A 56883-nucleotide genomic window follows, 5' to 3' on the forward strand; every position below is an offset into this window, starting at 1 on the left:
TCCCTGATTTGTCGTTCTAAACGAACGACAAACCTTTCCCTCTCCCGCAAGCGGGCGAGGGGAATTGTGCAACTGCCACATAATACCGGTGTTTTCATCTTTATTCCTTTTATTATTTTTCGCCCAAACTCACCACATCAGGTAATTTGACTAATTGGTTAAGTAATAGCTCAATAGCTCGTTCGCTTTGTACTTTAACTTTTAGCTCAATAATGTTGTTTTCTGTTTGGGTTTGGAGTGTGATCACTTCAAAGCCACGATGGCGAATCACACGTAATAAACGTTCTAAAATTTCTGGGCGTTTGTTGGCTTGAATAGTTAAATCATAAGTTTTCATTATTAGACCCCAATATCTTCTTCAATCATATCGCTATTACACGCATTCGGTGGCACAAGTGGCCATACATTTTCTTCATCAGGAATACAAACGTGTAGTAAATATGCGTTTTTCGCATTCAGTAAGCGGTTAATTGCATCGGATACTTGGCAAGCTTTTTCAATGCGTTCGCCAGCGATACCAAAAGCAGAAGCAAGTGTTACAAAATCAGGGTTATCATCTAAAATTGTTTGGCTATGACGCCCGTGGAAGAACAGTGATTGCCATTGTCGAACCATTCCTAAACGTTGGTTATCCAATAGTAAAATTTTGATCGGTAAATTCGCTCGTTTAATTGAACCAAACTCTTGAATGTTCATCATCAATGAGCCATCGCCTGTAATTAAGATAACAGGATCTTGTGGACGAGCTTTCGCAACCCCTACCGCAGCAGGCAAACCAAAGCCCATTGTGCCAAGCCCTGCCGAAGTTAAGTAATTTTCAGGGGCATAATGTTGCATATGCTGTGCCGACCACATTTGGTGCTGTCCAACATCAGTAGTAATCACTGCATTGTGTGGTTTACGCTGAGAAAGTGTATGCACCAATGCCCAAGGATCAATTTCTTTATCGCCACTATTTTCAATATAACGGAAATCAAAATCTGCTTTTAAACGGCGAATATCTTCACGCCAAGACTCAATATCTAGCGGTTGGCTTAGTGCATTTACCGCTTCAATCAGATCACCTTGTAGAGCAACAGTCGCTCGGCGTAATTTGTTAATCTCCGCTACATCAATATCAGCGTGGATCACTTTGGCATTGGGTGCAAAAGTATCAAGTTTGCCTGTTACTCGGTCATCAAATCTCGCACCGAATGCAATAAGCAAATCGCTCTCTTGTACGGCATAGTTAGCGGCTTTTGTGCCGTGCATTCCCAACATTCCCATATAAAGTGGGTGTTGTGGTGGAATAGTGCCTAATCCTTTTAGAGTAGAAACAGACGGAATATTGGTAATTTCTAGGAAGTTTCTCACCGCTTCTACTGCTCCAGCCATTCCTACACCACCACCAACATATAATATTGGGCGTTTAGCTTCGGCTAAGAGGACTTTAGCTTGTGCTAAAGCGGTAGGATCTTGCGAATTATTTGCAAGTTTTGGATAAACAATCGGTTTAGCAGAGGTTGGGGCAAACTGTACGTCTTTTGGAATATCGACTAGCACTGGGCCTGGGCGACCACTTTGAGCAATTTGGAATGCTTTAGCTAATACTTCAGGTAATTCATCAATATTTTGTACAATAAAACTATGTTTAGTACAGGCTAAAGATAGCCCTAATACATCAATTTCTTGGAACGCATCAGTGCCAATAAAAGAAGTTGCAACTTGTCCTGTGATTGCCACAATAGGAATTGAATCCAATAATGCATCAGCCAACCCTGTAATTAAATTAGTTGCCCCAGGGCCTGATGTGGCAATACAAACACCCGTTTTCCCTGTTGAGCGAGCATAACCAATTGCGGCAATTGCAGCTCCTTGTTCATTACGACAGAGTAAGTGATCTAAACCTGAATCATAAATTGCATCATAAACAGGCATTATTGCCCCACCTGGATAACCAAAAATGGTAGTTACACCGTGAGCTTTTAAGCTTTCTACGACTAAATTTGAGCCATTCATTAAATGTTGTGTCCTAAATTTTTTTATGCGAATGAAAGTGTTATTGATAACATAGATTAGCTTAATTTTGAACAGCTTAGCGAAAATTTGCTGAAAAAAGTTGAAAAAAATAAAATCAACACAATCTATTCGCTCAATTGAGTAAGGAGAAGACTATGCCTATTTTGTTATTTTTTGTCGGACTATTTTTATATATCTATTGTGAAATCTCATTATTGGTTGCGGTAGGTTCATCAATTGGCGTATTGCCCTTGATTTTATTGATGATTGCCATTTCTGCACTAGGACTGTGGGTGATTAAATTACGCGGTATGATGACAGTATTAAGTATCCGCCAACAAATTGCTCAAGGGCAAATCCCCACTCAAGCGGTGATTTCTTCACTCTTTTTTGCAATTGCAGGCGTATTGCTTTTAATTCCTGGCTTTCTAAGTGATATTTTAGCATTATTGCTACTCTTACCGATAACAAGAACACTCTTACAGGGGCTTGTGTTTAAACTTGTTACCAACAAAGTTCCTTTTCATTTTTCGGGTTCGTTCCATTCACGCCAACAAAGCACACATAACGACAGCAATACTTTCGATGCCGAATTTGAACGCAAAGCAGATGAAGATAAGTGGATTAAGTAGGCATAACGCCTATAAATGATGTAAAACGACTCTCTTCCCTTGATGTTCGATCAACTCGGCATCAAGGGAAAATATTTCTCGCAAATTGGTCGTTGTTAGAATTTCATCAGGTGTACCAACCAGTTTTATTTGCCCCTCTTTCATTGCCACAATCGTATCCGCATAGGCTGCCGCCATATTGATATCGTGAACCACCATTATCGTTGTTAAATTCAGCTCATCGGTTAATTTACGCAACAAACGCATTAGCTCTCGAGCGTGAAACATATCTAAATTATTTAATGGTTCATCTAATAAAATATGCTGAGTTTGTTGGCAAAATGTCATTGCAATCAAAGCCCTTTGACGTTGCCCACCTGATAATTCACTTAAAAACCGTTGCGAAAAATCTTGTAATTCAAAGCGTTTAAGAGCTTGCTCAATAATAACGTTATCTTGCTCTGTTGGTCGCCCTTGATGGTGCGGATAACGCCCAAACATCAATAAATCTCGTACGCTAATTCGGCTGTGAATGGCATTATCTTGGGTTAAAATCGCAAGATGTTTGGCAATTTCTCTTGATGATGTTTTATGAATCTCTTTTTCATCAAGCCAGATTTGCCCTTGCTGTAATGGCATTAAACGAGCAATCAATGATAATAATGTTGATTTTCCAGCCCCATTAGGCCCAACTAATGCCGTAATACCGCCATTTTGAATAGTTAAATCTACATTGCGTAAAATAGCTGAATTACCAATGTGATGATTAACTTGGCTAATTTTAATCATACTCTATCCTTGTTTTCGTTGGCGATACATTAGCCCAATAAAAACTAACCCACCAATAAATTCAATTACTGCACTTAATACACCTTGCAAACCAAGTACTTGCTCAAAAACGACTTGTCCTAGAATGAGCGTAATCGCAGAAATAAGAAAGACCGCAGGAATACGCACAGAGTGGTACATTGTGCGTGTAATTGCATTCACAATCGCACAAACTAATAACCCCAAAAAGAGAATAGGACCAACTAATGCCGTAGAAACAGATACTAATATGGCACTACAAATCAGTAATTGGCGAGAAAAGCGGTGATATTCTATACCTAAACTGATGGCTGTGGATTTACCGAGCAGTAATACATCAAGTCGATGACGCTGTTTCCAGATCCAAATCGCACTCACGATCGCAAGCACAATACCAATCCATAATACATCAGAATTTACCGTATTAAATTGAGCAAAATAAGAGCCTTGTGCAACAGCAAATTCTGTTGGATCAATCATTCGTTGGAGCAAATTAGTTAGACTTCTAAATAGCATTCCAAAAATCACGCCGACTAAAATCATTTTGGTTAAATCAACATTCTCTTTGGTCAATGTTCTAAACAATAGTAATGCTCCGCTAACCATCAGCAATGTTTCAAACAAAAATTTGCCACTCTGGTCAAGTTGCGTAAAGCCAATTCCCCCAAAGAAAAAGATCAATAAGCTCTGTACTAAAATATACAGAGCATCAAATCCTAATATACTCGGAGTAAGAATCGGATTGTGGGTTAGTGTTTGAAACAGCAAAGTGGAAACGCCTATGGTATAACCAATGGTGATCAGTAACAGTAATTTCTCACTACGAAAAGCTAAGACAAAATCCCATTGTCCACGAGCATTATAGGTCATAAATAAACAAGCAGATGCTACAAATAGTAACGATAATAGTGGCAGTAAACGTTTAGCTTGCATTACGCTTCCCCTTAAACAATAGGTAAAGGAAAAGTACCGTACCTATAATGCCGAAAATCGTTGAAATAGGAACTTCATAAGGTGCGTTAATCGTACGTCCAATAATGTCGCAAATCAGCACCAAATTTGCCCCCATTAGGGCGACAGAAGGTAAATTATGGCGTAATCGATCCCCTGCTAAACGAGAAACAATATTTGGTACAACCAATCCAATAAAAGGAATTTGTCCAACTGTAACTACTACGACTGCAGTAATCATTGCCACAACAACTAGAGCTAACCACGTCATTTGACGGTAATTTACCCCCAAGCTAGTACTAATATGCTGCCCCAGCCCTGCAATACTCAGCTGATCTGCCATAATATAGATTACGATTGCTAAAATTGCCGTTAGCCACAATAATTCATAGCGACCAGATAAAATGCCTGAAAAATCCCCTGTAAACCAAACAGAAATAAGTTGTAAACTGTCCGTTTGATAAGCAACAAAGGTTGTGCCTGCTTCAATTACGTTACCAAATACAATACCAACAAGAGGAATCATTAACTGTTGATGGGGCGGTAAACTGCGTAATAGCCCCATAAAAATAGCCATTCCGATTAAGGCTGTTAGCGTGGCTACTGACATTTTGACCATTAACGATGTAGCAGGGAATAGCAAGCTGACAATCAAAATCCCAACTGCAGCACTTTGAGTTGCTCCAATCATACTCGGTTCAAGAAAACGGTTTTTCAACACAATCTGTAATACCATTCCAGCAATGCCAAGTGTTGCACCAACCAGTAAGACTGCAAGTGTTCTAGGTAAGCGACTGATAAGCAGTAATTGCATTTGTGCAGGATCAGAAAAGAGTTGCGACCAATTAAAATCCGCAACCCCAGCCATCATACTGATGACACAAAGCACTAATAGCAATAGAAAATTAAGACGATTAAGTGAAAACATAATCAAATAATAGAAACAAGCGGTAAGATCTTCACATTTTTTTGCAAAAAATTGCCACAATCTTACCGCTTGTATTGAGGATTATCTCTTCTCAAATGCGTTTTTGATAGTGGTTAAGTCCATTTTAATTTGTTCAAAACCACCTGGAGCAAGATAAGATGCACTACTTAAATAAACGATTTGATTGTTTTTCCACGCTTTTGTTTGGTGAACAAGCTCGTTATCTAATACTTCTTTTGCTGACTTACCTTCTTGACCAATGGCTGAAATACGATCTAATACAAACAACCAATCTGGATTTAATTTTTGAATCAATTCAAAGGAAATAGGCTGCCCGTGTCCCGCACCTTTGATTGTTTCATCTGCTAAAGGAACACCTAAATCATTATGAATCCAACTTAAACGATAACCCGTTCCGAATGCAGAAATTTTACCGCCATTTACTAAAATGATTAAACCATTGCCTTTTCCCTTCACGGCTTGTTGTGTTTCGGCAAATAAAGTATTGATTTCATTTGTTAATTTTTCAGCTTCTGATTGTTTTCCAAATAACTTACCAAAACTCTCAATACGTTTTAACGCACTCTCAATGAGTTTATCGCCATTATCAGTCATATCAATAGTAGGAGCTAATTTACGCACATCATCGTATTTTTTCGCCGTACGAGTACCCACGATAATTAAATCTGGTTTTAGCTCATTTAATGCTTCTAAGTTGGGTTCAAACAACGTACCAACAGGTTTTGCTTGCTCAAAAGTTGGTTTAAGATAGGTTAAAGCTTTTACTGCATCTGGTGCACCATCAATCTTAACACCTAATGCTTGAAGTGTATCTAAACTTCCTGTATCAAATACAGCAATTTTCGTAGGATTAGCTTTTAAAGTTACTTCGCCACGAGCGGTTGGAATAGTCACTTCATTCGCCCACGCACTCGTCATCAACGTTGCACATCCTAATGTGAACAATAATTTTTTTAACATATAAGCTCCTTCATAAAATTGAGAATTGTTATCACATATTCTACATAAATTTCACTATTTGTGTAGCGAATTATTTGTTGAAAAACATTTTGGATTATTCAATAAAGCAACCAAACCATCAGTAATAATATTCTTCCACGCTAAATAACCGTGTGCTGTTGAGTATTCTCGGTAAGTGATCGGATAGCCTTTTGCAAGCAATACGTCTTTTAAATGTCGTGATGTTTGTAAAATTTCCGATCTGCCACTTTCAAAATAGCCCGCACTCATAAAAAAGCAGATGGGTAGTTTATTCTGCTTAATATACTCGCTGGCAATAAAATGGCTATCTTCACCCTTTGTATCTTTAGGGTGCCACCAAAAAGAGCCTGACATAATTAACGCATTAGAAAATATATTAGAATGTTGTAACGCTACATAAGCAGCCGCTAACCCTCCATAACTAGCTCCTGCAATAATCCTGTTGCTAGCCTGAATATGAGCAGATTTCTCAATAAAAGGAACTAGCTCTTGAACTAATACGTTCGCAAAAATAGAGTTAGGAGGTAGTTCACTTGCTCTCGCTTGGCTTGATGGATTTTCAATAAAAACCACTGTAATAGGTGGAATCACCTTCTCTGCGATCATATTATCCAATATTGTAGGTAATGGCACTTGTGTGTGAAACTCCACGCCATCAAAGAGATACAATACTGGGTAAGATTGATTTTGTTGGAAACCTACTGGGGTATAAACAAATAAGCGGCGTTTATTACCTAAAGTGCTACTTTCAAATTCAAAGGTAGCCAATTTACCTTGGGGATAGCGTTCCATTTTTTCATATTGAGATTTAGGTGCTTTCGGTAAAATTAGTTGTGAAACATAATTGTACTTATCCGTATTATTGATGTTGCCATCTTTCTCATTGAAATAAGGAAAATGATTGAAAGGATCCGCCTGTGCGGTAGATAAAATGGCTCTGCGTTGTTCCATACTTGGTAACGATAAGATCGGAACATCAGGGGCTAATCGGTAGCTAACGTGGGTATCATTTGGAACTTCATAGCTTCTATACCAAATATCTGTATTAGGTATATGTTGCATTAAGTCGTGATCAGTAGTCGGCCCGCCAAAAATACGTACATTATGTTTCGCCCCTCGCCATAAAAAAGTTACTCGGCTCATTTTCTGATCTAACGGCTCGATCAATGGTGTTCCTTGCTCTTTCACCGTTTCCCAAAATTGCTCCAATAAATGTCCCTGTTGTTCGGGAGATTGTTTTAACGCTAAAACAAGCTCTTGGAGTAATACATTATCGTATTTATCTTTTAAATGATTTTGTTGCTCACGAGGAATATGCTGTAAAATTTTTAAGCTAACATCAGTATCCGTTAAGGGTTTAATATGACCTTTTACGATAAATTTGCCCACACCAGATGTTTCAGCTTTAAACATAAACTCTTGTTTATCAAAAATATTTTTTAATAGCTGTCTTTGGCTATGATCAGCAAATTCAATGAATAAATCAGCACTGTTTTGTTGATTATTTAATAGAGTTAATTCACCTTTAACAAAATCACCTTCAACTAACTGAATTTCAGTATGCGTTGTGGCAACAAGTGAAGATGATATGATCATTGTGAATAAACAAGCGGTAAGATTCTTCATATTTTTACAATTATACTTGGGCGATAAAATCGCCCAAATTCAAGTTAGCTTATCCTTAAAAACGATAGTTTGTCGTTAAACTTACTAAACGTTCTTTACCATAAAAGCAGGCAGTTAAATTAGCACAACTGCTGACATATTCTTTATTGGTTAAGTTTTGAACGTTAAGTTGCATATCCATATTCACATTAAATTTTGGTAAGAAGTCATACTGAAGAGCAACATCGTACAACGTAAAGTGTGGAACTCGGAAATTATTCGTATTACTGCCCCAAGTCGTACCAAAATAACGCACACCGCCTGCAATACCAACGCCATTCAACATACCATTTTTAATGCTATATTTTGCCCATAATGATGCTTGATGACGAGGAATTCCCCAAGGGGTTTTACCAATAGTTTGGCTATCTGGTGCTTGTTTGATTGTTTTATTGATATACGCATAAGTTGCCAATAATGCGATTTCATCGGTTAATTGTGCAGAAAGATTTGCTTCTACCCCTTTAGTTTTCACTTTACCAACTTGCTTTGCAATACGTGTTGTATCAAATTCAACTAAATCACGTTGGTTAATTTCAAAGCCAGCTAATGTTAAGAACAATTTCTCATTAGGTTGATATTTAACCCCAGCTTCCCATTGAGCCGCTTTTGTCGGTTTTAAAACCTTATCTTTTTCATCCACTTCTGTTGTCGGTAAAAATGATGTACTGTAACTCACATAAGGTGCAAATCCATTATCAAAATTATAAATTGCTCCTGTACGCCAAGTAAATTGATGGTTCTGATTGTCTTTTTGCTGATCTTTAACTAAATCAACGACTTTTGTTTTAGCTTTATCAAAACGTCCACCTAACATAATATCAAGGTTACCGATTTCAACTTGATCTTGTGCGTATAACCCCAATTGCCCCGTACTTTGAACTAAATGACGTTGTACATTTAGGTTCCCAACATTCACACCATATTTAGGATTTTGCCAATCAATTGATGGAGCATTTCTATTAAACTTAACAACAGAATCATCGTGAGCATAACGATAATCAACACCTGTTAATAGTGTATGTTTAGTTTTACCTAGGCTAAATTTGCTTTCTAGCTGGTTATCAATACCAAATTCATTTTTTTGCTCTTCCCAAGCTCTTGCCATTCGTGTTAATTCCGATAGCTTATTTGGTCTTGCTGATAACACAACTAAATTCTTAAACTCTTCTTTAGAACGGCTGTAACGAATATTCTGGCGGAAAGATAAATTTTCATTAAATTGATGACTTAATTGAGAACCTAAATGCACCTGCTCCGTTGATAAGTGATGGAAATTTGGATCACTTGGGAAAAAATCATAAGGTATTTTCTTTCCGTCCACGCTGGTAATTAACCCTTGGCTTACCAAGAAATTACGATCTCCTGCTTTAGGTTGTTTCGCAAAATATCCATATAATTCCCATTTAGTGCTATCGGTTGGTTGCCAAGCTAATGATGGAGCAATCGCACCACCTTGCTCTTTTACATATCTTTCTTTCCAATTCGTTTTCTCAAACTGCCCAATCACACGCCCTGATAATGTTTCTGACAATTTATAATCTAAATCCAGACCAACTTGATAACGATGGTTTGAACCTAATACAAACTGCAATTCTCCAAGGTTTTTGCCCGTTGCTTTTTTCGTTACTAGATCCATTACACCACCAGGATTAGCTTGACCATACAATACGGAGTTAGGCCCTTTGACAATATCAATACGCTCTAAGAAGAATGGTTTAATAGCATAATCCGCTTTATAACTTATACCATTAAGATATGTTGGCACAGTACCACCACTACTGTTATTTTTACTACCAATTCCGCGAATTGTAATTTCCATTTGCTGATTAGAACCACGATAATTACTAATAATGCCACTATGGTAGTTAAGAGCATCAATTACGTGATCAACACCTTGATCTTTCATCAATTTATTAGATACCACTTCAACACTCATCGGTGTTCTCATTAACGCAGTAACACTCTTAGTTCCACTCAATGATTGAGTTGGCGAGTAACCCGTTGCTAAAGTTTCCGTATCTGCATTTACATCAATTACTTTTAGATGTTGGGTATCTGCAACCCCAATTGATGAAAATAATGCCAAGCTAATCAATGAAAGACGAAAATCAGGTTTTAACATATAATTCTCCATAATAAATAAGAATAATTATCAACTATAAATTATTATGGCATTATTTACTTTACAAAACCTTTGAGAAAAAATATTTAATCCTATGAAAAAGCAAATTTAATTCGTTATATCGCAACTTTTTACAAAAAAATCATACAATCAAACCGCTTAATAAAATGACAGGATATCAGGTGAAACAGCATAAAATTCAGTTAGAAAACCAATACCCATCCATTTCAGGGAATATCACGATTAACTATTTTCGCTCTGGGCTGCGAGCAAAATACTCTGATATCGAAATATTATCTCCAACATCAGAAATTTCTGGAGGGATTTTTACTGCCGACTTACGTTTAGTGATTACTTTAACGGGTGTTTCAAAAATCCAGTTTGAAAATGGTGTTTTTAGGCAGGATGCTACTAGCCACCCTAAAGCAGCATTTTTATCTATCGCACAAGATGAACAAGGCTGGAAACATTTCTCAGAATGTACAAAACAGTCCGAGTTTGTTGTTTTTATTAGTAGAAAATGGTTAATGGACAATGGTTTTCTCGATAATGAAGACTATATCTCGTTGCAGCGTCTTAGCCAGCAACATCTAACCACTTTCCCTATTCTTGCTAATCAACGTATTTTAACATTGGTTAAGCAATTAAAATCAGAAAGTGTTATTGATATTCCAACCATTCTGGAAAAAGAAAGCTTGCTTTTAGCCTTACTATCAGAAAGCTTTGCACAACTTTTTATGACAGTAAAACAGAATGAACTTCAATATATTCAAACCTTTACAAAACAATTAGAAAGTGGAGAATTTGATACTTACTCTTTAGCCCAAATTGCAAAAACGCTACATACAAATGTAACGACATTACAACGTGATTTTAAGCAAATTCATCATATTAGTATCGGAGCTTACCTTCGCCGACATAAGTTAGAGCTTGCCTATAATGCTCTATTACAAGGAGCATCTGTTACTATGGCGGCTGAAATTGCTGGTTATACCAACCCTGATAACTTCAGTACTGCTTTCCGCAGACAGTTCTCAGTCTCCCCCCGTTATGTAAAACAAGAGCGACTACAAGCTTTAGCAATTTTATAGCTATATTTTATTTATTACACCTAAGATTCAACTAAAACTCTTACGAAAATAGTAATGAAATTTAGGGTTAGTCCAATGTAGGGAGTTACATCATTAATTCTTATATGTCAGCTATACCTGCAAAATTTGCAGAGAGTAGCAAAGCAAGATCTTGCGGAGCAAGCTCTACATCTAAGCCTCGTTTGCCACCTGACACAAAAATAGTTGGATAATTATTCGCCGATTCGTCAATCACCGTTGCTAAACGTTTTTTCTGCCCTAATGGGCTAATGCCGCCCAGTAAATATCCTGTTGTTTTCTGGGCAATATCTTTATCTGCCATTTCCACTTTTTTCACACCAAGTGCCTGAGCTGCACGCTTGAGATTGAGCATTTTTGATACTGGCACAACCATTACGACGAGTTTTTTCTGATCCCCATTTTCTGCCACCAACAAAGTTTTAAAGACTTGATCGGGGTTAAGCCCTAATTTTTCCACGACTTCTTGTCCAAAATTCGTGTTATTTGGGTCGTGTTCGTAAGGGTGAAGCGTAAAAGGGATTTTTTGCTTTTTGAGTAAATTTATCGCTGGAGTCATTCTGTTTTCCTAAGTTGCACTGTTTTCCTAATATTCACTGTTTTTCATTCGCAAAAAAGTGAAATCAAGGTAGAATTAGCCTTTATTTTGAAGGGAGATAGCCAGAATGGCAAATATTCAATTAGCAATTGCGGCAGATTTTTTATTAGCGGAAAAATTATTAGAGATTTTAGAACAGAGTGAGCTTGCTATTGAGCGTATTAGTGCAGTTGAACTAGAAAGTTTCGGCGAAGAACATTCACTACGTTTAGGCAGTAAAGCGGTTGAGCAGATCCCATTAGAAGAAGTTGATTGGTCACAGTTCAGCCACGTTTTATTTGCAGGTAAAATGGCACAAGCAGAACAACTGGCTCAAGCTGTACAAGCAGGTTGTACGGTACTGGATTTATATGGTATTACCGCGTTAATTGGTAATGTGCCTGTTATTGTGCCAAGCATAAATGATGAGATGATAGCGAATGTGCGTGAACGAAATATTGTTGCTTTGGCAAATCCGCAAATCACACAGTTAGCACTTGCAATCAAGCCGTTGTTACAGCAACCTATCCAACATATTTTTGTGAGTTCATTACTACCGTCTGCCTACTTTGGCGATGAGAAAGTACGAGAATTAGCAGGACAAACCGCACAATTGCTTAATGGCATTCCCCTTGATGATGAAAAACCAAGAGTTGCTTTTGACGCAGTGCCAGCGAATGTACAAGGTGATGAGAGCAAATTACCGTTTTCAAGAGCTTTTGAATTGCAACTTGCAAAAGTATTACCAAATCTCACCGCTTCTGTGACTTTCCATTCCGTTCAAGTACCTGTCTTTTACGGTATTTCACAAATGGTGAGCATTCAGTCTGACTATCCACTAAATGCCGATGAACTAAGCCAAGAATGGCAACAACAATCTTGGGTAAACTTCAATCAAGAGAAAGTCATTACAGCGGTTAAAAATGGTGAGCAAAGCGAGGAAAATGAAGAAAACATTCTGCAAATAAGCCAATTACTCTCGAAAAATGAGCATAGCTTACAGTTCTGGAGCGTGGCTGATGAACAGCGTTTTAGTCTAGCATTTTTAAGTGTGGAATTACTTAAAGGTGTTTTAGATTACGCATAGCTTAAATATGCAGAGATAATGAAGGGGCTATTGTTTGTTTTTTCCCCTTCAGTTCTTTAAAATGCACCGTTTTTTACTTTACTTTCTAGGATCATTATGTTTGACAAACTTTTCCAAATTAAGCAAAAAGGGAGCTCTGTAAAAACAGAGATTGTGGCTGGGATCACTACCTTTTTCACAATGGTTTACATTGTTTTCGTAAACCCATCTATTCTAGGTGTCGCAGGAATGGATACCCAAGTCGTATTCGTGACTACCTGTCTAATTGCAGCTTTCGGCACTATCGCAATGGGCTTGTTTAGTAATCTACCGATTGCCCTTGCACCTGCAATGGGGCTAAATGCTTTTTTTGCCTTTGTTGTGGTACAAAAATTAGGTTTCTCTTGGCAAACAGGTATGGGAGCGATCTTCTGGGGATCTGTTGGTTTATTCCTTTTAACGGTACTACAAGTTCGCTACTGGTTTATGTCTGCAATTCCGCTTGGATTGCGTGTCGGTATTGGTGCAGGTATCGGGCTATTTATTGCACTTATCGGATTTAAAAATATGGGCTTAGTCGTGGCAAATCCAGCAACCCTAGTGGCTTTAGGAGAATTACACGATCCGAAAGTACTAATGGGGATTTTAGGTTTCTTCATTATTGTTATTCTCGCTGCTCGTGGCGTTTATTCTGGCGTATTGGTATCTATTGCAGTAATTACAGGATTAGCACTGATTTTTGACCCTGCGGTTACATTCAATGGTGTTATCTCATTCCCACCAAGTCTTGATGCTGTTGTCGGGCAAGTCGATGTTGCAGGCGCGTTAGATACAGCCTTACTTGGTATTATTTTCTCATTTATGTTAGTGAACCTATTTGACTCATCAGGTACATTGATTGCAGTAACCAACAAAGCTGGCTTTGCTGATGCACAAGGTCGTTTCCCGAAAATGAAACAAGCACTTTATGTTGATAGTGTCAGTGCGATGGCAGGTTCATATATGGGGACATCGGCAATTAGTACCTATATTGAAAGTGGCTCAGGCGTTTCAGTGGGTGGACGCACAGGTTTAACCGCAGTAGTGGTGGGTATTTTATTTCTACTTACTATTTTCTTTTCGCCTTTAGCAAGCCTTGTACCTGCTTATGCCACGGCTGGTGCATTAGTCTTTGTTGGGATTTTAATGGCATCAAGCCTGATTGAAGTGAAATGGGACGATCTCACTGAAGCAACACCTGCATTTATTACCACAGCGATGATGCCATTTACCTATTCTATTACAGAAGGTATTGCATTTGGTTTTATTAGCTATTGTGTAATGAAAATCTGCACTGGCAGACTAAAAGAGATAAATGCCCCTGTTGCAGTGGTTTCTTTACTCTTTATCGCGAAATTTGTTTGGGTAGGTTAATTCATTAACTTGCAATATTTTTCAACAATCTAACCGCTTGGAAATAATCCAATTAGGAACAACTTATGCAAAAGCTACTCTTTATTATCAACGCAGCCCCTTATGGTAATGAGACATTTTTTAGTGCATTACGTTTGGCGTTACAGATTCAAGAACAGCACCAAACACAACTTAAATTGTTTTTGATGTCTGATGCTGTTGTTGCTGGACTAGCCAAGCAAAATCCAACTGAAAGCTACCACGCTCAACAAATGTTAGAAATTCTGACTGCCCAAGGTGCAAGTGTTAAACTCTGCAAAACTTGTACAAATGCTCGTGGTATTACTGAATTGCCCCTAGCTGAAGGCGTAGAAATTGGTACTTTGGTTGAATTGGCGGATTGGACAATTGAAGCAGATAAAATCTTAAATTTTTAATGAGAGTATAAAATGACCACAAAACTAACACCTGATGAAGCGATAGATATTGCTTACGATATTTTCTTAGAAATGGCAGGAGAAAATCTTGATCCTGCGGACATTCTACTTTTCAATTTACAATTTGAAGAACGTGGAGCAGTTGAAATGGTGGAAACGAGTGACAACTGGGCAGATGAAATTGGTACCTTGATCGATCCTGATGCCTTTGCGGAAGTTTGGGTTGGCTTAATCAATGAACACGATGAAATGGACGATGTATTCGCTCGTTTCTTAATTTCTCACGAAGCCGAAAATCGTGAGTACCACGTCATTTGGAAAGAATAGGAGCAAATAATGGCAAATCCCTCAATCAATGCGTTTTCACAAAAATTCCGAGATGCAATGGCTCACTTATCTGCAGCCGTTCACGTTGTAACAAGTAATGGTGCAGCAGGAAAAGTTGGCATTACAGTTTCTTCTGTCAGCTCTGTGAGCGATAATCCTGCAACCGTTCTCTTTTGTGTAAACCAAAGCAGTGCATTGCACGACATCATTAAGCAAAACGGTAAAGTTTGTATCAATGTGCTAAATCACCAACAGCAAAATATTGCTAAGCATTTTGCCTGTATGCTAGACAGTACAATGGAAGAACGCTTTGAATGGGATATTTGGGATAATGGTTGGCAAAATCAGCCTGTTCTACGCAATGCAATTTCTGCCCTACAAGGCGAAATTGTCGAAACTCACACCGTAGGAACACACTCTATTTTTATTGTGCGTTTAGCTGAAATTGAATGCCAACCTAACCATAGCCTTGTCTATTTCTCTAGACAATTTAAAACGGTTGAAATCTAAGCTGAGTTGATAGAAATCAATAAACCCCAAAAGACCGACTAAAACAGTCGGTTTTTTATTGCTGAAAAAAAACCAAAGGCATAAGATATTCTCATTTAATTATTCATCGAATGGAGAAGACTATGCAAAAACTCATCTGCTATAAACAAATGCCCGTTTGGACAAAAGAAAGCCTACCACAAATGTTCCAAGAAAAGCACAATACTAAAGTGGGAACTTGGGCAAAACTAACCATTTTAAAAGGGGCTATCAAGTATTACGAATTAACGGAAGAAGGATCAATAGTCAGCGAAGAAGTTTTTGATGTTAATCATCAACGTCCTTTTGTCGAACCACAAGTATGGCATAAAGTAGAGGCACTAACCGATGATTTAGAATGCCAACTCGCCTTTTATTGTAAGCCCGAAGATTATTTTGCTAAAAAATACAATTTAACCACAACCCATTCCGAAGTATTAAATACCATTAACTATATTCAACAAGGTAAAGCCCTAGATTTAGGCTGTGGACGAGGCAGAAACGCTCTTTACTTAAATTTATTAGGTTTCGATGTTACTGCTGTCGATCACAATCAAGAAAGTATTGAATTCCTAAATTATATGATCGAAAAAGAAAAGGCAACTCAGATCCAAACAGGTGTTTACGATATCAACCAAGCTAATATTCAAGGTGAATACGATCTTATTATTTCCACTGTGGTAATGATGTTTCTAAATCGTGAACGTATTCCTGCAATTATTGAGAATATGCAACGAAATACTAAAATTGGGGGATATAATCTGATTGTTTGTGCAATGGATACAGAAAAGCACCCTTGTACTATGCCTTTTTCATTTACCTTTAAAGAAGGAGAGTTAAAAAATTACTATCAAGGCTGGGAGTTAGTGAAATATAACGAAGATCTTGGTCATCTTCATAAAACAGATGCTAACGGCAATCGCATACAACTTCAATTTGCGACAATGTTAGCAAAAAAAGTGGAATAATAATGAGTGGATAAGATCTCAATATTACCACTTACTTAAAGATTATAATTTAATTTCTCTTCTACCAGAGAAAGAGTGAGAAAGTGTAGTTCCATCTACCATTTCTAAATCACTACCAATTGGAATACCATGTGCAATTCGGGTTACTTTTACATTATACATTGCACAAATTTCAGCAATATAATTTGCTGTCGCTTCACCTTCAATAGTTGGATTTGTTGCAACAATAACCTCGTGAAAAGATTCGTTTTCTAAACGTTGTTGCAATAAATCCAAGCCTATCTCACGTGGCCCAATACCATCTAGGGGAGATAGTCTTCCCATTAGCACAAAATATCGTCCTGAAAACTGCCCAGTTTGTTCAATAGCAGGAATATCTGAGGGCATTTCAACAACACAAAGTTGTCCACTCATTTGGCGACGATAGTTTTGGCAGATAGCACACTCATCTTCTTCAGTGAAAGTTCGACAAGAACGACAATGCCCAATGTGAGTCATTGCTTCGTGTAGTGCCTTAGAAAGATTCAATCCACCATTACGATTACGCTGTAATAAATGATAAGCCATTCTCTGTGCTGATTTAGGACCAACACCAGGCAAAGCTCGTAATGATTCAATAAGATTTTCGAGTAAAGGACTAATTTGCATAGATAAAATAAATCATCAATAAAATAAATAAATCTCTAGCTATTCCTAGAGATTTATTGAGTGAGATATTATATTTGAGTTTCTTATTCCTCAAAAGGTGCATTGAAACGTTCAATCCTTGCACCTAATTTTTGAAGTTTAGTTTCGATATGTTCGTAACCACGATCAATATGATAAATTCGATCTACAATAGTTTCACCATTCGCAATACAGCCTGCAAGCACTAAGCTGATAGATGCTCGTAAATCGGTTGCCATTACTTCAGCACCTGAAAGGGTTTCTACTCCGTAGCAAATTGCAGTATTCCCTTCAATTTCTGCTTTTGCTCCCATACGAATTAATTCTGGAATGTGCATAAAGCGGTTTTCAAAAATGGTTTCGGTAATTTTACTAGTGCCTGAGGCAACTGTATTTAGTAAGGTAAACTGAGCTTGCATATCAGTCGGGAATCCAGGGTGTGGCATTGTACGAATATTCACAGCTTTTGGACGCATACCTAGAGAATCTAAAGTAATACTATCTTCGGTAACATCAACTTGCATTCCTGCTTCACGCAATTTTTCAATAACTGCATCAAGTGTATCTGCTTTAGTACCTTTACAAGTAATTCTTCCGCCTGAAATAGCCGCTGCAACTAAAAATGTTCCTGTTTCAATTCGATCTGGGACGATATGATGTTGGCAACCTGCTAAACGCTCAACTCCTTCAACAGTAATCATATCTGTACCTGCACCACTAATTTTTGCTCCCATTTTATTTAGGAATAGTGCTGTATCTACAACTTCTGGCTCACGAGCTGCATTTTCAATAATGGTTGTTCCTTTTGCTAAAGTTGCAGCCATCATCACTGATAAAGTAGCACCAACACTTACTTTATCCATTAGTACTCTTGCCCCAACTAATCGACCACTAACTTCTGCTTTTACATACCCTTCATCTAGGGTAATTCGTGCTCCCATTTTTTCTAAGCCAGCAATGTGCATATCAACGGGGCGTGCACCAATAGTACAACCACCAGGAAGAGAAACTTGTCCTTGATGAAAACGAGTAAGAAGTGGTGCTAAAGCCCAAATAGATGCTCGCATTGTTTTAACTAACTCGTAAGGTGCAGTATAGTTATCAATTTTACTTGCGTCTAAATGTACTGCTCCTTGCTCATCACGTTCAACAACTACACCTAACTGACGTAAGATTTTAAAAGTGGTATCAACATCTTTTAATTTAGGTACATTGGTGAGGGTAACAGGCTCTTCCGCTAAAATTGCTGCAAACAAAATTGGTAGTGCTGCATTTTTAGCCCCTGAAATTTCAACAGTTCCACTTAAATTAAATGGACCGTGAACACGAAATTTTTCCATTTTGATTCCTTAATAGCTTATAAAAGCATAATAATACAAGCGGTAAGATTTAAGTCATTTTTTGCAACAATGTAGCTCTTAGCTAGGCATATTTAGCAAACGTTCTCTTTTCCACTGCTCTTTTGTAAATGTTTTAATCGTTAATGCGTGGATTGCATTAGTCGCAAAATATTCTGTTAATGGTGCATAAATCGTTTGTTGTTGTTTAACTTTTGATAATGTCGCAAATACATCACTTACTGCAATAACGCCATAGTGTGAATTTTCACCTTGAACATAGACTTCATCAAGATCTAATGCATTTTTTAAAATGTCTTCAATTTGTTTTGGTTCCATTATTTATTCTCACAATATAAAAAAGACTTTAACCAATCTGATAAATCAAATAGCTCTGCTAAGTTCTTAACCACTTCAGGCACATTGATAATACAGTTTGGGTTTTGTTTTTGGTAATCGTTTAGTAGCTCAATTAATAAACTAAAACCAGCAGAATCTATATGCTGGAGAGATTTTAAATCCCAATAGATATGCTGGTTCGTTTTTGGTGACAAAAAAGAAGCACGTTGCTTCCATAATGGTAGCAACGTGTTACGAGTTAATTCACCAAACAATTGAACTATCAAACTCTCGTTATTTTGTTGGATGTTCCATTGTAATGGATTTTTAGCTTGCATAGAATCTTTACTTAAGAGTAATTGGTTGTTTGGCTGATTGTGCAACTTGAGCAGTCAATGCATCAATACCTTTTTGGCGTAAAATACCGCTCCATTCATTTTGTTTGGTTGCAACCATACTTACCCCTTCCGATGCCATATCGTAGGCTTGCCATTCACCTGTTTTACTATTCTTACGCCATTTAAAATCAAGTTTAATTGGTTGTGCGTTACCAGATTGTAAAACATTTACACGAATGCTCACGATAGTTTTGTCACCAACAGGTTTCTCTGATTCAATTTCAACTTTTTGGTTTGAATATTGGGTTAATACTTGAGCATAAGATTGCTCAATAAATTGTCCAAATGCCGTAAAAAATGCTTCTTTTTGTGCATCTGTTGTTGATGATAGATTTTTACCTAAAACTAGCTGTCCTGCATATTTAACGTGGATATGTGGCATTAAATCATTACGAACGATAGTGCGTAAGTAATTTGGATCTTGCTTAATTTTTGATTGATTTGCTTTAATATCGCCAAAGAGTTTGTCTGCGGTCTGTTGCATTAACACATACGGGCTTGTTGAAGCAACAGCCATACCAGAAAATAAGGTTGAAAGAGCTACAACACTCGCAACAAAGAATTTTTTTACAATTTTAATCATTTTGATCTCCAAATATCGATCGAAAAAATTATCGATCTAACTTATATAAATAAAAATAATACGACAGACTCGCCTTACTATTTTTAAGTAAAATACTTACTTATTCTGCTTTTGGCTCGGCAGAATCGTCTTTGTCAGATTTCTTATCACCATATAAGAACTGACCGATTAAATCTTCAAGAACCATTGCAGAATTAGTATCTGCAAAAGTATCTCCTGCTTTAAGCATTTCTGTTTCGCCTTCAAGAATAAAGCCCACATTTAATGCAATATACTGTTCACCTAATAAACCTGCGGTTTTGATTGAAAGTGAACTGGTGTCAGGAATTTTATTAAATTCCTCATTTACCGCTAAGGTAACTTTAGGAGTATAAGTTTGAGCATCTAACTGAATATCAGCAACTCGCCCAACTACAACCCCGCCTACCTTAATTGGTGCACGGACTTTTAGTCCACCAATATTATCGAAAGTTGCGTAAAGAGTGTAAGTTTTCTCAGATGAAAACCCTTGTACATTAGCGACTCTTAACCCTAAGAAGACTAATGCCCCCAATGCCAGTAACACGAATAATCCAACCCAAAATTCATATTTAATTGATTGACGCATATTTTTTCCTTATTGTAGAAAGCTGTTTTTCGCAAGCGGTTTGATTTAATCAAATACTTGCAAATTTATTTAACTATTTGTTCTTATTTCACTGTATAGCGATACTTTCTTAACCACCAAACATTATGGCAGTTAAAATAAAATCTAGCCCTAAAACAACTAATGATGAATGAACCACTGTTCTTGTTGTTGCTTGGCTAATACCTTCTGATGTCGGCACTGCATCATATCCGTTAAATAACGCAATCCAAACAACAGCTAGAGCGAATACTGCACTTTTAATAAAACCATTGATTAAATCACTTAAGGTTACACTATTTTGCATTACAGACCAGAAGCTACCTGAATCGACACCTTTCCAATCTACGCCAACTAATGAACCACCCCAAATTCCGATAGCGGTAAAGATGACCGCTAACATTGGCATTGCCACAATACCAGCCCAAAAACGTGGTGCAACTACACGTCTGAGTGGATCTATTGCCATCATTTCAAGGCTTGAAAGTTGTTCTGTCGCTTTCATTAAGCCTATTTCAGCTGTTAAAGCAGATCCTGCTCGACCTGCAAATAATAAGGCCGTTACAACAGGGCCTAATTCACGCAATAAAGAGAGAGAAACTAATTGACCTAAACTGGTTTCAGCAGAAAAATCAACTAAGACAACGTAGCCTTGTAATCCCAGCACCATACCGATAAATAAGCCCGATAGCATAATAATCAGTAATGACTGTACGCCTAAAACGTGTAGCTGTTTAATAAATAATGGAGTATGTTTACGAAATTCTGGTTTACCGATTAAGGCTCCCCATAGCATAAAACTTGCTCGCCCAAATGCTCGTATAAAGTGAATTACCGAGGCTCCCAGCGAAGAGATAAATTGAATCATTGAAAAAGTTCCTTAGTATAATCTTCCGCAGGGTAATGGAAACGAACTGGCCCATCTTCTTTTCCTGCAAGAAATTGTATAACTTGTGGATCTTGGCTTGCTTTTAATTCTTCTGGTGTACCTTCAGCAATAATCCGTTTATCCGCAATAATATAGGCATAATCGGCAATACTTAGCACCTCGGTAACATCGTGAGAAACAACAATGGAAGTTAATTCAAGTGCTTCATTTAATTTTTTAATTAAACTGACGATAACCCCCATACTAATGGGATCTTGTCCAGTAAAAGGTTCATCATACATAATTAAATCAGGATCTAACGCAATCGCTCTTGCTAGTGCAGCTCGGCGAGCCATTCCACCTGATAATTCTGATGGCATTAAGTTTGCAGCTCCACGCAATCCAACTGCTTCTAATTTCATTAGTACTAATTTTCTAATAAGCTCTTCAGGTAAACGAGTATGCTCGCGAATAGGGAAAGCAACATTATCAAAGGTAGAAAGATCAGTAAACAACGCCCCTGATTGAAATAACATACCCATTCTTTGACGGATTTTATAGAGTTCTTTATTTGATGCTTTACAAATATCTTCTCCATCAAACAAAATTTCTCCCACTTCAGGTAAGATTTGACCACCGATTAGACGTAATAACGTTGTTTTACCAATTCCAGAAGGCCCCATAATCGCAGTGATTTTACCTTTTCGTACTTGTAAATTTAAGTTGTTGTAAATCACTCTCTCACCTCGTTTAAACGTGAGATTTTTTACTTCAACTAAGTATTTCGTATTGTGCATTAGGATCTTCTTAATTTATGAAAATAGTTGCGGATCTTCTATGAAGGGAGAGATAAAGTCAATGAGCTTTAAGTAATTTGACAAAATTATGAAAAAATCGGCATTCTAATCCATTACTGATAGAATGCCTTTAGAACATTATTTTGCGTAAGTCACCACTTTTATTACTTTTGATACACCACGAACGTGACGAGCCACTTCAGCGGCAGCATTCGCTTGAGAATTAGATAATTGCCCCATTAAAAAGACTTCGCCATTCTCAGTAATAACTTTAACTTCCGTTGCTTTAACTTCAGAATTAAGTAACAATCTTGATTTAATATTCGTTGTTATCCAACTATCCTGAGCAATTTGAGCGACACTAATCTTTTCACCTGTGCGGATTTCATTGTAAATTTCATTTACCCCTTCAACTCCTGCGGCAACACTTTTAGCACTCTCTTTTGCCGATTCATTAGGAGCTTGCCCAATCAATAAAATCTTCCCATTATAAGCAACGACATTAATCCTTGCCTCCTGCTGTAATTGAGCATCTTTATTGAGATTAAATGCGACCTTTTCTTCTAAGGTTTCATCATCAATTTGGCGACCAGCAGAACGTGGATCAGTCGCAACTTTAGTCGCAACGGCGGCAGTACCTACGACAGCAGCTGTAATACAGCCTTGTAATGAAACTAATGAGAGTGAACAAAGTGCAATTAAACTTACTTTTTTGATCAACATTGACATTCTATTCTCCTTAAACTTGAGAAGTGGGATTAAACAGTAGATTATCTACCAGTTCACATAATAAATTCACACAGAAATGATGCCCTTCAATTACTCGCATTTCATTATTTGACGGCATTGAGATTTCCAAATCATCATCAGATAATAACCCTCGTGTATGATCATTACGATTACTAGTAAAAGCTAAAATTGTTAAGTTTTCATTATTCGCACAATGAATAGCATTCAAAATAGGGTTTTCATTACCTAATGGCGAAAAAACAATAAAAATATCACCTTGTTTTGCAATCACTTGTAACTGCTTACGATACAGTTGCTCAAGCTCTGCATCTTGAGATAAATGCCCAGTAAGTACACCATCACAATATAAAAGATGAGCAGCTAAACTTGGACGTTGCAAATCATAACGATGTAATAACTGGCTGACAAATAATTGTGCATTTGGATAAGAGCGTCCGTGCCCACAAGCAATGACTTTATTACCTTGCAACAAACAAGCTACAATTTTCTTGGCTGCTTCATTTAATACTGTGGGTAATAAATCTGCTGCCGCAATTTGAATTTGGATACTCTCGGCAAACCTATCTTGAATTTTTTCTAACATTTTCCAAATCTTATCCTAAGAAATTTTTGAACCAAATAGGCTCATCCGTTCCTTCAAATACCACAACATCAAAACGGCAATCTGCAGTTTCTAAACTTTGATTTAATTTAGCCAACCATAAATTTGCTGCCTTTAGCCATTTCTGCTGCTTATTATAGTTAATACTTTCTAATGCAGACCCGAAATGGCTATTTTTTCGTTGCCGAACTTCAACAAAAACGAAAGTAGTATGCTCTTTCATTATTAAGTCTAATTCACCAACTTTAAATACTTGGTTCTGAGCAACAAAGGATAGCCCTTGTTGCTCTAAAAAATAACGGGCTTTTTGCTCAAACAGAGCCCCTTTAGCTCGTGGATTATTGCGCGGAAACCACTGAACCATTTTGGTATTTTAACCAAGTCATTTCACGTTCAATTAAGCAATTTGTTCCTGCACTTAATATTCCAGTTAAACCAGAGACTTTATAACCTGGAATTTGGCGGAACTCATTGAATTTATTCGCAATAGACCACGAATCTGATCCCATTGCGTATAAACGCATCATTGAGAAATCACTTTCAGCTAAAGTTTCCGCTTTTTTATAAGATTCAGACTCTGTATCAGCAAGTAATGGGATCTCACTGAATTTTACACCTTCCATTGTTAAACGGAAGTCTGGGCCATTATTTGGTGAATTACTGCGAGAAGAGGAATACAACGCAAATTTTCCAGCTAATGATGAACTATCTAACCCTTGTTTTAATTCCGTTAATTGCTCTGCATTACCTAATAAATACAAACCGCTATTTGGTGCTACTCCTACAGTTTGTAATGCACTAATACTATCTAATGGTTGATGATAATAACGAATATCAGCATCTTTGTTGGTCAGTTGTCGCCAACGCTGTGCAAAGGCATCTGCCGAACGCTGACCAAAATCATCTTGTGGCGCAACCACTACCGCATTTTCAATACGATCTTGATTAAAACGGTCAGCAGCAGAACGTGCTTCGGCTTCTGGCGATAAACCATAGTAACAAACTTTACCCAATGCCCTTGAGTTTGGTGTAGCATTTAATGCTAACACATTTAAATCACTGATTTCTGGACTTACTAACATCTCATCAACACGAGCTTTTAATAATGGACCAATGATAGTTTGTGTTCCTTGCTGTTTTGCTTGGATTAAAATATCAGAAATCGCTGTTCCATTCGTATCATATACCTGAATTGCTGTTGCATCTTGCCCTTTTGCATCATCAAAACCACGTTTGATAATATCGCCTAAAATTTTTGCATCACCACTTAATGGCAACAGCAAAGCAACTCCATTTAGTTGAGTTTGTTGGAAAGACGTAACATTTTGTAATTCTGTTGGTAATAATTGTGCAGCACTATGGTTTGGATATTGCTGTTTCCAACTTTCAATGGCTTGTGGAAGTTGTGCAGGATTTGCAATATTTTGGTTATAAGCCACCGCTAACGCTAACCAGCCAGCAACCCCTGCTTCGCCCACACCTGCAGTGGCGTTCTCCAACATACCGCGATTAGCGTTGCGTAACGTTTCCCAAATTTTATCGTTATTTTCTTGACGAGCTCGATTATCACCTAAATAGCTATCTAATAATGATCTTGCACGAACAATCTCAATAACATCTTTATTATTTTCGGCAATTTGTGCTTGTGTACGATAAACACGTAACAATTGTGATGAACTTAATTGTGCTTTAGGTAATTGGTTTAAGAGTAAAGTAGCTTGTTGGCTATTTTTTTGTAATGCTGCAAGCTGAGCATTGAGAAGATTAAATTCAACACGTTGAATATCATTTAATTCTGGCTGATTGATTTGTGCCATTGTATTTTGAGCTTCAACGACTTTGTTTTCATCAATCAATTTGCGAATTGCAAGTAAGCGGTAGCTTTGTTGAGTTTCTTTGCTACTTTGCTCTGCCTTATTGATATAAAATTCAGATGTTGCATAGGCTTCATTTTTTAAGGATTCTGTTATCTCATTTTTAAACAGACCAGAGCCAGTACAAGCAGATAAAAAGAGCGCTAATGCAGTTGGCACAAAAACCATTTTCATTTTTTGGCTAAAGGTGCGAGTTTGTACTAAAATAGTGGACATCTTATTGCTCCATTTTGGAAAATTAATAATGCTATGTATTCATTAAATGAACATAGCGTGAAATCTTACTTATCAAACAAGTGAAAATCAAATGAAAAACAGCTCTATACCAGAACAATCTGGCGTATTATATATTGTTGCGACACCGATTGGAAATTTAGAAGATATTACACAACGAGCATTGAATATATTTCAACAAGTTGATCTTATCGCTGCAGAAGATACACGCCATAGTGGCTTGTTACTTAGCCATTACGGAATAAAAAAACCTTTTTTTGCTTTACACGATCACAACGAACAACAAAAAGCAGTAGTGTTAGTTGAGAAATTACAACAAGGGCAAAATATTGCCTTAATTTCTGATGCTGGCACTCCACTAATTAGCGATCCAGGATTTCACCTTGTTCGCCATTGCAGACAAGCAGGAATCAAAATTGTTCCAATACCAGGTGCTTGTGCGGCGATTACAGCACTTTGCAGTTCAGGTATCGCATCTGACCGCTTCTGTTTTGAAGGATTTCTGCCTGCTAAAACTAAAGCTCGTTGCGATAAACTTTCAGCATTACTTGATGAACCAAGAACCCTTATTTTCTACGAATCAACTCATCGTATCCTAGATACACTCGCAGATATGCAACAAGTATTTGGGGGAGAACGCTATATCGTAATGGCAAGAGAAATAACAAAAACGTGGGAAACTATTTATGGTGCATCATTAAATGAGCTGATTGCGTGGTTAGCAGAAGATAATAACCGCATTAAAGGCGAAATAGTCTTGGTTGTTGAAGGGAAAATTTCAGCTTCCGTAGATGATGAAATTTCTCCACAAGCACTAAAATTATTTACTTTACTTGCAAAAGAATTACCCTTAAAAAAAGCAGCTACAATTGTGGCAGAATGCTTTGACTACAAAAAGAATACGCTTTATCAATACGGTTTAGCACACTTAAAAAATTAACTACCACTTTTTTATATTTTTGGAGAATTTATGGCAGCAGAAGGGGCTACCCCACTGATTAGTGTTGTAACATTATTGGCTGCGGCTGTTATTGCCGTTCCGCTATTTAAACGCTTAGGTTTAGGCTCTATTTTAGGTTATTTAGCCGCAGGTTTAGTGATTGGGCCTTTCGGGTTAGGTTTATTTAGTGATCCTGAAGGAATTATTCATATCGCCGAACTTGGCGTGGTGATGTTTTTGTTTATCATCGGCTTAGAGATGAAACCTTCCCATATTTGGGGATTGCGTAATCATATCTTTTGCTTAGGTGCATTCCAAATTTTTAGTGCCATTGCAGCATTGATGGGAATTGGCCTACTCTATGGTTTAAGTTGGCAAGTCGCATTTGTTGCTGCATCAGGCTTTGTTCTCACCTCAACAGCAATTGTAATGCAAGAGTTAAACGATCGTGGTGATATTACATCTCCTCGTGGACAACAAATCGTCTCCATTCTCTTATTTGAAGATTTACTTATTGTCCCATTGCTTGCGGCTGTTGCATTTCTTTCACCGAATAAGACCGCTTCAGGTGCCCCTATTTGGCAAACCATTGGATTAGCTGCAGGATCAATTGCTGTATTAGTTGCAGCAGGACTATGGCTACTTAACCCATTATTCAAAATGTTAGCCAAAACCAAAGCTCGAGAAGTAATGACCGCAGCCGCTTTATTGGTTGTACTTGGTGCAGCATTATTAATGGAATACGGTGGGTTATCAATGGCGATGGGAGCATTTGTCGCAGGTGTATTACTTTCAGAATCCAGCTTCCGACATCAACTTGAAGCAGATATTGAACCTTTCCGAGGACTATTACTTGGCTTATTTTTCCTTGGTGTTGGAATGTCTCTCAACCTCTCCGTTGTTTTTGAGAACTGGGTACTTATTCTCTCTGGTGTTATTGCATTTATGTTCGCTAAAGGGTTCTGTATTTATATCGTTGCACGCTTAACAAAGAAAAAACACCCAAATGCGTTAGATCGAGCCATTATTATGGCTCAAGGGGGAGAATTTGCCTTTGTGCTTTTCTCCGCTGCGACTAGCCAAGGGGTTATTGATGCAAAAATTCAGGCAAATCTGACCGCTATTGTGGTGTTATCAATGGTATTAACGCCTTTATTTATCATCATTCATAAGAAATACATTATCCCACGCCAAACCTATGTTCAAGAAGAGCAAGAACACGATCATATTGATGCACAGCACCCAACGATTATCATTGGTTTAGGACGCTATGGACAAATTGTTAATCACTTATTGATGATGACGGGTTGCCACCCAACAGTAATTGATAAAGATGCTAACCTAATTGCTGGAATGCGAAAACGAGGTATTAAAAGCTACTATGGAGATGCCTCTCGCCCAGAATTACTACACGCAGCAGGTATTGAAAGTGCTGAATTACTGGTTGTGGCAATCAATAACAAAGATCAAGCCACACATATTGTTGAGCTTGCTCGCAAAATGAATCCACAAATCAAAATTATTGCCCGTGCTTACGACCGCCTACACGTTTTTGATCTTTATAATGCTGGAGCAGACATTCAAGTGCGTGAAACATTTGATTCTGCACTTCGTACAGGGAAGAAAGTCTTATTAGCAATGGGAATGGATAAAGAAATGGTTGAAGAAATTGGCACAGCCTACTTCTACCGAGATCGCCATACGATTAAACAAATGGCAGAAGTTTATAATCCTAAAATCGAGCGTTTTAAAAATGAAGAGCTATTGAAACTCGCTTTAGAAAACGATCAAGAAACAATGCTAGAAATTCAGCAAATTATGAATAAAGAGCTTTAATTTATCTCTTACTCCCGTCCTAAAGGACGGGATAGTAAAATATAAGTAAATAGATAGTAAATTAAAAATAGATGTTTTCCCCATAAACCTATTTCAACTGCTCTTCAATAATTCCACCGCCTAAGCAAACTTCGCCTTGATAAAAAACGGCAGATTGCCCTGGTGTTACTGCAATTTGTGGTTCATCAAAAATCACTCGGATATTTTCATCATCAATCGGAATAATTTCACAAGGAATATCCGCTTGGCGATAACGTGTTTTTACGCTACAACGTAAATTTTCACGAATAGCTTGACGATCAACCCAATGTAATTGGCTTGCAATTAACCCTGTGGAAAGTAACGCTGAATTATCCTGACCTTGAGCAACAATCAATACGTTATTGATAAGATCTTTTTCGACCACATACCACGCATTTTCACTCGCTCCTTTCACACCACCAATACCTAAGCCTTTGCGTTGTCCTAGCGTGTGATACATTAAGCCATCGTGGCGACCAATAACTTGACCATCGACTGTTTTAATATCTCCAGCTTGAGCAGGTAAATAGCGAGCTAAGAAATCTTTAAATTTCCGTTCACCAATGAAACAAATTCCCGTAGAATCTTTTTTCTTTGCCGTGGCTAGACCTAAATCTTCTGCAATTGCTCTTACAATCGGTTTTTCAATATCACCGACTGGAAATAGGCTTTGAGCGACTTGTTGCTCACTGAGTGTATATAAAAAATAACTCTGATCTTTGTTATTATCTAATCCACGTAATAATTTTGGCTGTTGATCCAACGCAGGACGGCGAACGTAGTGCCCTGTCGCAATAAAATCTGCCCCGAGATCTTCCGCAGCATATTCTAAGAATGCCTTAAACTTGATCTCTTTATTACATAAAATATCAGGGTTAGGTGTGCGACCTGCTTTGTACTCAGCAAGGAAATGTTCAAAAACATTATCCCAATACTCTGCTGCAAAGTTAATTTTATGTAATTTAATCCCTAATTTATCGCAAACTGCTTGAGCATCAGCTAAATCGGCAGCTGCGGTACAATAATCTGTATCATCATCTTCTTCCCAATTCTTCATAAACAAGCCTTCTACTTGATAGCCTTGTTGTTGCAAAATAAAAGCCGAAACGGAAGAATCCACACCGCCTGACATTCCGCAAATGACTTTTTTATTTGCATTTTCTGCCAGTTGCTGTTCTGTTAATTTAGGAAAATAGTTTTCGTAAGTTTTTGATTTCATTGATTATCTGCTCGTTTATAAAAAAGTTTTCCTTCTCTATCAATATGTTCAATAAGAAGGGAATGAGTAAGTTGATGATAGATAGATAAATCAAATAAATAAGGCAAATAAGAATCGTCTAAATCACGCCAAATTTTGCTAGCCACTAGGTTTGTTAAATTTTTACCTTTTAGCGTTAAGTCAATATCCGATCCTTCCTGATAATTACCCATTGCTCTAGAGCCATAAATAATAGCTTGCTCTACTTCTGGGTATTTTGCCAAAATCTGATTTATCTGCTCATAAGAGCGGGGGCTTAGTCCAAAGTCTGACATAGTTTTTCTACTCTCTGAACAAATTGAAGAAAAAGAGGTAAATATTCTTGGGTGATCTTTTTAAAATGAGTATTCAAGATAGTTTCATCATAGGTATGTACCGTAACATTACGAGTTTCGATCATATCTAACCATATTTCACCTTGTGTAATTAAACCTCGATTAAATGCCATACGAGATGCTGTTTTTGAACCAAAAATATCGACCTCACCTTGTGCTTTTAAAATATCTTTTTGTAGTTTCCACGCAAGTTCGTGAGTAAATTCAAAACGTTGCACAATGCCTTCTTTTATAATATCAATTTCGGTATCTCCATATTCCGCTATGGCATTAGCTAATTGTGTAACGGCTTTCTTATAATTCTCAAAGCGTTGTTTCCAACGCACATTATCTATCTGTTGTGCCATTATTACACCTATACTTTCTGCATATAATACTCAGCGAAATGAATAGAAAGTTTCTCAATATTATCCTTTTTCGCTAATACATTAAGCCACTCTATCGGAATAGCATCAAAGCCATAAAGTAATCCAGCTAATCCCCCCGTTACTGCTGCAGTAGTGTCTGTATCTTGCCCTAAATTCACTGCTTTTAGTACCGCATCTCGATAACTATCTGTTGTCAATAAGCACCAAATACTTGCCTCTAAGGTATGAATAACGTAACCACTACTTTGGATTTCATCTTCTGGAAGAAGCAAAATATCACCCAAAACTAACCGCTTAAATGGCTCAATTTCTGAGATTTCTATCTCTTGGATAAAATCAGCGATTCTTTCATTAACATTCTGATATGCGACAAATTTGTCATTCTGTTTCAGTAATTCACTCGCAAACTCAAGATAATACAAACAAGCAAAATGACTACGAATATGTCTATGCGTTAAGCTAGAAACAGCACAGATTGTCGAAAAACGCTCCTTTAAAGGCATATCTTTTACTTCAAAGAGCAAAGGTAAAATTCGCATCAATGCCCCATTGCCATTATCCATTACATCTTTTCCACCACATTCTTGTGCAGGAATACCTTGAATATATCTTGCTAGAGATTGTCGGGTAATGATTCCAATATCAAAGACTTCATTGTGTGGTGTCCAATACGCTTGTGTCATCCATTGAACAGATTTCTGAGCAATATCGTCTAAGTTAAAGCCATTAGTGAGTGATTCAGCTAGACAAAATGTCATTGAGCTATCATCAGACCAAGTACCTTCTGGTTGATTATAAGTACCGTATCCTTTCATTTCTGTTACAGGATGTAAACGCAAATACTCTCGACTTTTGAATTCAACTGGCACCCCTAAAGCATCAGCGACTGAAACACCGAACAAAATAGCTTTAGCTTGTTCATATAAATTAGGATTCGTCATTTTTATCCTATTACTTCACTTCATAAAACTGAGTTTCTTTTTTAGCAAATTTCTGCTCATATTCAGCTTTGGCTGCTTCATCTCCTGCGGCTAATTTAGCTTGTAAATTATCGCAAGGTTCTTCACAGTCGCACATTTTTTTCATTCCCAATGCAGTAATACCGCCACAGCTACCTTTAATGGTTTTGCCCTTAATGATAAAACCAATCGACATCATAAATACGATAGCAACAAAAAATCCAAAAGTAAGTAAGATAGTTTCCATTTATTTTCCTTTTATTTGTTATTCTTTAATAAGTTTTTTAAATTCACTCGACATTTTTGTTTCATATTCTTGACCATTTTTAATAATCAAAAATACAGCTAATTTTTCACGTTCAGCGACTTCAAGTGCTTTATCTGCACCAAGAACAAACAAGCCTGTTGATAAGCCGTCAGCCGTCATTGTTGTTGGTGCAAATACCGTAATAGACGCAAGATTGTGAGTAATCGGACGTAGCGTTTTAGGATCAATAATATGTGATAAGCGATTACCTTGCTCATCTTCGAAATAGTTACGGTAGTTTCCTGAAGTTGCCATTCCTAAATTCTGTAATGGTACTGCAATTTGCACTGATGTGCCTTGCGTAAATTCTGGCTTTTCAATCGCTATTGTCCAAGGCTGTTTTTTCAAATTATTACCTTTTCCATAAATTTCACCACCAATCTCAACAAGATAATTTTCAAGACCTAAGCTATTTAGGTGGCTAGCGACCTTATCAACCCCAAAACCTTTTGCGATCGATGAGAGATCAACGTAAACATTCGGCTCTTTTTTAGATAAGAATGCCTGACCATTTTGTCGATCATTATTTTCAAAACCAACAATGAGTTTTTCAATCCCTACGGATTTTGCTCTCTCTGCAATTTGTTCTGCAGTTGGCACTTTGTTTAAACGTTTATCTGGACCAAATCCCCATAAATTTACTAAAGGGCCAATGGTAATATCTAAAGCACTCTCTGTTACTTTATTTAGACGAATACCTTCTTCAACCACTAGTGCGAAATCTGTCGCTACTTTAAAGGGAGTGTCAATAGTGTGGAATTGATTAAACTGACTAATTTGAGACTCTCTCTGATAAGTGGACATTTGGTTATTCACTTCTTTCAAGAGAAGATCTAATTCTTTTTGAATCGTTTCGGGCTTTGGTAAATTCTTTATACTACCATCATCAATATATTTGACGTGGTAAGTTGTTCCCATTGTTTTCCCTTCCAATAAAACTTGCTCAGGCTCTTTATTACAAGCAGTGAGTAAAAAAGCTAACAATACCGAAGTGGTCCACATTAGTAACGGTTTGATTTGCATACGTTCTCCCAAAATGAATAATTAAATCAATAATGGAAAACAGACAAGGGATACAACATCCTTATCTATTTTCCATTATTCATTAAATCTATTTGAATGTATTATAACACAGAATACTTTTGGGGCTAGGGACAGGCAAAACCTCATACTTTTGTAAAATAATTTGTTTGAAACTGTCACTGCAACTTGCCCAATCAATTAAATCTACTTTAAATGGCAAATCTGAGTCTGAAAAAGCTAATTCAAGCTGAGCCTGTTGGTGAATTGTTAAGGGAGTGTCGGTAATCAATGCAAGATCAAGATCGGAAAATCGCTTTGCCGTCCTTTTAATTCTTGAGCCAAATACCCATACGGGAATATTCGGTAAATGTGTCGCTAAAATGCGTTGAACAAGATGTAACTGTTGTTCGGTCAAATCTATCATTGGCTACGTTTTTGAAGTTGAGAAACGAGATAGTGGCTACTTACTAGGAAATGGCTAATGCCTTGATATACTTGCAGAGCCTTATTTTCATCATAAGTATGTGATGTGATATTTCGCATTTTACGGAAATCTAACCATTCTTCAGGATTTTCAATTAAACCAAATTGCGCTGATAGACGTAAAATATCTCTAAATTCTGTGCTATCTATATCAGTATCATTAGACGATATACTTTTCAGTTGTCGCTTCATCATCTTGATTGATAATTCATAGACAAATTCAAATTTTTGAATTGCTCCAGCAATAAGCGTATCTTGGATAATTGGATCTTGAACATTAAACCATTCTTGATTATCCAAATGAATAATCGTTTTTTGCAGAGAAACAAAGGCTTTTTCAAGTGCTGAAATATCTAATGTTTCCATCTTTTTATTATGTTCCTATATAACTTATTGATCTACACTCTCTTTTTACAAAAAATTAGCAAGAAGTAATTTTTTTCATAAAGTCCTTATTTATTAAGTTAAGAGGCTATTTAATTCCTATTAGGAAAAGGTCAAATCCACAATAACCGTGAATTTGACCTTATTTTAAGTAAGAAAGTGATTTAAATTAACCACCGAAATCATCTAATAAGATGTTTTCATCTTCAACGCCAAGATCTTTTAGCATCTTAATGACAGACGCATTCATAATTGGTGGTCCACACATATAGTATTCACAATCTTCTGGAGCTTCGTGATCTTTTAAGTAGTTTTCATAAAGCACGTTATGAATAAAGCCTGTGTAGCCGTCCCAGTTATCGCCTGGTTGTGGATCAGAAAGTGCAACGTGCCATTTGAAGTTATCATTTTCAGCTTGTAAGCCGTCAAAATCTTCAACATAGAACATTTCACGTTTTGAACGAGCACCATACCAGAAAGTCATTTTACGTTTAGATTTTAAACGTTTTAACTGGTCAAAAATATGTGAACGCATCGGTGCCATACCCGCACCACCACCGATAAATACCATTTCTGCATCAGTATCTTTTGCGAAGAATTCACCAAATGGGCCTGAAATTGTGACTTTATCGCCTGCTTTTAATGACCAAATGTAAGATGACATTTGACCTGGTGGTACATCAGGGTTATTTGGTGGTGGCGTAGCAATACGCACGTTCAACATAATAATCCCTTTTTCTTCTGGGTATGAAGCCATTGAATAAGCTCGAATAATTGGTTCATCAACTTTAGACACATAACGCCATAAGTTAAATTTATCCCAATCTTCGTGATACTCTTTGTCAATTAACTCTTTGTAATCTTCATATCTTACCGTATGAGCAGGAGCTTCGATTTGAATGTATCCACCAGCACGGAATGGAACTTCTTCCCCTTCTGGAATTTGTAATTTAAGCTCTTTGATAAATGTTGCTTTGTTATCGTTAGAAATAACGGTACATTGCCATTTTTTTACACCAAAGATCTCTTCTGGTAACTCCACGTCCATACTGCTTTTTACGTTTACTTGACAAGCAAGACGATAGCCTTCTTTAGCTTCACGTTTGGTAATATGTGATAACTCGGTTGGTAAAATCTCTCCACCACCACTTTTCACTTTTACGACACATTGACCACAAGAGCCACCGCCACCACAAGCAGACGATACGAAGATACCTTTACTTGCAAGAGCGCCTAATAATTTACCACCAGCAGGTAAAGTAATTGCTTTTTCAGGATCATCATTGATTGAAATCGTGATGTCGCCACTGTCCACTAATTTCGATTTAGCAAATAGGATAAGTACTGCAAGCACTAATACAAGGGCAGTAAATACCACGATACCGAAAATAAAATTATCCATTCGATACGCTCCTTATAATTGAATGCCTGAGAAAGACATAAAACCAAGTGCCATTAAGCCTGCGGTAATAAAGGTAATACCTAATCCGCGTAAGCCTGCAGGAACATCAGAATATTTCATTTTTTCTGTTAAACCTGCTAACGCCACGATTGCTAACATCCAACCCGTACCAGCACCAATACCATAAACCACTGATTCACCAAAGTTATATTCACGTTGAACCATAAAAGATACCGCACCAAAGATTGCACAGTTTACAGTGATTAATGGTAAGAAGATACCTAACGCACTATAAAGTGCTGGGAAGTATTTATCTAATACCATTTCAAGTACTTGTACAATACCAGCAATTACACCGATAAATGTAATAAAGTTAAGGAAGGTTAAATCAACCCCTTCAATTAATGCACCATCTTTTAAAACGTGTTCATAAACTAATTGGTTAGCAGGAACAGAAATTGCTAATACTACAATTACAGCGATCCCTAAACCAAAAGCTGTTGAAACTTTCTTAGAAACCGCAAGAAATGTACACATTCCTAGGAAGAAAGAAAGTGCCATATTTTCAATAAATACGGACTTAACAAATAAACTTAGATAATGTTCCATATTATTTCTCCACTTGCTCTGGTTTCCACGTTCTTAAGCCCCAGATTAAGAAGCCAATAATAAAGAACGCACTTGGAGCTAATAAGAATAGACCATTTGCTTGGTACCAACCACCATCTTGGATTGTTTGGAATACAGTCATACCGAAAAGTTTACCTGAACCGATCAGCTCACGAATAAATGCTACGATAACAAGAATTGCACCATAGCCTAAACCGTTACCGATACCATCAACAAAACTCTCTACTGGACCTGATTTCATTGCAAATGCTTCTGCTCGTCCCATTACGATACAGTTGGTAATGATTAAGCCAACGAATACCGAAAGCTGTTTAGAAAGATCGTAAGCATACGCACGTAAAATTTGGTCAACCAAAATTACAAGAGATGCAATAATTGCCATTTGTACAATAATACGGATACTATTTGGAATATAGTTACGAATCATTGAAATAAACATACTTGAAAAAGCAGTTACAAAGCTTACTGCAATGCCCATTACCACTGCGGTTTCAAGTTTAGTTGTTACCGCTAATGCTGAACAGATACCCAAAATTTGCAATGCAATTGGGTTATTATTCACAACAGGTGATAACAATAGGTCTTTAAGTTTATTACTTGCCATTAGTTAGTCCCCGCTTTTAATTTCGCTAAATATGGCCCGAAACCATTCGCTCCGAACCAATATTTGAATGAACCATCAACACCATTAGACGTTAATGTCGCACCAGATAAACCATCAATTCCGTGATCTTTATCTGCTGAAGCGCCTTTTGCAACACGAATTGCAGATTCACCGTTTTCGTTTTGTAATTTCTTACCAACGAAATTTTGTTGCCAACGTGGGTTTTCAATCTCACCACCTAAGCCTGGAGTTTCCCCGTGTTCGTAGTAAGTAATCCCTTTAATTGTATTACCATCAGGCTGTACAGAAACGAAACCATACATTACAGACCATAAGCCTGTACCGTAGAATGGTAAAACGATTTGATTTACTTTACCATCAGCGTCTTTCACAAGGTAAACTTCAGCATATTTAGCTCTGACTTTCAAACCTGCTTTATCATCTGCTGGGTTAATCGCAATACTTTGAGTTGGATCTTTAATTGCAGATTTTGCATCAAAATTTGTTACACCCTCTACATATTCACCTGTTGCAAGATCAACGATCTTAGGTTCAATATTTTTAGCATAAATATCTTTGATATCACCTTTTTTGGTATCTGCTTGTAATAAACCAGCAACACTTAAAATGTTTTTCTGTTTATCTAATTGTTTTTGTTCTTCTTGGGTTGGTTTTAATAACACCGCAGAACCTGCAACAATTAACGAACAGATTAAACTTAATAAAACCACGACGGTAAGTGTTCCGCCAATGCTATCTTTATTAAACTTAGCCATTGCGTGCCTTCCTACGTTTGATATTACCTTGAACAACAAGGTAGTCGAAGATTGGTGCAAATAAGTTAGCAAATAAAATCGCTAACATCATACCTTCTGGATATGCAGGGTTTGCAACTCGAATCAATACGCACATTACCCCAATTAAAATACCATACCACCATTTACCTTTATTGGTAAATGCAGCAGATACTGGGTCTGTTGCCATAAAGAACATACCTAATGCAAAACCACCTAATACAAGATGCCAATGCCAAGGCATTGCAAACATTGGGTTTGTATCAGAACCGATAAGATTAAATAAGGTTGCCGTTGCAGCCATACCAACCATTACACCAGCAATAATACGCCAAGAAGCAATTCGAGCGAACACAATAATTGCCGCACCGATGATTAGCATTAAGGTTGAAACTTCACCGACAGAACCAGGGATATTCCCTAAGAAAGCATCCATCCAAGTAATAGATTGACCTGTTGCAACGTGTTTAAGTGCAGCTTCACCACCAACAGCCCATTGAGAAAGTGCGGTTGCGCCAGAAAAACCATCTGCGGCAGTCCAAACTAAATCTCCTGAAATTTGAGCAGGGTAAGCAAAGAATAAAAACGCACGACCCGCTAATGCTGGGTTCATAAAGTTTTTACCTACACCACCAAATACTTCTTTTGCAACAACAACACCAAAAGTAGCCGCTAATGCCGCTTGCCATAATGGTAATGTTGGTGGAACAATTAATGCTAAAAGAATAGAGGTAACAAAGAAACCTTCATTGATTTCGTGCTTACGCACCATTGCAAATAATACTTCCCAAAAACCACCGACTAAAAAGACGGTAAGATAGATTGGAAGGAAGAAAATTGCACCAAGTGTCATTTTAGCAAATACACCCGCATCTTGTGATACCACACCTAAGCTGTTCGCTAAAGCAAAATGCCAATCGTTATTTACACTATTTGCAAGGTTTTGAGCAAAATCACCCATACCTAAGGCTAAAATTGACTGAGCACCCACATTATACATTCCCCAAAACATAGCAGGGAATAACGCCAACCATACGATCAACATCATACGTTTTGAGTCAATCGCATCACGAACATGAGCATCTTTTTGGGTTACTGCACCAGATGTATAAACGATAGAATACACCGCTTCAAATAAGGTGTACCACTTTTCATACTTCCCACCTTTATGGAAGTGGGGTTCCATTTTATGGAAAAGATCTTTTAAAGCCATTTGATTAACCTTCCTTCTCGATCTTATCTAACGCTTGGCGTAACATCGGACCATATTCATTTTTACCTGGGCAAACAAAGGTACAAAGTGCTAAATCTTCTTCATCTAGTTCTAAACACCCTAATGCTTGAGCAGAATCGGTATCACCTACGGCCAAGTCACGAAGTAATAATGTTGGCAGAATATCTAATGGCATTACACGCTCATAAGCACCAATTGGTACCATTGCACGATGTCCGCCATTTACTGCGGTTGTGAAGTTAAATAATTTCTTAGTGAAAGCACCTAACACCGTACGTGTAATAGAGAATTTATGTGAATATGGTGCAATCATTCCAAAGAATTCTTGCTCACGCCCTTCTGCTATCACAGAAACTTGTAATGCATAGCGACCTAAATAATCGTGTACACCAACAGCTTTTGCCCCACTCAATACAGAACCAGAAATCACACGATTTTCACCTGATTTGAGTTCATTTGCAGTTAATTCAGATAATTTAGCCCCTAAACGAGTACGAACTAAACGTGGTTTCTCAACTTGTGGTCCTGCTAATGCAACGACACGATCCGTATAAAGTTCCCCCGTAGTAAATAATTTACCAATTGCAATAACATCTTGGTAATTTAGATACCATACTTGTTTATTCAAGCTTACAGGATCAATAAAGTGAATATGTGTACCACTTAACCCAGCTGGATGTGGCCCTGCAAAAGCGGTTACTTTCACATTTGGCACATCTGCATTTGGTGTTGTGCTATCTGGTGCACGACATAAATGAATTGTTTTCTCGCCATTGAATAAACGGCTTAATACCGTTAAACCATCAACGAAGTCCTGCTTATGTTCTTTAAGAACAACTTCAGGATCTGCTGCTAATGGGTTAGTATCCATCGCATTCACAAAGATAGATGAAGGCACAGCATCTAATGCAGGCACTTTACTAAATGGGCGAGTACGGAATGCTGTCCACAAACCAGATTCCACTAAATTTTGTTTAACTTGCTCGCTTGTCAAAGACGCAAGGACAGTTGTCGCATAGCGACTAAAGGTAATTTGTTCATCACCCTCAATTTTAATCACGACTGACTGAAGAACACGCTTCTCGCCACGATTGATTGCAACAACCGTGCCACTTGCAGGTGCAGTAAAAATCACACCAGGATTCTTTTTATCTTCAAAAAGAACCTGACCTTTTTTCACTACATCACCTTCACGCACCTTCATAGAAGGACGCATACCCACATATTCCTCGCCAAGCACAGCAACTTCACTAACAGCATTGCCGTTATGGATTACTTGCTCAGGTTTTCCCAAAATAGGGAGATCCAAGCCTTGTTTAATTGTAATCATATTGTTTGCACTACTTTTGTTGGGTTAAAAAATATGATTGTAGCAAGCTACAATCGCTTCTATTGAGTCGTAGCCAAATTCAAGAATAAACGTTGATTCCCCCACCTATTCTCAAAAACTACATTAAGTTCTCAAATCGGATTTTTATCTTTTTTGAATAAAGATAAAAATAAACACCTTATTTTACCTGAAAATTGATATCAAATGCCAGTTTAACCACATTTTTTTAACATTTCAGCCCATAAAGTTTGACCTACTTCAAATTTTAAATACAACAAATAACCATTTTGAAAATAAGCGGTACGAAAAGCTCATTTTTTTACCAAGACAAGTAAAATTTGATGCTAGTCAAAAAATTAGGTTCGGAGTAGAATATCTATAAATTTTCTTATAATGGATTAAACAATGAATATTACAATTTCAGATGCGGCACAAAATCACTTCCGCAAATTATTAGATCAACAAGAAGAAGGTACCAATATTCGTATATTTGTCGTGAACCCCGGTACACCAAGTGCAGAGTGTGGAGTTTCCTATTGCCCACCCAATGCAGTAGAAGACAGTGATACAGAAGTAAAATTTGAGCAATTTTCAGCTTTTGTTGATGATGTTAGCTTACCTTTCCTTGATGAAGCCGAAATTGACTATGTCACTGATGCAATGGGAGCACAACTCACAATGAAAGCTCCAAATGCTAAGATGAAAAAAGTCGCAGATGATGCACCTTTCATTGAACGTTTAGATTATGTGATTCAAACTCAAGTTAATCCACAGTTAGCAAGCCACGGAGGACGAGTAACTCTGATCGAAATTACTGAAGATAAGTATGCAATTTTACAATTTGGTGGTGGTTGTAATGGCTGTTCAATGGTTGATGTAACCTTAAAAGAAGGGATCGAAAAACAACTCCTTGCTCTTTTCCCTGATGAACTCGTTGGCGTAAGAGATGTAACTGAACATCAACATGGTGAGCATTCTTATTACTAAGAGATAGCTAATTCTAGTGGTGTAATGGATAAAATTATTGCTGATTTATCCATTACACCAAACATTCAAAAGGAGGAAACCAAAATAGTTGCTAATATATACTATATTTATATTAAAACGTGCTCTTGAACTTGGTAGCCTTGTGGTACAGTTTCTTTGTCTTCAAAAGTTACAAATTCCCAAGCATTTTGATTTGCTAAAACAGCTCTAAGTAATTTGTTATTTAAACCGTGACCCGATTTATATGCTGTAAAATCACCTAAAATATTGTATCCACACATAAATAGATCACCAATAGCATCTAACATTTTGTGTCGAACTAATTCATCTTTAAAGCGTAAGCCTTCTTCATTTAGGATACGGTAATCATCTAACACAATTGCATTATCTAAGCTACCGCCTAGTGCCAAACCAATAGATTGTAGATATTCTACATCCTTCATAAAGGTGAAAGTTCTCGCTCTACTTAATTGTTGAATAAAGTGTTGAGCTGAAAATTCCATTTTATAATTACGTACATTTTTTGTAATCATCGGATGGGTAAAATCAATGGTAAAATCTAATTTTAATCCTTGACTATAAGGTTTAAATTCAGCCCATTTATCGCCTTCTTCAACACGTATAGTTTCTCTAATGCGAATAAATTTTTTCGCTGCTTCTTGTTCTTCAATTCCTGCATCTAATAAGAGATAGATAAATGGACTTGAGCTACCGTCCATAATTGGAATTTCAGGAGCATCAACTTCGATAATCACATTATCTAACCCTAATGCAGACATTGCAGCATTAAGATGTTCAACAGTAGAGATACGCACGCCATCATCGTTGATCATACAAGTACATAATGTGGTATCACGAATAGAATCGGCACTTGCAGGAAAATAAACGACAGGATCAAGATCTGTACGTGCATAAATAATACCTGTATTTGCAGGTGCTGGACGCAACGTGAGAGTCACCTTTTTACCACTGTGCAGACCAATACCTGTCACTTTTGTAGTTTGTTTAAGGGTTCTTTGTTTAATCATATCGTTTTCCTTGTTTCCCATTTATCTCAATCAAGCTATTACTGCCCATTACGCATAAAGCCTGGAATAGCTGTTGGGTTAAAAATTTGAGAATTATCTACTTGCTGTGGCTTTTGTACAGCTTGTTGCTGCCCACCAAATTGAGTCGATTGTCCATAACTAGCACCAAACGGGTACTGTGAAGATTGTGGGGCTGCTTGTACTTGTGGCTGTGGTTGTTGTGTTTGTTGGAAACCAGTCATTCTTGGTGGAACAATTTCTTCTGGTTGTCCAATGCCCGTTGCTACTAATGTAACACGAATTTTCCCTTCCATTTCAGGGTAGAATGCAGAACCGAAAATAATAGCAGCATCAGGATCTGCAAAACTAGTTACGTATTCCATAATGGTATTCACTTCCGCAAGTTCAATATCGTAACCTGATGAAATGTTTACTAAAATACCTTTAGCACCTGATAAATCAACATCTTCAAGTAACGGGCTAGCAACAGCTTCCTTCGCTGCATTTTCTGCACGATTTTCACCATCAGCAATACCTGTTCCCATCATTGCACGTCCCATTTCTGACATTACTTTTTTCACATCAGCAAAGTCCACGTTTACTAAACCTTCGGAAGTGATCATATCTGTGATGCCTAATACCGCATTACGCAACACATCATTAGCAACGCCAAAAGCTTCGTTAAATTTTACATTTTTCGGTAATACTTTTAATAATTTATCATTTTGAATGATAATGAGAGAATCAACGTGTTTAGCAAGCTCTTTGATGCCTTGTTCTGCATAGGCAGAGCGTTTTCTACCTTCGAATGAGAATGGTTTGGTTACGATACCGACAGTTAAAGCACCTTGGCTTTTAGCAATTTCAGCAATAACTGGTGCTGCCCCAGTCCCTGAGCCACCGCCCATACCTGCAGCGATGAAGACCATATCGGCACCAGCTAGCATACTGCTTAATGCATCTCTATCTTCTTCAGCTGCTTGGTGTCCAACATTTGGATCGCCACCTGCACCTAAGCCTTTTGTTAAGTTCGCACCGATCTGAATGGTATTACGAACAACACTACTACGTAGCACTTGAGCATCTGTATTCACTGAGAAAAACTCAACACTACCAACCTCATCAGATTGGCTTGCAACCATATGGTTTAAAGCATTACCGCCACCGCCGCCGACACCGATAACTTTAATCACCGCATCTTGAGTTGTTTCAAAAATAGGCTCAAACATTTTTCTTCTCCCTGCAAAACATCAGTTACTTACTGATGCCTAAAATTTATCTTTTGTAAATTTAACTGTTTTTTTAACCGCTTGTTTTAACATTTCAAAGATCCCAACACCAGGTATAGGCGTACTTCTATCGGAATCTTCATTGTAATGGGTATATTGCAACAATCCTAAAACCGTAGCATATTGTGGTTTATTCACATAGTCTGTTAAACCTGTAATATTGAGAGGATAACCGACCCTTACTTGTAAACCAAAGACAGATTTTGCACATTCTACAATATCTTCGATTTGAGAACCACCACCAGTTAAAACAATTCCTGCAATTAATTCTTGTTTTATCCCTTTTTGATACAAATCAGTTCGTAATTGTGTTAATTCATTAGCAATTATACCTAATAAATCCTGATAACACTGAGATGTAATCTTCGACAACTGTTCTTTACTAAAAGTTCTTGGTGCTCTTCCACCTAAACCTGCAACTTCAATTTTCTTTTCAGGAAAATGTGTTGGGGGAGAAATGGCACTTCCATATTGCACTTTAATATTTTCTGCATCATTACGAGACGTTGTCAGCATATTGGCGATATACTCTGTGATATTATACCCACCAAAAGGAATAACTTTACTAAAACGCAAAGCACCATCGGTATAAACAAGCACGTCCATCGTGCCACTACCAATATCAATTAAACAAACTCCAAGCTCTTTTTCATCTTCGGTTAATACCGAATAACTTGATGCTAGTCCTGAAAAAACAATCTGCTCAATTTTCAGTTTACTACGTTCTACTGCATTTTTAAGATTGCGTAACCAATCATTATGGCAAGCTATTAAATGTGCATTTGCTTGTAAACGCATTCCCGATAAACCAAGGGGATTTTTAGTTGCAGGTAATCTATCGACTTTATACTCTTGTGGAATAATATGTAAGGTTTCCAAGCCATCAGGTAATTTAATTGAACGTGCAATATGGATAGCATTATCTAAATCTTCGGCTTTCACTTCCCCCGAAAGAGGCACAGTACCACTTTCATTAAACGCTGTAATATGCGCACCTGATAATGCTAGTGTTACCCCCATAATTTTACATTCTGAAATAGATTCAGCTTCTTCAATAGCACGTTGAATTGAACTTACCGCAGCATCTAAATCAACAACACTACCACCTTGTACACCTTTAGAAGGGCTAACACCTGAACCAATAACGTTAATAACGCCATCAGGCAATACTTCGCCTACTACGGCAACCACTTTATGTGTGCCAATTTCAAGACCAACCACTATTTTAGATTCTGCTACTTTTGTCATATTTATTACACTTGCTCAAATGATAAAATTATTGCGAAATAAAACCTACTGCCGCACCGTACTCATAACGTAAATCAACATAAGATAAACGTTTTCCATCAGGAATCTCTATTTCGGGGAAAATGGTAACAAAGCGATCAATTTTAGGTAACCAATCACCTCGCCCTAACCTTAATTCGACATGATTATTGAGTGTTATTGTCCAAGAACCTCGAATATCCATTGCCACAGATTTTAGAACTAAATTGCGAGATTCTAAATCTTTTTGGATTTTATACCAAGCCTCTAAGACTTTTTTTGCTTCTGAATCAGGCCCATAAAGATCAGGCAAGCCATCTGCATTAAAACGCTCTTTGGGCAAATCAAATACCACACCTTGTGCAGAAACAAAACGCGTTTGGTTCCAAATTGCTGTTGGGCGATGCTCTACTAAGGTTAAACTAATGCGATCTGGATAGACTTTTCTCACAGCAACATCTCTAATCCAAGGGATTTCAAGAAATTTATCTTTAATTTCTTGAATATCTTGTTCAAAATAGCCCTTAAGCACTGGTTCTTTTGATAAAAGTTCTCGAATATCTGCATTAGTGGTAAATTGTGTTTTATGGGTTAATGCGTATGCTCGAATCGGTGTTTTATCTAATAAAGCTAACCAGCTAGACCAGTTACTATACATTACATAAGCAAAAATAAGACACAAAAACATCAATATTGGCTTAATAAAAAGCAGCCAATTAGTTGGTGTCTTCGGTTTACTAGCCTTAGTTCGAATTACCGATGTCGGTTTTTTCCGCAACGCCATTGCCATTAAATACTTAGCTCCAGTACTCGCTCTACTAAGCGTTCAAAACTATATCCTACTGTTGCTGCTGATTTCGGGAAAATACTGTGGCTTGTCATTCCTGGGCAAGTATTCACTTCAACCAATCTGAATTGACCATTTGCATCTTCCATTACATCAATACGACTCCAACCACGACAACCCACTACGTCATAAGCCTGTTTAACCAATTTTGCAACTTCTGCTTGGCGTGTTTCTGACAAAACAGGACAAAGATATTGTGTATTATCAGATACATATTTGGCGTGATAATCGTAAAATTCACCGTCTGGAATAATTTGTACTGCTGGTAATACTTCACCGTCCAATACAGGTACTGAGTACTCTGCACCAGCTAAATTCTCTTCTACTAATACAATAGCATCATATTTGAGAGCTTCTTCAATCGCAGGAATAAGCTGTTCTGCTGTTTTTACTTTACTTACACCAACACTTGAGCCTTCACTAGCAGGTTTAACAAATACAGGTAAACCTAATTTAGTAATAATTTCATCAGAACTTACCGCTTCACCTCGGCGAACAACAACCATTTCTGCAGTTGGTAAACCGACTGCATTCCATAACAATTTAGTACGGAATTTATCTAAGGTAATTGCTGATGCCATTACGCCACACCCTGTATAAGGGATACCAAGTTGCTCTAAAGCCCCCTGTAATACACCATTTTCACCTATTCCACCGTGTAAAATATTAAAGACGCGTTGAATACCTTTTTCTTTTAATTTTTCAATTGGGTACTCTTTTGTGTCAATACCTTCAACATCATAGCCTAAACTTTGTAATGCCCCTAAAACTGCTGCTCCAGAATTCAGTGATACTTCACGCTCGGCAGAGACACCACCAAATAACACTGCTATTTTTTCATTTTTTAAACTCATTGCTATCACCATTATCTACTTGCAAAATATTTTCTTGATCTCACCGCTTCCAAATTACGCTTTCAGCAAAGAGAGAATATTATTGACGCCAACTTTCCGCTAAATCACGCGAAAGTTTGCTCACATTACCTGCTCCTTGAGCCAAAATTAGATCGCCATCTTGAATGATCTGATCAAGTACCTCACCTAACTGAACAGTATCTGAAACTAAGATTGGATCAACTTTTCCTAGGTTACGAATAGAACGGCATAATGCTTTACTATCTGCCCCTACAATTGGAGCTTCACCTGCGGCATATACATCAAGCATTACAAGTGCATCAACTTGTGATAATACTTGGACAAAGTCATCAAAAAGATCGCGAGTACGAGAATAGCGGTGCGGTTGAAATACCATTACAACACGTTTATTATCCCAACCCTGTCGAGCTGCTTTAATGGTTACATCAACTTCAGTCGGGTGGTGTCCATAGTCGTCCACTAACATTACTTTACCATTAGGGCGAATAAATGAGCCAAGTTGGTCAAAACGGCGACCAGCCCCTTGGAAATCAGCAAGTGCTGCTAAGATAGCTTCATTACCAATACCTTCTTCTTTAGCAACTGCCAAAGCCGCAGTTGCATTAAGAGCATTATGTTTACCTGGTACGTTCAATAAGACTTCAATTCTCTCACCTGTTGGACAAACCACCGTATAATGCCCTTGAAATCCTGTTTGCTGATAATCTTCAATACGATAATCAGCAAACTCACTAAAACCATAACTTAAAACTTGTCGCCCTACTTTCGGTGCAATTTCCATCACTACAGGATCATCAGCACACATTACAGCTAAACCATAGAAGGGTAAATTACGCAAGAAACGGATATAGGTATCCTTCATCTTCTCAAAATCACCGCCATAAGTATCCATATGATCAGGTTCAATATTAGTTACCACAGACACCATTGGTTGTAGATGTAAGAATGATGCATCACTTTCATCAGCTTCCGCAATTAAATAACGGCTTGCACCTAAATGTGCATTTTTACCTGCTGACTTAACTAAACCACCATTAACAAAAGTTGGGTCGAGTTTTGCTTCAGTATAGATCATTGAAATCATTGCGGTTGTGGTTGTTTTCCCGTGGGTACCTGCAATAGCAATCCCGTGACGGAAACGCATTATTTCAGCAAGCATTTGTGCACGTTGAATAACAGGAATTCTAGCTTCTTTAGCGGCTATAACTTCAGGATTATCATCAGTAATTGCACTCGAAATAACCACAACACTTGCATCTGTAACATTTTCCCCTTGATGGCCAAAAAAGATTTTTGCACCAGCTTTAGCTAAACGTTGAGTAACAGCTCCATCGGCAATATCTGAACCACTGATTTGATAACCTTCATTAAGTAATACTTCAGCGATACCACTCATTCCAGCCCCACCAATCCCAACAAAATGGATTTGAGTTACTCGACGCATTTCAGGGACGAGCTTTTTCACTTTATCTTGGAAATTTTTCATTCAGAATTCCTTATTCGGGTATTTTGTAAAAAATAAGTCAAATCTAGCCGCTTAGATCTTTTTATCTAACCTATTATGACTTATCATAAAATTTATAAACAATGTTCTTTAATCACATCAGCCACCCGTTTAGCCGCTAATGGTGTCGCTTTTTCTTTCGCTTTTATCGCCATTTCTGTTAATTTCTGGCGGTCAGAAATCAGTGGTGCTAAGACTTGAGCTAAACTTTCAGGATTAAAATCTTTCTGTTCAATAATAATAGCAGCTCCTGATTGAGCCAAATATTCAGCATTAAAAAATTGCTGACGATCTTTATGCTGGAATGGTACAAAAATCGCTGGCAACCCTGCAGCTGCAATTTCACATACGGTCAAAGCACCAGAACGGCAAATGACTAAATCTGCCCACTCGTAAGCTGCTTTCATATCATCAATAAATTCACTGGCAATCCCATTACCCGTAGTTTGATAAACTTCAGCAACGCCAGCTAATTTACCTTTACCAACTTGATGACTAATAAAAACTTGTTCACCAAAGAGCTTAGCCATTTCAGGCACAGTTTGGTTAATAACCATCGCTCCTTGACTTCCGCCCATTACTAAAATATTGATTGGATAGCCTTTTTGTGCAAAACGCTGTTCTGGTGGAGCTATTTGGAATAAATCTTGACGAACAGGATTTCCAACCACTTCAGCATTAGCAAAAGCACTTGGAAAGGCTTGTAATGTTTTTCTAGCAAATTTGGATAGCCATAGATTAGTTAAACCCGCTACTGCATTTTGCTCGTGTAAAATGATTGGTACACCGCATAACTTTGCCGCAATACCACCTGGACCAGATACATAACCTCCCATACCTAATACAGCATCAGGTTGATAAGATCTAATAATTTTTCTTGCTTGAAGTACGGCTCTCAAAATCGCAAAAGGTGCAGCTAATAAGGCTTTAATCCCCTTACCTTTAATACCTGAAATTTGAATAAACTCAATCGGAATACCATACTTAGGCACAAGTTCCGCTTCCATTCGGTCTTTCGTCCCTAACCAACGAATTTCCCAGCCTTGTTGCTGTAATTCTTTTGCTACTGCAATTGCAGGGAAAACATGTCCACCTGTTCCGCCTGCCATTACTAATAATTTTTTTGTCATATCTGTCCTTTATCAATCATCATTTAAGTGAGCGTGTCCAACTTTCACTAAACGATTTTCGTGATCAACTCTTACTAATACCGCCACTGCAATTGCCATAATAACTAAACTTGAACCACCATAGCTAATTAAAGGGAAAGTTAATCCTTTAGTTGGTAGTAATCCTGATGCAACACCAAGATTTACAAAGCCCTGAAGAAAAATCCACACTGCAATACCAAAAGTGAAAAAACCTTTAAAACGTTCTTCTAATACCAAAGCCTCTTTACTGATTTTTAAGGCTCGGATAGTTAATGCACAAAGTAACAACACTATTACAATGATACCTAATAGACCAAATTCTTCCCCAATAACAGCCATTACAAAATCAGTATGTGCTTCAGGTAAATATTCTAACTTTTGAATTGAATTACCTAAACCACTTCCCCAAAATTCACCTTGCCCAAACGCCATTTGTGAATTAGAAAGCTGGAAACCATCACCATAAGCATCTGCAAAAGGATCCATAAATGATGTTACTCGTTTTATACGATACTCAGATGTAAAAACTAACGCTCCAAATAAAAGAGCTCCAACTACGGCTAATACAATAAATTGGAAGAGCCTAGCTCCCATAATAAATAACATTGCAAAAGTTAATACGAATAATACCGCTGTACTCCCTAAATCTGGCTGTGCAAGTAGTAGCCCACCAAACATACCTAAAATGATAAATGGGCGAATAAACCCCCAGCGTTGAGTACGAATTTCATCAAAACGGCGAACATAAAAACTGGCGAAATAACAAATAACAGAGAGTTTTGCTAATTCAGCTGGTTGAAAGTTAATCGGACCGATTGGAATCCAGCGGGTTGCACCATTTACATTTTTACCCAGTATCAAAACGAGAAACAATAGCAATAATGAGATCATAAAAAACCACACACTCCACTTTTCCCATTTTTCACTTGGAATACGGATAAATTGGCTAAATGCTAAAAGCGAGATCGCCACATAAAAAGCATCTCGAATCGCAAAATGGAAAGGATCATCATACAATCGGGTACTCACTGGAATAGAGGCAGAAGTTACCATTACAAAACCAATAGTAAGTAAGCTAATAAATAACCAAATCAATGTCCGATCATAAAGAGCATTTGCTGGGGTTAATCTTACCCATTTATCCCACTCTTGCTTTATTTTTTCTCGCATTAACGTGAGACTCCTTGTGCTAATGCTGCAAATTGCTTACCACGCACTTCAAAATTTGGGAATTGATCTAAACTTGCACAAGCAGGGGAAAGTAAAACCATATCACCAGCTTTTAATAGTGGGCGAATGCTATCTACTGCTTGTTGCATTGTTTCTACCAATACGCTACTGGTCGTAAGCTCTGCTAGTTGTTTACCATCACGCCCAAAACAATAGCAACGAATATGTTCTTGGTTGAGAAGTGGTTTTAATTCTGAAAAATCAGCACCTTTACCGTCCCCACCTAATAGTAGATAGAGCGTACCATCGACTTTTAAGCCATTTAATGCAGCAACAGTACTGCCTACATTAGTCGCTTTCGAATCATTAATCCAACGTACACCATCAGTGGTTGGAACAGGTTGGAAACGATGATCTAGTCCTGAATAAGTTTTTAAGGCTTGAATAATACCACTTCTCGCCACCCCCGCTTTTTCAGCTAATGCAATGGCAGCAAGAGCATTCATTTCATTGTGGCGACCTTTTAATAACATCTCTTGGCTTTGAAGAATTAACTCATTACCACTATACAATCCGCCATTTTCTAAACGATATTCTCCGTTATTTTCTGCAAATTTAAGCAAACAACTTACCGCTTGTTCAGGCAAAGTTTGCGGGTCTTCACCATTTACAATGACATATTCTGAATTCTGATAAATTTTGAGTTTTGCTTGGCGATAATCTTCAATGCTCGCGTAACGATCCATATGATCTTCACTGATATTTAATACAGTTGCTGATTTCGCTTTAAGTGAATAGGTTGTTTCAAGCTGAAAACTCGATAATTCAAGCACATAGAGTTCATAATCACCTGTTAATAAACTCAATGCAGGCACACCAATGTTGCCTCCCATTCCTACTTTTATTCCTGCTTGCTTTGCCATTTCTGCGGTTAATGAGGTTACGGTACTTTTACCATTTGAGCCTGTAATCGCAATAATCGGTGCTTTAGCCTCGCGACAAAATAGCTCAATATCTCCCACCACTTCTACGCCTTGATGAATGGCTTGTTGAATTTCAGGTGTTGCAAGGGCAAGCCCAGGGCTAATTACAATCAAATCAGAGCTTAATAACCAATCTAGCTTTAAACTTCCAGTGTGCAAGGCAATATGACTTGGCAACTTGTCTGCTCCTGCAGGATTAGCTCGTGTATCAATAACACGCACAGTTGCATTTTTATCCGCAAAAAAATCCACACAAGAAAGCCCTGTTGTGCCAAGCCCAATGATGGTTATTGTTTTACCCTGATACTGATTTTGCATTTTATTCTTCTCTTAACTTGTAAAATTTAGTCGCAATCCAACCGCTTTATTTCAATTAACGTAGTTTTAATGTAACCAAGCCAATTAATACCAACATCAATGTAATAATCCAGAAACGAACGATAACTCTTGGCTCTGGCCAACCTTTTAATTCAAAGTGATGATGAATTGGAGCCATTCTAAAAATACGTTTTTGACGTAATTTATATGAACCTACTTGTAAAATCACCGACAGGGCTTCTACTACAAACACCCCCCCCATTATAACGAGTAATAATTCTTGGCGAACAAGTACGGCGATTGTGCCTAATGCACCACCGAGAGAAAGCGATCCCACATCGCCCATAAAGACTTGAGCAGGATAAGTGTTAAACCATAAGAACCCTAAACCAGCCCCCACTATTGCAGTACATAAAATAACTAGCTCACCACTATATTTGATATACGGGATATGTAAGTATTCAGCAAAATTGTAGTTACCTGTTGCCCAAGCAATTAAAGCGAAAGCACCCGCTACCATAATAATTGGTACAATGGCTAAACCATCTAAGCCATCCGTTAAATTTACTGCATTACTTGTACCGACAATCACAAAGTAGGTTAGCACAATATAGAATAGCCCTAGCTGTGGCATCACATCTTTAAAAAATGGGACAACTAATTGTGTGGCTGCGGTATCTTTACCTACTGCATACATTCCAAAAGCAGAAATCAAGGCAACAACTGAAAGCCAAAAATATTTCCAACGGGCAATTAACCCATCAGTATTTTTGCGTGCAATCTTCCAATAATCATCAACAAAGCCAATAACACCGTAGCCTAACAGTACAAATAGCACAAACCACACATACGGATTAGAAAGATTTGCCCAAAGTAGTGTACTAACGCCGATAGCAAATAAAATCATAATTCCGCCCATTGTTGGTGTTCCACGTTTTTTATAATGACTCTCAGGCCCATCGTGGCGAACTTCTTGACCAAATTTTAAGATTTGTAAACGGCGAATTACCGTAGGTCCAATCCATAGACCAATAATTAATGCAGTTAAAAGTGCCATAATAGAACGGAAAGTAATATATGACACCACATTAAATACAGTGTGATACTGCACTAAATATTCAGCTAACCAAACTAACATTTGTTAATCCTTAAAAAGAAACATTAAAAGAGTGACACAAAGAGCGAATAAGCTCTTCCATTTTTTGACTACGAGAGCCTTTCGCTAATAACACAAGCGGTTGTTTTTCTTCTATTTTTTGTAAAATAATCGGCAGTAAGAAGTCTGCCATTTGTTTTTTATCCGTAAAGTGATGTGCTGCATTATGGCTAATTACTGCACTCTCTTTGCCAAATGAAACCACTAAATCCAGCTGAGCTTTAGTCACAAAATCAGCAACTTCTTGATGACAGGCTGCCGTTTCATCGCCTAATTCTGCCATATCGCCCACTGCAAAAATACGAAATGCAGGGTAATTTTTCAGAACAGATACCGCTGATTTCATTGAATCTACATTGGCATTATAGCTATCATCAATCAACAATAAATTTGAGTTAATTTCAATCGGGAATAAACGTCCTTTAACATTAGAACGCTGCTCTAACCCCGTTTTAATCGCATTAAGATCCGCTCCAACTGCCATTGCTAAAGCACTTGCTGCTAAAGCATTACTGATATTATGTTCACCTAAATAAGGCAAATTGATCTGAGCTTCCCCTTGTGGTGAATGTAACGTAAAGCGAGAGCCATTCAAATGTAGCTCAACATTCTCTGCCCAAAAATCGGCATAGCTATCTTTATCTTCACCTGTGTAACAAAAAGATTGTAATTCGTGTTCGCCAATCTCTCTTTGCCATTGCGGATAATAATGAGCCAAGTTTACAATCGCTTTACCACCCTGTTTTAAGCCGCGATAAATTTCCCCTTTAGCTTGTGCCACCCCACCTAAAGAGCCAAAGCCTTCTAAATGAGCTGCGGCTACATTATTGACTAGACAAGCATCAGGTTGGGTAATCTCTGTGGTATAAGCAATTTCGCCAATATGATTTGCACCTAACTCAACCACTGCAAATTTATGTTGTGGTGTTAGACGGAGTAACGTCATCGGCACGCCTAAATCGTTGTTTAAGTTACCAAAAGTGTAAAGCACTTCATCATCACAAGCGGTAACTTTCTGCAAAATTTTTGCAGTCATTTCTTTAACGGTTGTTTTACCTGAAGAACCTGTCATCGCCACTGTTTTCGGGTTAATTTCTGCTTTTAACCATTTTGCCAACTGCCCTAATGCTAAACGGGTATCTTCTACAATAATTTGTGGCACTGAGAGATCTAATTCACGCTCTACCACAACCGCAACACAGCCCTGTTCTACCGCCTGTTGAGCATAATCGTGAGCATCAAATTTCTCGCCTTTTAATGCAAAAAATAAGCCGTTTTCGACCGCTTGTCGTGTGTCGGTGCTGATGGTTTCAATCACAATCTCGCAACTACCGAGTAGTTTGGCGTTTAAGGTTTGGGCGAGTTGCTGGGTGGTTTGTTTTATCATTTTGTTTTACTTATAAATCATTTGGGCGTACTCTTTTTAGGTATGTTTCAAATCTCCCCTAACCCCTCTTTGCTAAAGAGGGGGATCGGTTCGAAAAAACTATTCGTTCATTTAACGAATTAACCTAGTATCAAAGCCCTTTTTCTTAAAATTTCAGCTAAGCTAGTTCCCCTCTTTAGCAAAGAGGGGTTAGGGGAGATTTGACAAAACGTCTATTACCCCAAAAACTTCTTCGCCCATTCTTGATCCGAGAAATGATATTTTCTCGTGCCGATAATTTGATAATCTTCGTGTCCTTTACCTGCAATCAATACCACATCTTTTGGCTCTGCTTGAGCAATCGCTGTTTCAATCGCATATTGTCGAATGTGCATTTGTTGGACTTTATTCGGCTTTTTGAAACCTTGCATAATATCAGCAAAAATGACATCAGGGTCTTCTGTGCGAGGATTATCGTCCGTTACAATCACTTTATCGGCATTTTGTTCTGCAATGCGTGCCATTAGCGGACGTTTTCCTGTATCACGATCGCCGCCGCAACCAAAGACACACCATAATTCACCCTCACAGTGTAAACGTGCTGCATCTAGGGCTTTTTCTAAAGCATCGGGTGTATGAGCATAATCCACAATAACCATTGGGTTTTCTGCTTGATTTTCTTCACTTACCAAACATTCCATACGTCCACATACCCCATTTAATAGCGGTGCGGTTTCGACTAATTTTTGCAAATCATAGCCTAGAGCTAATAGTCCTGCGAATGCAGTAAGTAAATTACTGACATTAAACGCCCCGATCAATCGGCTATTTAGTGAGCCATTGCCCCAGCTTGATGCAAATTCAATGGTAGCACCTTGTAAGGTATAATCGACTTTTGTCGCTTTAACCCAACGGTTTTGACTTAATAATTTTTGTGAGTCAATACTCACCGTAACAGCATTTGGTAACTGGCTTAGCCATTGTTGCCCAATTTCATCGTCGGCATTAATGACTTGCTGTTTTGTGTTAAGTTCATCGAATAAGCGAAATTTTGCTTGGGCATATTCTTCCATTGTGTTGTGATAGTCGAGATGATCTCGGCTTAAATTGGTAAAAATTGCCAAATCAAAATCTAACGCTTCTGCTCGATATTGTGCTAAACCGTGGCTAGACACTTCCATTGCACAAAAATCCGCACCCTGTTCAACAAAACTAGCTAAATTACGTTGAATTTCAATCGCTGAACCTGTGGTATTTATCGCTTCTTGTACTGCTCCATATAAGCCGTTGCCGATCGTTCCCATTACGGCTGATTTTCCACCAAGCAAATTACGCCACTGAGCAAATAGTTGAGCAGTGGTAGTTTTTCCATTTGTGCCTGTAATACCAACTAATTCTATTTTATGCGAAGGTTGTTGATAGAAACTACCTGCAATCGCAGAGAGATGTTGAGCCAGTTTAGGCATTGCAATAACCTTACAAGCGGTACGATCAAGATTATATTTTGCAAATTTACTATCCAACTCTGCTTCATCAATCTCATCATCAGCTTCACTTAAGATAATTGCAGCACCTTGTTCTATGGCTTTACCAATAAATTGGCGACCATCAACATTATGCCCTTTTAATGCAATAAATAAATCGCCTTGTTGTACTTGGCGACTATCTAGTGTCATCTGATTTAAAGGTTTTATTTCCGTCCAAATAGGCAATTCAGGCAAAAATGTAAGCAAACGGTTCATAATCTTTCTCTCTAATTAGTTTGATGTGGTTTAATTTCTCTTACCGCTTGGCGAGTTTCTTCTGTAAGGTTATCAGGCTTAATATTTCTGGATTTTAAGGTATAACCCATAATGCTAGAGAATAACGGTGCAGAAATAGCACCACCATAGTAAGCACCTGCTTTTGGATCGTTAATTAGCACAACCAAAGCGAAACGTGGGTCACTAGCAGGAGCTAGACCTGCTGTATAAGCAATATATTTTTCTACGTATTTCCCTTTTTCTAATTTGCGTGCTGTACCTGTTTTAACTGCGACTCGGAAACCATCAACAGCAGCCCGTTGTCCACCTTCACCTTTTTGAGCAACACTCTCCATCATATGCACAACATCACGCGTAATTTTCTCCGGTAGCACTCGCTCACCAATTACTGGTGGATCAACTTTGGTGATAGATAAAGGGCGGTAAATACCAAAACTACCTAAAGTAGCGTAGGCTCTGGCTAATTGTAATGGCGTTACATTCAAACCATAGCCATAAGCCATTGTGGCTCTTTCAATATCCGCCCAACGCTTACGATCACCGTTTGTACCACGTTCTTCACCTAAACCAAGCCCTGTATCTTTACCAAATCCCACTTTGCTATAAGTATCAACCAAAGCAGTTGGTGGCATTCTTAACGCTAAACGACTTACCCCAATATTACTTGATTTCTGTAAGATTCCTGTTAGTGAGAGACTCTCTCTCGGTGCAACATCGGTAATCGTATGCCCGTTTACAGTAAACGGGCGAGTATTTAGTATTTCACCAGGATAAGTTGCTTTATTATGCAATGCTGTAAGCACCACTAAAGGTTTTACCGTTGAACCCGGCTCAAAAGTATCGGTAATTGCACGATTGCGTGCCAGTTCAGGTTTAAAATCAGTACGGTTATTCGGGTTATAAGATGGCGCAGTTGCCATTGCCAAAATTTCCCCTGTCTGAATGTCTACCAATACTGCAGTACCAGATTCTGCATTATTTTCAATAACAGATTTTTTAATTTCACGATAGACCATTGATTGTAATTCCTCATCAATACTTAGTATGACATCTTGAGGAGTATATTCTTTCTCATCGCGAATATGTTCAATTACGTTGCCACGAGCATCTTTACGGAAAACTCGTTTACCGTTTTTTCCTACCAATAGTGAGTCAAAACTCCGTTCTAAACCCTCTTGGCCTTCTTTATCATCGACATCAGTAAAGCCAATTAATTGAGCAATCTCTTCACCTACAGGGTAGAAGCGACGAAATTCAGTTTTAATCACTAACCCTTCAATTTTAAGAGCCTTAGCATAATCAGCAGAAACTTCAGAATGGTGGCGGGAGATATAGATAAAACGCTCTTCAGAAGCATTGTTTAGGCGAGTAATAACATCCTTATAATTCGTTGAAAGAGCTTTCGCTAATGCTTCAAGTTTTTCTTTTTCTAAACTTTCTACTTCCTTGTCTGCTAATATAAAAGCGGAACTCGGGTTATTCCTAACTTTTTCGATTAATAGGTTATAATCTACACCTGTAGCACGTGCTAACAATGCCCAATAATCTTCACTTTTACTATTTAAAATTGAACGAGGATCATATTTCTTTTGTGTTTTATCGAGCTTCTGTTTAATAAAACTATTAACACTCGCTTCCATTTTACTAGCGGATACCCCTATTTCCATTGATAGTTTCCGCCATCTTTGTTTATCTCTGCGTAATAATGA

59 protein-coding genes (1 of these 59 only partly in view) are annotated in these 56883 nt (G+C 37.7%); 11 read left to right on the forward strand and 48 right to left on the reverse strand.

The annotated features are described in order from the left end of the window. Positions 1-112: 112 nt before the first annotated feature. The gene (gene ilvM / locus ACWIW0_RS06120) at positions 113-337 is read right to left on the reverse strand and encodes an acetolactate synthase 2 small subunit (protein ID WP_454452628.1); all 225 of its coding nucleotides are present in this window, start codon (positions 335-337) and stop codon (positions 113-115) included. Between the two features lie 2 nt (positions 338-339). After that, positions 340-1998: an acetolactate synthase 2 catalytic subunit gene (gene ilvG / locus ACWIW0_RS06125; protein ID WP_454452629.1), complete on the reverse strand. Its 1659-nt coding sequence runs from the start codon at positions 1996-1998 to the stop codon at positions 340-342. 155 nt (positions 1999-2153) lie between these two features. Between ilvG and ACWIW0_RS06130 the strand changes: the two genes are divergently transcribed. Next, complete coding sequence (locus ACWIW0_RS06130; protein WP_454452630.1) at positions 2154-2630, forward strand: FxsA family protein; 477 nt, start codon at positions 2154-2156, stop codon at positions 2628-2630. A 9-nt stretch (positions 2631-2639) separates the two neighbouring features. Here the strand turns inward: ACWIW0_RS06130 and ACWIW0_RS06135 are convergent, their stop codons facing one another. The 6 genes from ACWIW0_RS06135 to ACWIW0_RS06160 all read right to left on the reverse strand — a co-directional run bounded on the left by ACWIW0_RS06135 (position 2640) and on the right by ACWIW0_RS06160 (position 10087). Further along, positions 2640-3398, reverse strand: coding sequence for an iron ABC transporter ATP-binding protein (locus ACWIW0_RS06135; RefSeq protein ID WP_454446665.1), 759 nt, complete (start codon positions 3396-3398; stop codon positions 2640-2642). 3 nt (positions 3399-3401) lie between these two features. Further along, positions 3402-4349 (reverse strand): iron chelate uptake ABC transporter family permease subunit, encoded by a 948-nt coding sequence (locus tag ACWIW0_RS06140; protein WP_454452631.1) that lies wholly within the window; start codon positions 4347-4349, stop codon positions 3402-3404. Continuing rightward, positions 4339-5295 (reverse strand): ABC transporter permease, encoded by a 957-nt coding sequence (locus ACWIW0_RS06145; protein ID WP_454452632.1) that lies wholly within the window; start codon positions 5293-5295, stop codon positions 4339-4341. The genes ACWIW0_RS06140 and ACWIW0_RS06145 overlap by 11 nt, the downstream gene beginning before the upstream one ends. Positions 5296-5376: 81 nt before the next feature. Then, entirely contained in the window at positions 5377-6276 is a 900-nt protein-coding gene (locus tag ACWIW0_RS06150; protein WP_454452633.1) for a siderophore ABC transporter substrate-binding protein, read from the reverse strand. A 54-nt stretch (positions 6277-6330) separates the two neighbouring features. Beyond that, complete coding sequence (locus ACWIW0_RS06155) at positions 6331-7923, reverse strand: esterase family protein (protein ID WP_454452634.1); 1593 nt, start codon at positions 7921-7923, stop codon at positions 6331-6333. A gap of 55 nt (positions 7924-7978) precedes the next feature. Next, a complete protein-coding gene (locus ACWIW0_RS06160) occupies positions 7979-10087 on the reverse strand; it encodes a TonB-dependent siderophore receptor (RefSeq protein ID WP_454452635.1) in 2109 nt (702 codons plus the stop codon). A gap of 182 nt (positions 10088-10269) precedes the next feature. Here ACWIW0_RS06160 and ACWIW0_RS06165 point away from each other — a divergent pair, with 182 nt between their 5' ends. Next, on the forward strand, positions 10270-11178 hold the full coding sequence (locus ACWIW0_RS06165; RefSeq protein WP_454452636.1) for a helix-turn-helix domain-containing protein: 909 nt from the start codon (positions 10270-10272) through the stop codon (positions 11176-11178). A gap of 100 nt (positions 11179-11278) precedes the next feature. Here ACWIW0_RS06165 and ybaK read toward each other — a convergent pair whose 3' ends face one another. Continuing rightward, on the reverse strand, positions 11279-11755 hold the full coding sequence (gene ybaK / locus ACWIW0_RS06170) for a Cys-tRNA(Pro)/Cys-tRNA(Cys) deacylase YbaK (RefSeq protein WP_454452637.1): 477 nt from the start codon (positions 11753-11755) through the stop codon (positions 11279-11281). A gap of 106 nt (positions 11756-11861) precedes the next feature. Here ybaK and ACWIW0_RS06175 point away from each other — a divergent pair, with 106 nt between their 5' ends. From ACWIW0_RS06175 to tehB, 6 genes are all read left to right on the forward strand, one after another. Then, the gene (locus ACWIW0_RS06175; protein ID WP_454452638.1) at positions 11862-12860 is read left to right on the forward strand and encodes an oxidoreductase; all 999 of its coding nucleotides are present in this window, start codon (positions 11862-11864) and stop codon (positions 12858-12860) included. Positions 12861-12956: 96 nt separating this feature from the next. Beyond that, positions 12957-14252, forward strand: coding sequence for an NCS2 family permease (locus tag ACWIW0_RS06180; RefSeq protein WP_454452639.1), 1296 nt, complete (start codon positions 12957-12959; stop codon positions 14250-14252). A 65-nt stretch (positions 14253-14317) separates the two neighbouring features. Next, a complete protein-coding gene (locus ACWIW0_RS06185) occupies positions 14318-14668 on the forward strand; it encodes a DsrE/DsrF/TusD sulfur relay family protein (protein WP_157394191.1) in 351 nt (116 codons plus the stop codon). 12 nt (positions 14669-14680) lie between these two features. Further along, on the forward strand, positions 14681-14995 hold the full coding sequence (locus ACWIW0_RS06190; RefSeq protein ID WP_157394192.1) for an HI1450 family dsDNA-mimic protein: 315 nt from the start codon (positions 14681-14683) through the stop codon (positions 14993-14995). 9 nt (positions 14996-15004) lie between these two features. Continuing rightward, positions 15005-15505 carry a 4-hydroxyphenylacetate 3-monooxygenase, reductase component gene (hpaC, locus tag ACWIW0_RS06195; protein WP_454452640.1) on the forward strand — a complete coding sequence of 167 codons (501 nt, stop codon included), beginning with the start codon at positions 15005-15007 and terminating at the stop codon, positions 15503-15505. Between the two features lie 122 nt (positions 15506-15627). After that, positions 15628-16491 carry an SAM-dependent methyltransferase TehB gene (tehB, locus tag ACWIW0_RS06200; protein WP_454452641.1) on the forward strand — a complete coding sequence of 288 codons (864 nt, stop codon included), beginning with the start codon at positions 15628-15630 and terminating at the stop codon, positions 16489-16491. Between the two features lie 42 nt (positions 16492-16533). Here tehB and recR read toward each other — a convergent pair whose 3' ends face one another. The 12 genes from recR to ACWIW0_RS06260 all read right to left on the reverse strand — a co-directional run bounded on the left by recR (position 16534) and on the right by ACWIW0_RS06260 (position 25545). Further along, positions 16534-17139 (reverse strand): recombination mediator RecR, encoded by a 606-nt coding sequence (recR, locus tag ACWIW0_RS06205; RefSeq protein WP_157394576.1) that lies wholly within the window; start codon positions 17137-17139, stop codon positions 16534-16536. An 83-nt stretch (positions 17140-17222) separates the two neighbouring features. Then, entirely contained in the window at positions 17223-18497 is a 1275-nt protein-coding gene (gene murA, locus ACWIW0_RS06210) for a UDP-N-acetylglucosamine 1-carboxyvinyltransferase (protein ID WP_454452642.1), read from the reverse strand. A gap of 78 nt (positions 18498-18575) precedes the next feature. Next, on the reverse strand, positions 18576-18833 hold the full coding sequence (locus ACWIW0_RS06215) for a BolA family protein (protein ID WP_157394578.1): 258 nt from the start codon (positions 18831-18833) through the stop codon (positions 18576-18578). Continuing rightward, positions 18833-19171: an STAS domain-containing protein gene (locus ACWIW0_RS06220; protein WP_157394579.1), complete on the reverse strand. Its 339-nt coding sequence runs from the start codon at positions 19169-19171 to the stop codon at positions 18833-18835. Before ACWIW0_RS06220 ends, ACWIW0_RS06215 begins: the two co-directional genes overlap by 1 nt. Before the next feature lie 7 nt (positions 19172-19178). After that, the gene (gene mlaC, locus ACWIW0_RS06225) at positions 19179-19814 is read right to left on the reverse strand and encodes a phospholipid-binding protein MlaC (RefSeq protein WP_454452643.1); all 636 of its coding nucleotides are present in this window, start codon (positions 19812-19814) and stop codon (positions 19179-19181) included. A 100-nt stretch (positions 19815-19914) separates the two neighbouring features. Next, on the reverse strand, positions 19915-20421 hold the full coding sequence (gene mlaD, locus ACWIW0_RS06230; RefSeq protein ID WP_454451557.1) for an outer membrane lipid asymmetry maintenance protein MlaD: 507 nt from the start codon (positions 20419-20421) through the stop codon (positions 19915-19917). A gap of 109 nt (positions 20422-20530) precedes the next feature. Continuing rightward, positions 20531-21307, reverse strand: coding sequence for a lipid asymmetry maintenance ABC transporter permease subunit MlaE (gene mlaE, locus ACWIW0_RS06235; RefSeq protein ID WP_454446632.1), 777 nt, complete (start codon positions 21305-21307; stop codon positions 20531-20533). Then, on the reverse strand, positions 21304-22104 hold the full coding sequence (gene mlaF / locus ACWIW0_RS06240) for a phospholipid ABC transporter ATP-binding protein MlaF (protein ID WP_454452644.1): 801 nt from the start codon (positions 22102-22104) through the stop codon (positions 21304-21306). The genes mlaE and mlaF overlap by 4 nt, the downstream gene beginning before the upstream one ends. A gap of 138 nt (positions 22105-22242) precedes the next feature. Further along, positions 22243-22833: a division/outer membrane stress-associated lipid-binding lipoprotein gene (gene dolP / locus ACWIW0_RS06245; RefSeq protein WP_454452645.1), complete on the reverse strand. Its 591-nt coding sequence runs from the start codon at positions 22831-22833 to the stop codon at positions 22243-22245. Between the two features lie 10 nt (positions 22834-22843). Continuing rightward, a complete protein-coding gene (locus ACWIW0_RS06250; protein ID WP_454452646.1) occupies positions 22844-23437 on the reverse strand; it encodes a D-sedoheptulose-7-phosphate isomerase in 594 nt (197 codons plus the stop codon). 10 nt (positions 23438-23447) lie between these two features. Then, a complete protein-coding gene (locus tag ACWIW0_RS06255; protein ID WP_454452647.1) occupies positions 23448-23819 on the reverse strand; it encodes a YraN family protein in 372 nt (123 codons plus the stop codon). After that, positions 23794-25545: a penicillin-binding protein activator gene (locus ACWIW0_RS06260; protein WP_454452648.1), complete on the reverse strand. Its 1752-nt coding sequence runs from the start codon at positions 25543-25545 to the stop codon at positions 23794-23796. Before ACWIW0_RS06260 ends, ACWIW0_RS06255 begins: the two co-directional genes overlap by 26 nt. Before the next feature lie 91 nt (positions 25546-25636). Here ACWIW0_RS06260 and rsmI point away from each other — a divergent pair, with 91 nt between their 5' ends. Together rsmI and ACWIW0_RS06270 are read left to right on the forward strand one after the other, a co-directional pair. Beyond that, positions 25637-26503 carry a 16S rRNA (cytidine(1402)-2'-O)-methyltransferase gene (gene rsmI, locus ACWIW0_RS06265; protein WP_454452649.1) on the forward strand — a complete coding sequence of 289 codons (867 nt, stop codon included), beginning with the start codon at positions 25637-25639 and terminating at the stop codon, positions 26501-26503. A gap of 30 nt (positions 26504-26533) precedes the next feature. After that, positions 26534-28339, forward strand: a complete 1806-nt coding sequence (locus ACWIW0_RS06270; protein WP_454452650.1) for a monovalent cation:proton antiporter-2 (CPA2) family protein — start codon at positions 26534-26536, stop codon at positions 28337-28339. Positions 28340-28427: 88 nt separating this feature from the next. Here the strand turns inward: ACWIW0_RS06270 and mnmA are convergent, their stop codons facing one another. The 14 genes from mnmA to ACWIW0_RS06340 all read right to left on the reverse strand — a co-directional run bounded on the left by mnmA (position 28428) and on the right by ACWIW0_RS06340 (position 39471). Continuing rightward, positions 28428-29579, reverse strand: coding sequence for a tRNA 2-thiouridine(34) synthase MnmA (mnmA, locus tag ACWIW0_RS06275; protein ID WP_454452651.1), 1152 nt, complete (start codon positions 29577-29579; stop codon positions 28428-28430). Then, the gene (locus ACWIW0_RS06280) at positions 29576-29893 is read right to left on the reverse strand and encodes a nucleotidyltransferase domain-containing protein (RefSeq protein ID WP_454445766.1); all 318 of its coding nucleotides are present in this window, start codon (positions 29891-29893) and stop codon (positions 29576-29578) included. The genes mnmA and ACWIW0_RS06280 overlap by 4 nt, the downstream gene beginning before the upstream one ends. Then, entirely contained in the window at positions 29875-30300 is a 426-nt protein-coding gene (locus tag ACWIW0_RS06285; RefSeq protein WP_157394179.1) for a nucleotidyltransferase substrate binding protein, read from the reverse strand. Before ACWIW0_RS06285 ends, ACWIW0_RS06280 begins: the two co-directional genes overlap by 19 nt. A gap of 8 nt (positions 30301-30308) precedes the next feature. Further along, positions 30309-31262, reverse strand: coding sequence for an ADP-ribosylglycohydrolase family protein (locus ACWIW0_RS06290; protein WP_454452652.1), 954 nt, complete (start codon positions 31260-31262; stop codon positions 30309-30311). 10 nt (positions 31263-31272) lie between these two features. Next, a complete protein-coding gene (gene nqrM / locus ACWIW0_RS06295; RefSeq protein ID WP_454450543.1) occupies positions 31273-31527 on the reverse strand; it encodes a (Na+)-NQR maturation NqrM in 255 nt (84 codons plus the stop codon). An 18-nt stretch (positions 31528-31545) separates the two neighbouring features. Beyond that, complete coding sequence (locus tag ACWIW0_RS06300) at positions 31546-32610, reverse strand: FAD:protein FMN transferase (protein ID WP_454452653.1); 1065 nt, start codon at positions 32608-32610, stop codon at positions 31546-31548. An 88-nt stretch (positions 32611-32698) separates the two neighbouring features. Then, positions 32699-33034: a nucleotidyltransferase family protein gene (locus ACWIW0_RS06305; protein WP_454452654.1), complete on the reverse strand. Its 336-nt coding sequence runs from the start codon at positions 33032-33034 to the stop codon at positions 32699-32701. After that, entirely contained in the window at positions 33031-33459 is a 429-nt protein-coding gene (locus ACWIW0_RS06310; RefSeq protein WP_454450540.1) for a nucleotidyltransferase substrate binding protein, read from the reverse strand. The genes ACWIW0_RS06305 and ACWIW0_RS06310 overlap by 4 nt, the downstream gene beginning before the upstream one ends. A 187-nt stretch (positions 33460-33646) precedes the next feature. Beyond that, on the reverse strand, positions 33647-34879 hold the full coding sequence (gene nqrF, locus ACWIW0_RS06315; RefSeq protein ID WP_454443184.1) for an NADH:ubiquinone reductase (Na(+)-transporting) subunit F: 1233 nt from the start codon (positions 34877-34879) through the stop codon (positions 33647-33649). Positions 34880-34891: 12 nt separating this feature from the next. Continuing rightward, positions 34892-35488 carry an NADH:ubiquinone reductase (Na(+)-transporting) subunit E gene (gene nqrE, locus ACWIW0_RS06320; RefSeq protein WP_157394175.1) on the reverse strand — a complete coding sequence of 199 codons (597 nt, stop codon included), beginning with the start codon at positions 35486-35488 and terminating at the stop codon, positions 34892-34894. A gap of 1 nt (position 35489) precedes the next feature. Beyond that, positions 35490-36113, reverse strand: coding sequence for an NADH:ubiquinone reductase (Na(+)-transporting) subunit D (locus tag ACWIW0_RS06325; RefSeq protein WP_157394174.1), 624 nt, complete (start codon positions 36111-36113; stop codon positions 35490-35492). Then, positions 36113-36889: a Na(+)-translocating NADH-quinone reductase subunit C gene (locus tag ACWIW0_RS06330; RefSeq protein ID WP_454445763.1), complete on the reverse strand. Its 777-nt coding sequence runs from the start codon at positions 36887-36889 to the stop codon at positions 36113-36115. Before ACWIW0_RS06330 ends, ACWIW0_RS06325 begins: the two co-directional genes overlap by 1 nt. Continuing rightward, a complete protein-coding gene (locus ACWIW0_RS06335) occupies positions 36882-38120 on the reverse strand; it encodes an NADH:ubiquinone reductase (Na(+)-transporting) subunit B (protein ID WP_454445762.1) in 1239 nt (412 codons plus the stop codon). Before ACWIW0_RS06335 ends, ACWIW0_RS06330 begins: the two co-directional genes overlap by 8 nt. 4 nt (positions 38121-38124) lie before the next feature. Continuing rightward, the gene (locus ACWIW0_RS06340) at positions 38125-39471 is read right to left on the reverse strand and encodes a Na(+)-translocating NADH-quinone reductase subunit A (RefSeq protein WP_454452655.1); all 1347 of its coding nucleotides are present in this window, start codon (positions 39469-39471) and stop codon (positions 38125-38127) included. 405 nt (positions 39472-39876) lie between these two features. Between ACWIW0_RS06340 and nfuA the strand changes: the two genes are divergently transcribed. Next, the gene (gene nfuA, locus ACWIW0_RS06345) at positions 39877-40458 is read left to right on the forward strand and encodes a Fe-S biogenesis protein NfuA (protein ID WP_157394170.1); all 582 of its coding nucleotides are present in this window, start codon (positions 39877-39879) and stop codon (positions 40456-40458) included. A gap of 107 nt (positions 40459-40565) precedes the next feature. Here nfuA and lpxC read toward each other — a convergent pair whose 3' ends face one another. The 13 genes from lpxC to ACWIW0_RS06410 all read right to left on the reverse strand — a co-directional run. After that, positions 40566-41486: a UDP-3-O-acyl-N-acetylglucosamine deacetylase gene (gene lpxC, locus ACWIW0_RS06350; protein ID WP_454452656.1), complete on the reverse strand. Its 921-nt coding sequence runs from the start codon at positions 41484-41486 to the stop codon at positions 40566-40568. A gap of 38 nt (positions 41487-41524) precedes the next feature. Continuing rightward, positions 41525-42715, reverse strand: a complete 1191-nt coding sequence (gene ftsZ / locus ACWIW0_RS06355) for a cell division protein FtsZ (RefSeq protein WP_454452657.1) — start codon at positions 42713-42715, stop codon at positions 41525-41527. 39 nt (positions 42716-42754) lie between these two features. After that, complete coding sequence (gene ftsA / locus ACWIW0_RS06360) at positions 42755-44023, reverse strand: cell division protein FtsA (protein ID WP_454452658.1); 1269 nt, start codon at positions 44021-44023, stop codon at positions 42755-42757. 28 nt (positions 44024-44051) lie between these two features. Then, positions 44052-44831 (reverse strand): cell division protein FtsQ/DivIB, encoded by a 780-nt coding sequence (locus ACWIW0_RS06365; RefSeq protein ID WP_454452659.1) that lies wholly within the window; start codon positions 44829-44831, stop codon positions 44052-44054. After that, complete coding sequence (locus ACWIW0_RS06370; protein ID WP_454445941.1) at positions 44831-45742, reverse strand: D-alanine--D-alanine ligase; 912 nt, start codon at positions 45740-45742, stop codon at positions 44831-44833. The genes ACWIW0_RS06365 and ACWIW0_RS06370 overlap by 1 nt, the downstream gene beginning before the upstream one ends. A 79-nt stretch (positions 45743-45821) precedes the next feature. Beyond that, complete coding sequence (gene murC, locus ACWIW0_RS06375; protein ID WP_454452660.1) at positions 45822-47249, reverse strand: UDP-N-acetylmuramate--L-alanine ligase; 1428 nt, start codon at positions 47247-47249, stop codon at positions 45822-45824. A 92-nt stretch (positions 47250-47341) separates the two neighbouring features. Then, positions 47342-48397 carry an undecaprenyldiphospho-muramoylpentapeptide beta-N-acetylglucosaminyltransferase gene (gene murG / locus ACWIW0_RS06380; protein ID WP_454452661.1) on the reverse strand — a complete coding sequence of 352 codons (1056 nt, stop codon included), beginning with the start codon at positions 48395-48397 and terminating at the stop codon, positions 47342-47344. A gap of 12 nt (positions 48398-48409) precedes the next feature. Next, a complete protein-coding gene (ftsW, locus tag ACWIW0_RS06385; protein WP_454445938.1) occupies positions 48410-49588 on the reverse strand; it encodes a putative lipid II flippase FtsW in 1179 nt (392 codons plus the stop codon). Beyond that, complete coding sequence (gene murD, locus ACWIW0_RS06390; protein WP_454452662.1) at positions 49588-50889, reverse strand: UDP-N-acetylmuramoyl-L-alanine--D-glutamate ligase; 1302 nt, start codon at positions 50887-50889, stop codon at positions 49588-49590. Before murD ends, ftsW begins: the two co-directional genes overlap by 1 nt. A gap of 55 nt (positions 50890-50944) precedes the next feature. Continuing rightward, a complete protein-coding gene (mraY, locus tag ACWIW0_RS06395; protein ID WP_454452663.1) occupies positions 50945-52027 on the reverse strand; it encodes a phospho-N-acetylmuramoyl-pentapeptide-transferase in 1083 nt (360 codons plus the stop codon). Between the two features lie 10 nt (positions 52028-52037). After that, positions 52038-53432 (reverse strand): UDP-N-acetylmuramoyl-tripeptide--D-alanyl-D-alanine ligase, encoded by a 1395-nt coding sequence (gene murF / locus ACWIW0_RS06400; RefSeq protein WP_454452664.1) that lies wholly within the window; start codon positions 53430-53432, stop codon positions 52038-52040. A gap of 215 nt (positions 53433-53647) precedes the next feature. Then, complete coding sequence (gene murE, locus ACWIW0_RS06405; protein WP_454452665.1) at positions 53648-55153, reverse strand: UDP-N-acetylmuramoyl-L-alanyl-D-glutamate--2,6-diaminopimelate ligase; 1506 nt, start codon at positions 55151-55153, stop codon at positions 53648-53650. Between the two features lie 11 nt (positions 55154-55164). Further along, positions 55165-56883: the 3' portion of a penicillin-binding transpeptidase domain-containing protein gene (locus tag ACWIW0_RS06410; RefSeq protein WP_454452666.1), read on the reverse strand. The gene runs 330 nt beyond the window's last position; 1719 of the gene's 2049 nt are visible here — the last part of the coding sequence; its start codon lies beyond the right edge, outside the window — the gene reads right to left on this strand; the stop codon is at positions 55165-55167.

It is taken from the genome of Ursidibacter sp. B-7004-1 (assembly GCF_053654055.1).

What these genes read in the sequence shown, in the direction of transcription:
- ilvM (WP_454452628.1), bottom strand. Translation starts at nt 337, where the DNA reads ATGAAAACTTATGATTTAACTATTCAAGCCAACAAACGCCCAGAAATT.
- ilvG (WP_454452629.1), bottom strand. Translation starts at nt 1,998, where the DNA reads ATGAATGGCTCAAATTTAGTCGTAGAAAGCTTAAAAGCTCACGGTGTA.
- ACWIW0_RS06130 (WP_454452630.1), top strand. Translation starts at nt 2,154, where the DNA reads ATGCCTATTTTGTTATTTTTTGTCGGACTATTTTTATATATCTATTGT.
- ACWIW0_RS06135 (WP_454446665.1), bottom strand. Translation starts at nt 3,398, where the DNA reads ATGATTAAAATTAGCCAAGTTAATCATCACATTGGTAATTCAGCTATT.
- ACWIW0_RS06140 (WP_454452631.1), bottom strand. Translation starts at nt 4,349, where the DNA reads ATGCAAGCTAAACGTTTACTGCCACTATTATCGTTACTATTTGTAGCA.
- ACWIW0_RS06145 (WP_454452632.1), bottom strand. Translation starts at nt 5,295, where the DNA reads ATGTTTTCACTTAATCGTCTTAATTTTCTATTGCTATTAGTGCTTTGT.
- ACWIW0_RS06150 (WP_454452633.1), bottom strand. Translation starts at nt 6,276, where the DNA reads ATGTTAAAAAAATTATTGTTCACATTAGGATGTGCAACGTTGATGACG.
- ACWIW0_RS06155 (WP_454452634.1), bottom strand. Translation starts at nt 7,923, where the DNA reads ATGAAGAATCTTACCGCTTGTTTATTCACAATGATCATATCATCTTCA.
- ACWIW0_RS06160 (WP_454452635.1), bottom strand. Translation starts at nt 10,087, where the DNA reads ATGTTAAAACCTGATTTTCGTCTTTCATTGATTAGCTTGGCATTATTT.
- ybaK (WP_454452637.1), bottom strand. Translation starts at nt 11,755, where the DNA reads ATGACTCCAGCGATAAATTTACTCAAAAAGCAAAAAATCCCTTTTACG.
- ACWIW0_RS06175 (WP_454452638.1), top strand. Translation starts at nt 11,862, where the DNA reads ATGGCAAATATTCAATTAGCAATTGCGGCAGATTTTTTATTAGCGGAA.
- ACWIW0_RS06180 (WP_454452639.1), top strand. Translation starts at nt 12,957, where the DNA reads ATGTTTGACAAACTTTTCCAAATTAAGCAAAAAGGGAGCTCTGTAAAA.
- ACWIW0_RS06185 (WP_157394191.1), top strand. Translation starts at nt 14,318, where the DNA reads ATGCAAAAGCTACTCTTTATTATCAACGCAGCCCCTTATGGTAATGAG.
- ACWIW0_RS06190 (WP_157394192.1), top strand. Translation starts at nt 14,681, where the DNA reads ATGACCACAAAACTAACACCTGATGAAGCGATAGATATTGCTTACGAT.
- hpaC (WP_454452640.1), top strand. Translation starts at nt 15,005, where the DNA reads ATGGCAAATCCCTCAATCAATGCGTTTTCACAAAAATTCCGAGATGCA.
- tehB (WP_454452641.1), top strand. Translation starts at nt 15,628, where the DNA reads ATGCAAAAACTCATCTGCTATAAACAAATGCCCGTTTGGACAAAAGAA.
- recR (WP_157394576.1), bottom strand. Translation starts at nt 17,139, where the DNA reads ATGCAAATTAGTCCTTTACTCGAAAATCTTATTGAATCATTACGAGCT.
- murA (WP_454452642.1), bottom strand. Translation starts at nt 18,497, where the DNA reads ATGGAAAAATTTCGTGTTCACGGTCCATTTAATTTAAGTGGAACTGTT.
- ACWIW0_RS06215 (WP_157394578.1), bottom strand. Translation starts at nt 18,833, where the DNA reads ATGGAACCAAAACAAATTGAAGACATTTTAAAAAATGCATTAGATCTT.
- ACWIW0_RS06220 (WP_157394579.1), bottom strand. Translation starts at nt 19,171, where the DNA reads ATGCAAGCTAAAAATCCATTACAATGGAACATCCAACAAAATAACGAG.
- mlaC (WP_454452643.1), bottom strand. Translation starts at nt 19,814, where the DNA reads ATGATTAAAATTGTAAAAAAATTCTTTGTTGCGAGTGTTGTAGCTCTT.
- mlaD (WP_454451557.1), bottom strand. Translation starts at nt 20,421, where the DNA reads ATGCGTCAATCAATTAAATATGAATTTTGGGTTGGATTATTCGTGTTA.
- mlaE (WP_454446632.1), bottom strand. Translation starts at nt 21,307, where the DNA reads ATGATTCAATTTATCTCTTCGCTGGGAGCCTCGGTAATTCACTTTATA.
- mlaF (WP_454452644.1), bottom strand. Translation starts at nt 22,104, where the DNA reads ATGCACAATACGAAATACTTAGTTGAAGTAAAAAATCTCACGTTTAAA.
- dolP (WP_454452645.1), bottom strand. Translation starts at nt 22,833, where the DNA reads ATGTCAATGTTGATCAAAAAAGTAAGTTTAATTGCACTTTGTTCACTC.
- ACWIW0_RS06250 (WP_454452646.1), bottom strand. Translation starts at nt 23,437, where the DNA reads ATGTTAGAAAAAATTCAAGATAGGTTTGCCGAGAGTATCCAAATTCAA.
- ACWIW0_RS06255 (WP_454452647.1), bottom strand. Translation starts at nt 23,819, where the DNA reads ATGGTTCAGTGGTTTCCGCGCAATAATCCACGAGCTAAAGGGGCTCTG.
- ACWIW0_RS06260 (WP_454452648.1), bottom strand. Translation starts at nt 25,545, where the DNA reads ATGTCCACTATTTTAGTACAAACTCGCACCTTTAGCCAAAAAATGAAA.
- rsmI (WP_454452649.1), top strand. Translation starts at nt 25,637, where the DNA reads ATGAAAAACAGCTCTATACCAGAACAATCTGGCGTATTATATATTGTT.
- ACWIW0_RS06270 (WP_454452650.1), top strand. Translation starts at nt 26,534, where the DNA reads ATGGCAGCAGAAGGGGCTACCCCACTGATTAGTGTTGTAACATTATTG.
- mnmA (WP_454452651.1), bottom strand. Translation starts at nt 29,579, where the DNA reads ATGAAATCAAAAACTTACGAAAACTATTTTCCTAAATTAACAGAACAG.
- ACWIW0_RS06280 (WP_454445766.1), bottom strand. Translation starts at nt 29,893, where the DNA reads ATGTCAGACTTTGGACTAAGCCCCCGCTCTTATGAGCAGATAAATCAG.
- ACWIW0_RS06285 (WP_157394179.1), bottom strand. Translation starts at nt 30,300, where the DNA reads ATGGCACAACAGATAGATAATGTGCGTTGGAAACAACGCTTTGAGAAT.
- ACWIW0_RS06290 (WP_454452652.1), bottom strand. Translation starts at nt 31,262, where the DNA reads ATGACGAATCCTAATTTATATGAACAAGCTAAAGCTATTTTGTTCGGT.
- nqrM (WP_454450543.1), bottom strand. Translation starts at nt 31,527, where the DNA reads ATGGAAACTATCTTACTTACTTTTGGATTTTTTGTTGCTATCGTATTT.
- ACWIW0_RS06300 (WP_454452653.1), bottom strand. Translation starts at nt 32,610, where the DNA reads ATGCAAATCAAACCGTTACTAATGTGGACCACTTCGGTATTGTTAGCT.
- ACWIW0_RS06305 (WP_454452654.1), bottom strand. Translation starts at nt 33,034, where the DNA reads ATGATAGATTTGACCGAACAACAGTTACATCTTGTTCAACGCATTTTA.
- ACWIW0_RS06310 (WP_454450540.1), bottom strand. Translation starts at nt 33,459, where the DNA reads ATGGAAACATTAGATATTTCAGCACTTGAAAAAGCCTTTGTTTCTCTG.
- nqrF (WP_454443184.1), bottom strand. Translation starts at nt 34,879, where the DNA reads ATGGATAATTTTATTTTCGGTATCGTGGTATTTACTGCCCTTGTATTA.
- nqrE (WP_157394175.1), bottom strand. Translation starts at nt 35,488, where the DNA reads ATGGAACATTATCTAAGTTTATTTGTTAAGTCCGTATTTATTGAAAAT.
- ACWIW0_RS06325 (WP_157394174.1), bottom strand. Translation starts at nt 36,113, where the DNA reads ATGGCAAGTAATAAACTTAAAGACCTATTGTTATCACCTGTTGTGAAT.
- ACWIW0_RS06330 (WP_454445763.1), bottom strand. Translation starts at nt 36,889, where the DNA reads ATGGCTAAGTTTAATAAAGATAGCATTGGCGGAACACTTACCGTCGTG.
- ACWIW0_RS06335 (WP_454445762.1), bottom strand. Translation starts at nt 38,120, where the DNA reads ATGGCTTTAAAAGATCTTTTCCATAAAATGGAACCCCACTTCCATAAA.
- ACWIW0_RS06340 (WP_454452655.1), bottom strand. Translation starts at nt 39,471, where the DNA reads ATGATTACAATTAAACAAGGCTTGGATCTCCCTATTTTGGGAAAACCT.
- nfuA (WP_157394170.1), top strand. Translation starts at nt 39,877, where the DNA reads ATGAATATTACAATTTCAGATGCGGCACAAAATCACTTCCGCAAATTA.
- lpxC (WP_454452656.1), bottom strand. Translation starts at nt 41,486, where the DNA reads ATGATTAAACAAAGAACCCTTAAACAAACTACAAAAGTGACAGGTATT.
- ftsZ (WP_454452657.1), bottom strand. Translation starts at nt 42,715, where the DNA reads ATGTTTGAGCCTATTTTTGAAACAACTCAAGATGCGGTGATTAAAGTT.
- ftsA (WP_454452658.1), bottom strand. Translation starts at nt 44,023, where the DNA reads ATGACAAAAGTAGCAGAATCTAAAATAGTGGTTGGTCTTGAAATTGGC.
- ACWIW0_RS06365 (WP_454452659.1), bottom strand. Translation starts at nt 44,831, where the DNA reads ATGGCAATGGCGTTGCGGAAAAAACCGACATCGGTAATTCGAACTAAG.
- ACWIW0_RS06370 (WP_454445941.1), bottom strand. Translation starts at nt 45,742, where the DNA reads ATGAGTTTAAAAAATGAAAAAATAGCAGTGTTATTTGGTGGTGTCTCT.
- murC (WP_454452660.1), bottom strand. Translation starts at nt 47,249, where the DNA reads ATGAAAAATTTCCAAGATAAAGTGAAAAAGCTCGTCCCTGAAATGCGT.
- murG (WP_454452661.1), bottom strand. Translation starts at nt 48,397, where the DNA reads ATGACAAAAAAATTATTAGTAATGGCAGGCGGAACAGGTGGACATGTT.
- ftsW (WP_454445938.1), bottom strand. Translation starts at nt 49,588, where the DNA reads ATGCGAGAAAAAATAAAGCAAGAGTGGGATAAATGGGTAAGATTAACC.
- murD (WP_454452662.1), bottom strand. Translation starts at nt 50,889, where the DNA reads ATGCAAAATCAGTATCAGGGTAAAACAATAACCATCATTGGGCTTGGC.
- mraY (WP_454452663.1), bottom strand. Translation starts at nt 52,027, where the DNA reads ATGTTAGTTTGGTTAGCTGAATATTTAGTGCAGTATCACACTGTATTT.
- murF (WP_454452664.1), bottom strand. Translation starts at nt 53,432, where the DNA reads ATGATAAAACAAACCACCCAGCAACTCGCCCAAACCTTAAACGCCAAA.
- murE (WP_454452665.1), bottom strand. Translation starts at nt 55,153, where the DNA reads ATGAACCGTTTGCTTACATTTTTGCCTGAATTGCCTATTTGGACGGAA.